This is a genomic window from Acutalibacter intestini (assembly GCF_034334985.1).
GTDB classification, from domain to species: Bacteria; Bacillota; Clostridia; order Oscillospirales; family Acutalibacteraceae; genus Acutalibacter; species Acutalibacter intestini.
In genome coordinates, this window is the sequence record NZ_JAWXXL010000009.1 from 1 (window position 1) to 57671 (window position 57671).

At 56.7% G+C, this 57671-nt stretch carries 46 protein-coding genes, 2 pseudogenes and 1 other annotated feature (1 of these 49 running past the window's edge); of the genes and pseudogenes, 15 read left to right on the forward strand and 33 right to left on the reverse strand.

Annotated features, from left to right (window positions below; all coding sequences use genetic code 11):
• Nucleotides 1-107, forward strand: a pseudogene (locus U8U68_RS09010) (IS5/IS1182 family transposase); the annotation flags it as partial.
• A gap of 7 nt (nt 108-114) precedes the next feature.
• On the opposite strand, the gene U8U68_RS09015 reads toward U8U68_RS09010, so the two are convergent.
• The 4 genes and pseudogenes from U8U68_RS09015 to U8U68_RS09030 form a co-directional block, all read right to left on the reverse strand.
• Complete coding sequence (locus U8U68_RS09015) at nt 115-735, reverse strand: glycoside hydrolase family 140 protein (protein WP_322200482.1); 621 nt, start codon at nt 733-735, stop codon at nt 115-117.
• A 46-nt stretch (nt 736-781) separates the two neighbouring features.
• Entirely contained in the window at nt 782-1663 is an 882-nt protein-coding gene (locus U8U68_RS09020) for a carbohydrate ABC transporter permease (RefSeq protein ID WP_322200483.1), read from the reverse strand.
• 19 nt (nt 1664-1682) lie between these two features.
• Nucleotides 1683-2599, reverse strand: a pseudogene (locus U8U68_RS09025) (ABC transporter permease).
• Between the two features lie 119 nt (nt 2600-2718).
• Nucleotides 2719-4305, reverse strand: a complete 1587-nt coding sequence (locus U8U68_RS09030; protein WP_322200484.1) for an extracellular solute-binding protein — start codon at nt 4303-4305, stop codon at nt 2719-2721.
• Between the two features lie 328 nt (nt 4306-4633).
• Here U8U68_RS09030 and U8U68_RS09035 point away from each other — a divergent pair, with 328 nt between their 5' ends.
• A complete protein-coding gene (locus U8U68_RS09035) occupies nt 4634-5950 on the forward strand; it encodes an NAD(P)H-dependent oxidoreductase (RefSeq protein WP_322200485.1) in 1317 nt (438 codons plus the stop codon).
• A 135-nt stretch (nt 5951-6085) separates the two neighbouring features.
• Here the strand turns inward: U8U68_RS09035 and U8U68_RS09040 are convergent, their stop codons facing one another.
• The 3 genes from U8U68_RS09040 to U8U68_RS09050 all read right to left on the reverse strand — a co-directional run bounded on the left by U8U68_RS09040 (nt 6086) and on the right by U8U68_RS09050 (nt 10465).
• Nucleotides 6086-7336: a glycosyltransferase family 2 protein gene (locus U8U68_RS09040; protein ID WP_322200486.1), complete on the reverse strand. Its 1251-nt coding sequence runs from the start codon at nt 7334-7336 to the stop codon at nt 6086-6088.
• Nucleotides 7337-7831: 495 nt separating this feature from the next.
• Nucleotides 7832-8788 carry an alpha/beta hydrolase gene (locus tag U8U68_RS09045; protein ID WP_322200487.1) on the reverse strand — a complete coding sequence of 319 codons (957 nt, stop codon included), beginning with the start codon at nt 8786-8788 and terminating at the stop codon, nt 7832-7834.
• A gap of 471 nt (nt 8789-9259) precedes the next feature.
• Nucleotides 9260-10465, reverse strand: coding sequence for a GNAT family N-acetyltransferase (locus U8U68_RS09050; protein WP_322200488.1), 1206 nt, complete (start codon nt 10463-10465; stop codon nt 9260-9262).
• 159 nt (nt 10466-10624) lie between these two features.
• Here U8U68_RS09050 and U8U68_RS09055 point away from each other — a divergent pair, with 159 nt between their 5' ends.
• Nucleotides 10625-11794 carry a PepSY domain-containing protein gene (locus tag U8U68_RS09055; protein ID WP_322200489.1) on the forward strand — a complete coding sequence of 390 codons (1170 nt, stop codon included), beginning with the start codon at nt 10625-10627 and terminating at the stop codon, nt 11792-11794.
• Between the two features lie 140 nt (nt 11795-11934).
• On the opposite strand, the gene U8U68_RS09060 is transcribed toward U8U68_RS09055, so the two are convergent.
• The 3 genes from U8U68_RS09060 to rplJ form a co-directional block, all read right to left on the reverse strand.
• A complete protein-coding gene (locus U8U68_RS09060; protein ID WP_322200490.1) occupies nt 11935-12276 on the reverse strand; it encodes a hypothetical protein in 342 nt (113 codons plus the stop codon).
• A 205-nt stretch (nt 12277-12481) separates the two neighbouring features.
• Nucleotides 12482-12859 (reverse strand): 50S ribosomal protein L7/L12, encoded by a 378-nt coding sequence (rplL, locus tag U8U68_RS09065; RefSeq protein ID WP_322200491.1) that lies wholly within the window; start codon nt 12857-12859, stop codon nt 12482-12484.
• A 57-nt stretch (nt 12860-12916) separates the two neighbouring features.
• Nucleotides 12917-13453: a 50S ribosomal protein L10 gene (rplJ, locus tag U8U68_RS09070; RefSeq protein ID WP_322200492.1), complete on the reverse strand. Its 537-nt coding sequence runs from the start codon at nt 13451-13453 to the stop codon at nt 12917-12919.
• Between the two features lie 27 nt (nt 13454-13480).
• Nucleotides 13481-13653: a sequence feature (ribosomal protein L10 leader region), on the reverse strand.
• 465 nt (nt 13654-14118) lie between these two features.
• Here rplJ and U8U68_RS09075 point away from each other — a divergent pair.
• Nucleotides 14119-14451, forward strand: a complete 333-nt coding sequence (locus U8U68_RS09075) for a hypothetical protein (RefSeq protein ID WP_322200493.1) — start codon at nt 14119-14121, stop codon at nt 14449-14451.
• A 51-nt stretch (nt 14452-14502) separates the two neighbouring features.
• Here U8U68_RS09075 and rplA read toward each other — a convergent pair whose 3' ends face one another.
• The 12 genes from rplA to U8U68_RS09135 all read right to left on the reverse strand — a co-directional run bounded on the left by rplA (nt 14503) and on the right by U8U68_RS09135 (nt 25994).
• On the reverse strand, nt 14503-15195 hold the full coding sequence (gene rplA / locus U8U68_RS09080) for a 50S ribosomal protein L1 (RefSeq protein ID WP_322200494.1): 693 nt from the start codon (nt 15193-15195) through the stop codon (nt 14503-14505).
• 20 nt (nt 15196-15215) lie between these two features.
• Nucleotides 15216-15641 carry a 50S ribosomal protein L11 gene (gene rplK / locus U8U68_RS09085; protein ID WP_322200495.1) on the reverse strand — a complete coding sequence of 142 codons (426 nt, stop codon included), beginning with the start codon at nt 15639-15641 and terminating at the stop codon, nt 15216-15218.
• Between the two features lie 395 nt (nt 15642-16036).
• Complete coding sequence (nusG, locus tag U8U68_RS09090; RefSeq protein WP_322200496.1) at nt 16037-16558, reverse strand: transcription termination/antitermination protein NusG; 522 nt, start codon at nt 16556-16558, stop codon at nt 16037-16039.
• 86 nt (nt 16559-16644) lie between these two features.
• A complete protein-coding gene (gene secE, locus U8U68_RS09095) occupies nt 16645-16899 on the reverse strand; it encodes a preprotein translocase subunit SecE (protein ID WP_322200497.1) in 255 nt (84 codons plus the stop codon).
• Between the two features lie 15 nt (nt 16900-16914).
• On the reverse strand, nt 16915-17064 hold the full coding sequence (gene rpmG / locus U8U68_RS09100) for a 50S ribosomal protein L33 (RefSeq protein ID WP_322200498.1): 150 nt from the start codon (nt 17062-17064) through the stop codon (nt 16915-16917).
• 108 nt (nt 17065-17172) lie between these two features.
• Entirely contained in the window at nt 17173-17514 is a 342-nt protein-coding gene (locus U8U68_RS09105) for a hypothetical protein (RefSeq protein ID WP_322200499.1), read from the reverse strand.
• An 85-nt stretch (nt 17515-17599) separates the two neighbouring features.
• Complete coding sequence (locus U8U68_RS09110) at nt 17600-18382, reverse strand: DUF7674 family protein (RefSeq protein ID WP_322200500.1); 783 nt, start codon at nt 18380-18382, stop codon at nt 17600-17602.
• Nucleotides 18383-18434: 52 nt separating this feature from the next.
• The gene (locus tag U8U68_RS09115) at nt 18435-19643 is read right to left on the reverse strand and encodes an aspartate kinase (protein ID WP_322200501.1); all 1209 of its coding nucleotides are present in this window, start codon (nt 19641-19643) and stop codon (nt 18435-18437) included.
• Nucleotides 19644-20014: 371 nt separating this feature from the next.
• Nucleotides 20015-20587 carry a hypothetical protein gene (locus U8U68_RS09120; RefSeq protein ID WP_322200502.1) on the reverse strand — a complete coding sequence of 191 codons (573 nt, stop codon included), beginning with the start codon at nt 20585-20587 and terminating at the stop codon, nt 20015-20017.
• Between the two features lie 369 nt (nt 20588-20956).
• Nucleotides 20957-21853: a homoserine kinase gene (gene thrB / locus U8U68_RS09125; protein ID WP_322200503.1), complete on the reverse strand. Its 897-nt coding sequence runs from the start codon at nt 21851-21853 to the stop codon at nt 20957-20959.
• Nucleotides 21854-21943: 90 nt separating this feature from the next.
• Nucleotides 21944-23191, reverse strand: coding sequence for a homoserine dehydrogenase (locus U8U68_RS09130; RefSeq protein ID WP_322200504.1), 1248 nt, complete (start codon nt 23189-23191; stop codon nt 21944-21946).
• A gap of 259 nt (nt 23192-23450) precedes the next feature.
• Entirely contained in the window at nt 23451-25994 is a 2544-nt protein-coding gene (locus U8U68_RS09135) for a transglycosylase domain-containing protein (RefSeq protein ID WP_322200505.1), read from the reverse strand.
• Nucleotides 25995-26152: 158 nt separating this feature from the next.
• On the opposite strand from U8U68_RS09135, the gene U8U68_RS09140 reads away from it, so the two are divergent.
• Entirely contained in the window at nt 26153-26557 is a 405-nt protein-coding gene (locus tag U8U68_RS09140) for a hypothetical protein (RefSeq protein WP_322200506.1), read from the forward strand.
• A 411-nt stretch (nt 26558-26968) separates the two neighbouring features.
• On the opposite strand, the gene U8U68_RS09145 is transcribed toward U8U68_RS09140, so the two are convergent.
• From U8U68_RS09145 to U8U68_RS09175, 7 genes are all read right to left on the reverse strand, one after another.
• Nucleotides 26969-27160 carry an alpha/beta-type small acid-soluble spore protein gene (locus U8U68_RS09145; RefSeq protein ID WP_322200507.1) on the reverse strand — a complete coding sequence of 64 codons (192 nt, stop codon included), beginning with the start codon at nt 27158-27160 and terminating at the stop codon, nt 26969-26971.
• Nucleotides 27161-27264: 104 nt separating this feature from the next.
• A complete protein-coding gene (gene yfbR / locus U8U68_RS09150; protein ID WP_322200508.1) occupies nt 27265-27921 on the reverse strand; it encodes a 5'-deoxynucleotidase in 657 nt (218 codons plus the stop codon).
• A 9-nt stretch (nt 27922-27930) separates the two neighbouring features.
• Nucleotides 27931-29034, reverse strand: a complete 1104-nt coding sequence (locus U8U68_RS09155) for an SGNH/GDSL hydrolase family protein (RefSeq protein ID WP_322200509.1) — start codon at nt 29032-29034, stop codon at nt 27931-27933.
• Between the two features lie 591 nt (nt 29035-29625).
• Nucleotides 29626-30684 (reverse strand): A/G-specific adenine glycosylase, encoded by a 1059-nt coding sequence (mutY, locus tag U8U68_RS09160; protein WP_322200510.1) that lies wholly within the window; start codon nt 30682-30684, stop codon nt 29626-29628.
• Between the two features lie 312 nt (nt 30685-30996).
• Entirely contained in the window at nt 30997-35052 is a 4056-nt protein-coding gene (locus U8U68_RS09165; protein ID WP_322200511.1) for an efflux RND transporter permease subunit, read from the reverse strand.
• A 166-nt stretch (nt 35053-35218) separates the two neighbouring features.
• Entirely contained in the window at nt 35219-36106 is an 888-nt protein-coding gene (locus U8U68_RS09170) for a glycyl-radical enzyme activating protein (protein ID WP_322200512.1), read from the reverse strand.
• Nucleotides 36096-38375, reverse strand: a complete 2280-nt coding sequence (locus U8U68_RS09175; protein ID WP_322200575.1) for a pyruvate formate lyase family protein — start codon at nt 38373-38375, stop codon at nt 36096-36098. Before U8U68_RS09175 ends, U8U68_RS09170 begins: the two co-directional genes overlap by 11 nt.
• A 566-nt stretch (nt 38376-38941) precedes the next feature.
• Here U8U68_RS09175 and U8U68_RS09180 point away from each other — a divergent pair.
• A complete protein-coding gene (locus U8U68_RS09180; protein WP_322200513.1) occupies nt 38942-39793 on the forward strand; it encodes a helix-turn-helix transcriptional regulator in 852 nt (283 codons plus the stop codon).
• A 653-nt stretch (nt 39794-40446) separates the two neighbouring features.
• Here U8U68_RS09180 and U8U68_RS09185 read toward each other — a convergent pair.
• Together U8U68_RS09185 and U8U68_RS09190 are read right to left on the reverse strand one after the other, a co-directional pair.
• The gene (locus U8U68_RS09185) at nt 40447-41373 is read right to left on the reverse strand and encodes a DUF1848 domain-containing protein (RefSeq protein ID WP_322200514.1); all 927 of its coding nucleotides are present in this window, start codon (nt 41371-41373) and stop codon (nt 40447-40449) included.
• Between the two features lie 39 nt (nt 41374-41412).
• The gene (locus U8U68_RS09190) at nt 41413-42474 is read right to left on the reverse strand and encodes a LacI family DNA-binding transcriptional regulator (RefSeq protein WP_322200515.1); all 1062 of its coding nucleotides are present in this window, start codon (nt 42472-42474) and stop codon (nt 41413-41415) included.
• A 785-nt stretch (nt 42475-43259) separates the two neighbouring features.
• Here U8U68_RS09190 and U8U68_RS09195 point away from each other — a divergent pair.
• The 7 genes from U8U68_RS09195 (at nt 43260) to U8U68_RS09225 (ending at nt 54155) form a co-directional block, all read left to right on the forward strand.
• The gene (locus U8U68_RS09195; protein WP_322200516.1) at nt 43260-44192 is read left to right on the forward strand and encodes an ABC transporter permease; all 933 of its coding nucleotides are present in this window, start codon (nt 43260-43262) and stop codon (nt 44190-44192) included.
• 21 nt (nt 44193-44213) lie between these two features.
• Nucleotides 44214-45182: a carbohydrate ABC transporter permease gene (locus U8U68_RS09200; protein ID WP_322200517.1), complete on the forward strand. Its 969-nt coding sequence runs from the start codon at nt 44214-44216 to the stop codon at nt 45180-45182.
• A 284-nt stretch (nt 45183-45466) separates the two neighbouring features.
• On the forward strand, nt 45467-47311 hold the full coding sequence (locus U8U68_RS09205) for a type 2 periplasmic-binding domain-containing protein (protein ID WP_322200518.1): 1845 nt from the start codon (nt 45467-45469) through the stop codon (nt 47309-47311).
• A 200-nt stretch (nt 47312-47511) separates the two neighbouring features.
• Nucleotides 47512-49422 carry a glycoside hydrolase family 127 protein gene (locus U8U68_RS09210; protein ID WP_322200519.1) on the forward strand — a complete coding sequence of 637 codons (1911 nt, stop codon included), beginning with the start codon at nt 47512-47514 and terminating at the stop codon, nt 49420-49422.
• 319 nt (nt 49423-49741) lie between these two features.
• Entirely contained in the window at nt 49742-51766 is a 2025-nt protein-coding gene (locus tag U8U68_RS09215) for a glycoside hydrolase family 31 protein (protein ID WP_322200520.1), read from the forward strand.
• A 39-nt stretch (nt 51767-51805) separates the two neighbouring features.
• Nucleotides 51806-53065, forward strand: coding sequence for an aminopeptidase P N-terminal domain-containing protein (locus tag U8U68_RS09220; protein ID WP_322200521.1), 1260 nt, complete (start codon nt 51806-51808; stop codon nt 53063-53065).
• A gap of 16 nt (nt 53066-53081) precedes the next feature.
• Nucleotides 53082-54155, forward strand: coding sequence for an ethanolamine utilization protein EutH (locus U8U68_RS09225; RefSeq protein ID WP_322200522.1), 1074 nt, complete (start codon nt 53082-53084; stop codon nt 54153-54155).
• A gap of 276 nt (nt 54156-54431) precedes the next feature.
• Here U8U68_RS09225 and rbr read toward each other — a convergent pair whose 3' ends face one another.
• Nucleotides 54432-54971: a rubrerythrin gene (rbr, locus tag U8U68_RS09230; protein ID WP_322200523.1), complete on the reverse strand. Its 540-nt coding sequence runs from the start codon at nt 54969-54971 to the stop codon at nt 54432-54434.
• A 559-nt stretch (nt 54972-55530) separates the two neighbouring features.
• On the opposite strand from rbr, the gene U8U68_RS09235 reads away from it, so the two are divergent.
• Together U8U68_RS09235 and U8U68_RS09240 are read left to right on the forward strand one after the other, a co-directional pair.
• Nucleotides 55531-55926 (forward strand): hypothetical protein, encoded by a 396-nt coding sequence (locus tag U8U68_RS09235; protein WP_322200524.1) that lies wholly within the window; start codon nt 55531-55533, stop codon nt 55924-55926.
• Between the two features lie 117 nt (nt 55927-56043).
• Nucleotides 56044-57249, forward strand: coding sequence for an AI-2E family transporter (locus U8U68_RS09240; protein ID WP_322200525.1), 1206 nt, complete (start codon nt 56044-56046; stop codon nt 57247-57249).
• A 149-nt stretch (nt 57250-57398) separates the two neighbouring features.
• Here U8U68_RS09240 and U8U68_RS09245 read toward each other — a convergent pair whose 3' ends face one another.
• Nucleotides 57399-57671, reverse strand: the end of a protein-coding gene (locus U8U68_RS09245; protein ID WP_322200526.1) for a serine hydrolase domain-containing protein. The gene runs 1260 nt beyond the window's last position; the window shows 273 of its 1533 coding nt (coding positions 1261-1533); its start codon lies beyond the right edge, outside the window; it ends in the stop codon at nt 57399-57401.

Sequence of the window (57671 nt, forward strand, 5' to 3'; positions counted from 1 at the left end):
GGCTCGACAAATGTCGGAGACTCTGGAAAAACTGCGAACGTAAATTACAGAACTCTTTTCAAATGTTTTCTCTTGCCTTTATTCGTCTGCTCTTAAATAGATGCTAAACAGATTCTAAGAGCTGGACTGCCCCCCGCCTGGGTGCAGGGTGATCAGGTGGCGCTTTTGCTCCGTCTCCTGGATGCCCAGGGCCAGGGCCTCGTTCACCTTAAAGTGGTCGTAGTATTTAAGGTTTCTGTCGCCGCCCATGACCCAGAGAATGTTATCCCGGCCGCCGTAGCGCCGGCCCAGCATACGCCCATATTCCCGGGCGTTTTCAGGGGTAAAGATCTCGGGCCCCACCCCATGGGCCTGGTAATACTTATCCCCCCAGGTGGCCACAAAGGCTACATAGACGCCATACTTTTCGGCCAGGTCCAGCACCGCGTCCACATGGTCCCAGTAGGAGTTGGGCCCTGCGTTGTCCCACAGGCAGGGGTCGTATTGGCCGGCCCGGTTTTTTAGTAAGGGGAGCCGGCCGTAATAGTTGGGCTGGGTGAGGCCGTCGAACTCTGCCAGGGCCACCATTTGCGACACGGTAAATCCCTGCCGGGCCCGGGTCTGAAAATACCGCTCCGCCTCTTCCCGGCTCAGACGGTGGAAAAGCTCCCAGGCGGTGTCGCCCAGCCAGAAAAAGGGGCTGCCGTCCTCCAGGCACAAAAAACGCTTGTTTTCGCTGACACGCAGCAGCTGCATAAAAAAACTTCCTTTCATTATAAATAGAATGTACGATGGGACATGCCTATCCTTTTACACTGCCCAGCACAATGCCGGATACAAAATGCTTTTGCAAAAAGGGATACAGGCACAAAATGGGGACCATGGCAATCACCATCTGGGCGGCAATCAGCGACCGCTGGTTTAGGGCCGAAAGCCGCTTGAGCTCTTCCACCGTCATATTTTGGAAGTCCAGCCGGGTGACAATGGTCTGCAAATAGCTTTGCAGGGGGTACAGGTCGGTTTTGCTCATATAGATGATGCCGTCGAACCAGGCGTTCCACTGGCCCACAATGGTGAACAGGGCTATGGTGGCAATGGAGGGCACCGAACAGGGCAGGTACACGTGCAGCCAGGTCTTAAAGTGCCCCGCTCCGTCGATAAACGCCGCCTCTTCCAGCTCGCCGGGCAGCTGCCGGTAAAAGTTCAACATCAGCAAAATATTGTAGGCGCTCACCGCCCCGGGCAGCACCAGGGCCCAGATGGTGTTTTTCAGCCCCAGGTTGGTGACCACCACGTAGCCGGGAATCAGCCCGCCGCTGAACAGCATGGTGATGAAGAAATACCATACATACACGGTGCGGAACCGGAACACCTGGTTGGATTTGGAAAGGGGATAGGCGCACAGCACGGTAAGGAAAATGCCCAGGCCGCCCCCCAGGGCCACCCGCTCCAGGGAGATGAGGAAGGCCCGCCAGAAGGGCTTTTGGTCCAAGACGTAGTGGTACGAGTCCAGGCTAAAGTTCACGGGCCAAAAGATTACCTCCCCTTTCGCCACTGCTATCTTGTCGCTAAAGGACAGGGCCATCACGTTTAAAAAGGGCAGCAGGCACAGCAGCGAAATCACAGTCAGGATGATCACATTAAACACCCGAAAGACCTTTACGCCTCTTGTTTCTAGTTTCATAGGTATTCGCTCCCCCCTCCTAAAACATCTGGTAGTCAAAGGCCTTGTAGGAAATGAAATAGGATACCGAAATCAGCGCGCAAGATACCACCGATTTCAACAGCCCCACCGCCGTGGAGGGCCCATATTGGGTCTGTTGTAGCCCCAGACGGTACACAAGGGTATCCAAAATATCGCCGGTCTCCATCACAAGACTGTTATACAGGTTGAAGATTTGGTCAAAGCCAGCGTTCAGCACATTGCCCAGGCTGAGAATCATCATCAGGACAATGATCATCCGCATGCCGGGCAGGGTGATGTGCCAGGTCTGCCGCCAGCGGGAGGCCCCGTCAATCTGGGCGGCCTCATACAGGGTGGGGTCTATGCCCGTGATGGCTGCTAAGTACACAATGGTGCCAAAGCCGAAGCCCTTCCACACATCCGTAATAATCATGGTGATGGGAAACCACTGCTTGTCCCCTAAAAAGTAGATAGGCTCTATGCCAAACATACCCAAAAGCTGGTTTACCACGCCGTCGGTGGGGGAAAGAATGTCGGTGAACACCCCGGCCAGAATAATCCAAGAAAGAAAATAGGGAAAATAGATGACGGTCTGCACGGTGCGTTTAAAGGCCCGAGAGCGCAGCTCGTTAAGTAGCAAAGCTACCACAATGGGCACCACCATGCCCCAAATAATTTTGGAGACCGCCATAAAGACGGTGTTCCAAAACACCTGGCCAATATTGGCATGGAAAAGATATAGGAAAAGTTATCCAGGCCGTTAAACTTCTGGCTGAAGATAAAGCCCTTCGCAGGGTTGTACTTTTGAAACGCGATGACAATTCCGGCCATTGACACATATGAGAAAATAAACAGCAGGACCACCCCGGGCAGCAGCATCAGGTGCAGGAGCCACTGCTTCATGCGCTTACTGCGCTTTTTTATGGTCGCTTTCATAGGTAAGCTCATCCTTTCGTTGGGATACTCCGGCGGCGCGGCCTATGGGGCCCAAGCGCTTTTGAACTACTAAAGAGGGAAGGGGGCGGCGTACTGCGCTTTTTCGCCGTCCCCTCTCCTTAGAGCCCCGCCCTGGGGCGGCCGCTCCCTTTATCTGTTTTCGTAGGCGTCCAGAATCTCCTGGATTTCTTGAATGACCTGGTCGCCGCCCATGCCGCGCCAAAGTAGGCGTTTTCCATTACCTGGTCCGGGTAGGTCTGGTCCACAAAGGCGAAGGCGCTTTCACCGGGGCCGAACATCAGGCCGTACTCAATCAAGCCCGCCTCGTTGTATTCGTAGAACCCCTTGCCGGAGCCGGTCATGTTCTCATAGTCGCCGGTTTCACAAGCGGCTTTCCACTGGCGGTAGGCGTCCACGTCGATTTCAGGGTCCAGCAAATTCACTGGACCATAGTTCCATATGGGGGATACGCCCTCTACGGCAAAGTACTTATTGAAGTCTCCATTCTCACCAAACAAGGCTTCTACATATACATTCAGCATCTTGATCACAGCCTCGGGATGCTCTGCGTTCACCGTGGCGCAATAAGCGCCCTCTGGACAACCTAGTGATAAGGGGATACGTACAGGACTACCATCCTCTGTAGGTAGGGGAATGACCACCCAATTGGCATTAGAGTCAGCTAACACGTTATCTTTGGGGGTCTCCCAGTGACAGCCATAGTACATGCCGATGGTGCCGTTGGTAACGCCCTCCATAGAGGTGTTCCGCTCGGTGGTGGCAAACTCGGGGTCTACCAGGCCCTCTTCCAGCATGGTCTTAATGAACTGAATGGCTTTCTTCATCTCGGGCTGCACGCTGCCAAAGTCAATGCTGCCGTCCTCCTTCCTAATCCAAATATCCGGGTAGGCCCTAAAGCCCCAGAAGAAGCCTTTCGCCGCCCACTTGTAGGCGTTGTCCAGGCGCATGCCCAGGGTGTCGTTTTCGCCGTTGCCATCGGGGTCGTTGTTTTTAAAGGCCCGGGCGATGTTCAGTACGTCGTCCATGGTCTTGGGACGGTCCAGCTTTAGGTTGTCCAGCCAGTCTTGGCGAATCCACAGATGGTTGTAGCCGTTGGTAAAGGGCATGGCCTGAGGGATGGCATACATACGGCCTTCAAATGTTACGGGCAAATAGGCCTTGTCGCTTTCCTTCTCGATGATAGACTTTAGAAGGTCTGAACCGTAGCGTTCATACAAGTCGGTCATATCCGCCAGAAGTCCCGCATCTGCCATCTGCTGGAAGTCGGACCAGTTGCTGATGCGAAAGAAGTCCGGCAGTTCCCCCGAGGACATCAGCAATTTAATCTGTTGGTTATATTGGTCACCGACTGCCACAAGTTCATAGTTGGTTTTAATGTTTAACTTTTCCTCCATCAGCTGGGTCCAGCGGTTGTTGTCATAGGGCTCGCCGAAATCCGCTAATTTGGTAGCGTCGCTACTGTTAATGTCCATATCCCGACCAAAGTTTGCTGTGTACGTCTCCGCATATGGGGTCATGGGGCCGTCCTCGGGGGTCTCTTCGCCCCCACCGGTCTCGCTGCTTTGGGCGGAGGAGGTTTTGCCCCCGCCGCTTGCCGTACTGCTTTCGTCTCCTCCGCCGCAGGCCGCGGTGGAAACTGCCAGGGCCGCCGCCATTAGAATGGCGATCCACTTTTTCGCTTTCATATTAATCCATCACTTTTTGAAATTTAGCCGCCCGCTTTTACATCAGCCGCCTGAAAATCCCTCTCTCAAAAAGCTCAGAGGTGTTTTCAGAATCTTTATTTGCTTTTTGTATAAAACGAACTAAACTTTTCTTTTACGCCTGTATATTACCACATAATCTAACAAAGCGCAAGTACTTTTTCAAAATTATTTTCTTTTTTTGAAAAAGCACTTGAAATTTTCTTGCGCATGAGACATAATATATACCAGAGCCTTTCTTCTGTTTTTCAAAAGCACGCCATGCTATACTTTCTTTTTACTATATAAAATTTTGAAAGAAGGAATTTCCATGTATGAGATTGACCAGAAGTTGACTGAGTTGCAGCGCCAGAGCAGGCCAGTTCGGGTGGCCCTTATCGGCGCGGGACAAATGGGTAAGGACATCATCGCCCAAATTGCCGGGATGCAGGGTATGGAGCTGGATATTGTAGTAGACCTGACCCTGGAGACCTGCCTGGACGGCTACCGGCAGGCCAGCACCCAAGAGGAAGTGGTAGGCTGCGCTACCCTGGAAGAGGCCGAGGCCGCCGTGGCCGCGGGCAAAAAGGTGGCCGCCACCGACTACCACCTGGCCGTGGCCCTTTCTACCGTGCGGGTGGTCATAGATGCCACCGGCTCCCCCGAGATGGGAGCCCGGGTCACTATGGAGTGCATCCTGCACAAAAAACACATTGTCATGATGAATGTGGAGTGCGACGTGACAGTGGGCCCCCTGCTGCGCCGCCTTTGCCAGCAGGCAGGCATTGTCTATTCTCTAACCGCTGGGGACGAGCCTGGGTCCATTATTGAGGTCTATCGTTTTGCCAAGGCCCTGGGCTTTACCGTGGTGGCGGCGGGCAAGGGCAAGAACAACCCCCTGGACATCTACGCCCACCCAGGCATGGCCCAGTGGAAGGAAAAAGCCGCCCGCCGGCAGATGGCCGCCCGGATGCTGGTGGAGTTTGTGGACGGCTCTAAGACCATGATTGAGATGTGCGCGGTCTCCAACGCCACCGGCCTAATGCCAGACTGCCGGGGGATGCACGGGCCTAAATGCAACCGGGCGGACCTGGCAAAGGTGTTCAGCCTAAAGAGCCAGGGGGGCATTTTAGACCAGACCGGCGTGGTGGACTACGGCATTGGCGACATCAACCCCGGGGTGTTTGTAATTGTCACCACCGAAAACCAGCGGATCATCGACGGCCTGGTGCAAAGGGACATGGGCGACGGCCCCAACTACCTGCTGCTTAGGCCCTATCACCTTTGCTCCATCGAGACCCCCATCACGGCAGCCCAGGCGGTGCTGTACGGCGAGTCTACCGGCCACCCCATGGATCATATGACCAGTGAGTGCATCACCATCGCCAAAAAGGACATTGCCGCCGGCGAGACCCTGGACGGCATTGGCGAGTACTGCTACCGGGCCAGCATTGACCGATACGAGACCGCCCGAGAGCAGCGGCTGCTGCCCGTAGGCCTTGCCAAGGGCGCGGTGGCCAAGGAATACATCCCCCGGGATGCCCCCATTACTTACGACATGGTAGACTTGCCGGAATCTATGTTGTTACAGCTGCGCCGGATGCAGGACCAGCTGCTCTCGTGGTCCTCTCGTGGAATCTCGCGTTAACTACAAGCCCGCATTCCCCATACAAGGCTATAAGTGTGATCACTCTTAATCCTCAAAATCGGACAGCAAAAACCCCCTGGGGAATTCCTATTCCTCAGGGGGTTTGACTATAAGATTCTATTTCTTCCTCTCCGCTTACCTGCGTCCATCCAGTTCGCCAATCGTCACGGCCACTGTGTGCCGGATGGGCTTCCACTCCACCGAGCCGGACATGGCGATCATTAAGGAAACCAAAAAGCTGGCCATAAAGAAGGGATAGGTAAAGCTGAACAACACTTTCCGCCGGGAAGAGCAGGGAATGCGCTTCCACTCTGTGACCAGCACAATCAGTCCGGTAAAGTACAGCATCACATAGGCTCCGGCCAGGCCGCCCAGGGCCGCCAAAATCACCGGGCCGGTCTCCAGCGTTGGGCTGAGAACGCCCACCGCGAACATGATCATGTTCATTATAAAGCTGATGCCCATCAGCAGGCCGCTCATGGAGTTCATTACCACGTCGTAGCACCCGAACCCGCCGGAAAACATGGTACGCATCATGCTGCCGCCCCGCCGGGCCAGAATCTGCAAAAAGCCCCGCATCCACCTGGCCCGCTGCTCTACCGACTGCCGGAAGCCTGTAGGCTGCTCGTCATACAGCACCGCAGCGTGGCAATAGGCAATTTTCTCCCCCCGGCAGATCAAGTCCAGGGTAAACTCCAGATCCTCGGTAAGGGCGAAGTAATTCCAGCCGCCCATCTTTTCCAGCACTTCAGCGGAGAACAGAAACCCCGTTCCAGAGACCGCGCAGCTGGTGCCCAAAAAGTCTCGGGGACGATTCAGGAATTCGGACTCCCGCAAAAAGTAGGTGCCATACCCAGCGGTAATCCAGTTGTCTCCAAAGTTTTTGGCATTCCGGTAACCAGTGACCACCGGGCAGCCGGCAGAGAACACTTTATTCATTTCCGCAATGTAATCTGGGTCCAGCAGATTGTCCGCGTCAAACACAAAGAAGCCCTCATAGTGCTCCTCTGAATGATTGTTTTCAATCTTCTCCAGCAAAAAGTCCAGAGCATAGCCTTTGCCCACCTGCGCTTTATTCTGGCGCTGGTAGACAATGGCCCCACGGCTTTCCGCCACCTGGGCGGTGTTGTCCGTACAGTTGTCCGCCACCACGAAAATGTCCACCAGGGCGGCGGGGTAGTTCTGGGCCTTGATACTGTCAATGAGCTGGCCGATCACGGCAGACTCGTTTCTGGCGGCAATGAGCACCGCGTACCGGCACAGCCGCCGGGTCTGGAACTTCCGCCCCCGGCCCCAAAGCCGCACCAGCACGTAAAACAGCTGGTAGCAGCAGCAAAGGCCCATCACAGCCGCCAGAGCCAAGTTGATATATGTAAGGGTTTTCATGAACACACAACATCCTTTCCACCACTGCCCCCAGCCACTGACAGGGCTATCTAAAGAAACATCTTTGGTGGTGTTTCTTATGGCTTATGTTCTATAGGATAATATGAACAGATTAAGTACAACGCGACGATTTTCTTACAAATTTATTAAGAACGCAAAGGTCGAGCCAGGGGGATTGTTTACTCCCCCAAGCTGCTCTTAAAAACCTTTTATCGAAATTTTCACATTTCTTCCCGCAATAAGCCGGCTAGAGGCAGAGGACTCCCGGCTATAAGCTCGTATCAGCCAAATAAAATCTCCAGGAGCCGGGTTTAGGGCTTGTTTGAAAATAGAGGAAATGACGAATTTTTGGCCAGAAGGGGACAATTTCAAGGAGAAGAACCGCTGTAGTTAGCTGCGCTAACTACGTCACTCTGGCGATTGACGAGGATTTTCGACGTAGAAAGTGGCCTCTTATGGCAAAAAAGACGACGTTTTCGATTTTTCAAACAAGCCCTAGTCCCGTCCGCTGTCAGAGGACGCGGGGCTCTCCCCTGCCAGCTTGCTCTCCAGCCACTCCAGCACGTCTGCATAGACTTCCTCCTTACCCAGCTCGTTGAGTACTTCGTGGCGCATGCCTGGATACAGCTTCAGCCGCACGTCGGCGCAGCCCGCTCCCCGCAGGGCCGCGGCTACCTGCTGAGGCCCCTGGCCGTAGCTGCCCACTGGGTCCTGGTCTCCCGCGATCAGGAACAAGGGCAGCTCCTTGGGTACCCGTCCCGCCCACTGGGGCGCGGTAACCTCTTCCAGCCCCGCGAACAAGTCCCGGTATCCCCCTGCTGTAAAAGGGAAAAAACACATGGGGTCCGCCTGAAAGGCCCTGCACACCTTATCGTCCCGAGAAAGCCAGGCCGAGGCGTTTACTGGATTCGGGATACGTTTGTTATAGCTGGCTGTGGCCAGGGCATCTATCTTGCCCCCCCTAGACCGGGGACCCAGCAGCCGGCATTGAAGCGCGGCCACGGCTTTGCCCAGTTTTAGCCCCGGGTTTGTGCCCATAGTGCCACAGACAACGCATCCGGCCAGCCCCTGCCCATAGCGGATGATAAACGACCGGGCAATAAAAGAGCCCATGCTGTGGCCCATTAGGAACACCGGCAGGCCGGGGTGCTCTGTCACAGCCTGGTCCATCAGGGCTTTCATGTCCGCCACCACGCAAAGCCAACCATCCTGGTCGGCAAAATGTCCTTTCACCTGGGCCGAGCGCCCGTGGCCCGCGTGGTCGTTCATATAGACCGCAAAGCCCCGCTCCGCCAAGTACCTGGCAAAGTGGTCATAGCGCCCGCTGTGCTCCGCCATACCATGGGCAATGAGCAAAACCGCCCGGGGGTCATCCCCTGTCCAACTCCGTGAAAAGATCCGCCCCCAGCCGCTGCTGGCGGGCCGCGTCCATTGGTTTACAATGATTTCCATGCTGACCGTCCTTTCTCTAAGGTCACAGGACAAGGGTCCCGTAGCCCGCAAACTATTTAAAAGAGGTTGACCAAAAATTTTCCACTCTGGATTTCTGAACGATCACAGCCACCGCCACGAAAGGAAAGGGTTGGGTGGGGCTAGAAGGCTATAAAAAGCTAGACTTTTGCGAAATATCAGCGGGAAGGGGCAAAAGAGTAAAGATCTCCCCCAGTGGACAGCGCCCCAAACTGGCCGAGCTGGTAGGCAAGACGCAAGAGGCCCGCGTCCACAATTAATAAAAATCCAGCTTTCTTTAAGGCAATACCGCACAATTCTAAGTACCGTATTGCGCAGTCAGATTTTTCTTCCGAGTGTACAGATTGAGCGCCGTCCATCTCACCATTGACCAGCGAAAGCTGTGCTCTATCACGGAAAATCTGCAAGCAAGACGGTGCTTAAGGCTCCAGCCGCGAATGGTGCGGGGTTGCCTTAAAACAAATCCAAAACATGGCAGGGCTTTCGGTAAAACACCTGTTCCAGGGCAGCCGTCTTGTCGGCCACTGTGATTCCTGGCGTCATAGCCAAGCTTTCCGCATTTCGGGCTCCTCCCAGCAGCACCGCCAAGCTTCCTGGGTCCAGGGTAACCTCCGGGGCAGCGTCCACCCGCTCCACCTGGTTCTCCTGGCCCGGGGCAAAACTAAGCCGGAATACCCCATTGTTTTCCCCTATTATAGTATCTTCTACTTGGATGGTAATATTCCCCTGCCCTTTACACCGGCAAAGTTTTAGCAGCAGCTCCGCGTTCACCACCCGAGCCATGCCGTTGAGCGCGGACTTACAGTCCATCTCCGCCAGCTCCGGCAGCAGAACGGTTAGGTCTATATGGTCCGGCACAGCCAGCTCCACGGCTTCAAAATTGGCAATAAAGGAGTGGTGGATGAAATTCAGGATGCCAATTAGAGCCTCTGGGCTGGCAAAAAGCAGGCCGTTATTCATGGGGAAAGTGGGCAGGCAGTGCAGGGTTTGGCCCACCCGCCCGCACACCAGCAGACCTCCGGGCACGCCTGCGTCATCTGTCCACAAAAAGATATAGCGCTTCTGGCTTAGGGCCTTATCCCCCTCCAGGTCCTTGTCAAAAACATCCCGCAGGCAGGAAAAATTAATATCTCCATACATCTTATTGTAGACTTCCAGCAGCGGGGCCAGGCTCTCCCCAGGAAACAACTGCCGCACTGCGCCCCCGCCCCGGGGCAGACGTTCCAGGTCCCGCAGCTTTACCCGCCAGCGCAGGGTGCGCCCCGCCGCAGCAAAACCAAACTGCCGGTAATAGGCCGTACTGAAGGGGTATAAGTGCGAAAGGGCATAGCCATTGTCATACATATCCCGCAGGGCAGCATACATCATGGTTCGAATAGCCCCACCCCGGCGGTGGGCCGGCAGGGTGGCCACGCCCCCCACGCCGCCCATCTTCACTACATGCCCGTCAAAACGGGACTGCTTGTGGTTGATAATCAGCGAGGCCACTGGGGGCTGGTCCTCTTGCAAAAAAGCGCCATAATAGTCCTCGTTGGCGCTGGGCTGGGCGCTTTGAGATTTCTCTCGCTCCTTCTCGAATTCGAAAGGGGATTCAAAGGCCACGGCCATGTTTAGGCCGCCGCGCCAAAATTCTTGGGGCTGAAGCTTTCTCGCAATCACAGGAAGCACCTCCTTGGTTTTCTATGTTTATATCATATTTTTGACTATTCGTCAAGGCCAGGACTTTGGCCATACACTCTCCCTTTTCCCATTGAAATCTTCAACTGAATATGATACAATAGATCCATACCCCATTTATTTCCAAAGGAGGCTTATTTTATGAAGAAATCATCCACGCTTTTTCCCCTTTTAGCCGCCTTACTCTGCGCGGTCTTTCTCCTGGGCCCCTGTTCCGCCGCTTTCGCCGTTACTTCTGGCCAGGCTGCCCTACGGCCCAATATGACTATTATCATTGACGGAACAAAGCGCAGCTTCTTCAACGTTAGCGGCCAGCAGGTCCACCCCATCCTCTACCAGAACACCACCTATCTGCCTGTCCGGGCCATTGGCGAGCTGATGGGCAAAAATGTAGACTGGAACCAGTCTACCAAAACGGTCACTCTGGCCGGGGAGCGTCTTTCCTCTCCTGTGACAGGCACGCTGGATGCCAACCCCGCGGTTCAGTCTGTTCCGGTTACGGTGCGGGACGACTTCACTGTGGTGGTAGAGGGCAGCGTTCGTACTTTCCAAGATGCCAAGGGCAAAACCGTGTATCCCCTGCTGTACAAGGGCTCTACCTATCTGCCCCTGCGGGCCATTGGCCAGCTGATGGGTAAGACCGTTCAGTGGGACAGCGCCACCCAGACGGCCACCCTAAGCCAGGACGACGAGGTGACGGACGCGGACAGTTTTGGCGGTGTGCCCGGCCAGCCCACCCCTGTGCCCCAGCCCACAGCCACCCCGAAGCCCCAAATTAGCGCCGAGGAGGCAAAGAAAGCCGCCCTGGCCCATGCGGGACTGACCGCCGACCAGGTTTCCTTCACCAAGACCAAGCTGGACTGGGACGACGGACGCTGGGTGTACGAAGTGGAGTTTGAAAGCTCGTCCTATCTGGAATACGAGTACGAAATCAACGCGGCCACCGGAGCTGTGCTGAGCTACCAGTGTGAACCCTGCGACCACTGGAATCATCAGTTTGGCGGCCAGCAGCCCACTCCCCAACCCACCGCCAAGCCCAGCCAAATCAGCGCCGAGGAGGCAAAGAAAGCCGCCCTGGCCCATGCGGGACTGACCGCCAGCCAGGTGACCTTTACCAAGACGGAGCTGGACCGGGACGACGGACTTTGGGTGTACGAGGTGGAGTTTGAAAGCTCGTCTTATTTGGAGTACGAGTACGAAATCAACGCGGCCACCGGAGCGGTATTAAGCCACCACTATGAACACTGCGACCATTGGGAACACTGTGACCAGTGGAACAACGGCGGACACCACGGAGGCTGGCACCACTAGAGCCCAAACCCCATAGCTTCTTCGCCGCTTCCCTGCCCTTTGTGGGGGGAAGCGGCTTTATTTTTGGCAAAAATAAATTGAGCCAGCATCACTGCCGGCTCAATTCGAGGTAAAATATGAAAGGACGAAAACCCTTATACTCAAGATTTAATTAATTTACCCATGGCCATGTCCTCTTTGGGAACATAGCTTTGGCTTTTACGCTTCATTTTCTGGCCAAAACGCCTAGTATGCTTGGCAAAAGCCAGAAATGCTGCCAAAGGAATGGCAATAATCGCCAAAAAACCACTCATACCAGCAGTGAACGAGATCCCCTGCCGGCCCTCTGCCGGGGCAGAGAGCTCTTGCACAGCCTCTTCTTGAGGCCGCACCCCCTGGCCGCTTACCTGGCTGCTCAGGGCGCTAAGAAATGCCACCACACCTATTGTAACGGCCAGCGCCACTAAAATGCTGACTAGCCTGCCAAATCCTCTATGGCCCATAAGCAACTCCTTCTCAAGATATTTCTTGTGGCAAAGTTATGTCTTTCGGAAATTACAAATTCATCACAAGTGTTACAAATTGGTTACATTCTATCACGTCCTGACACAGAATGCAAGCCTTATTTGAAATATTAACAATTTGTTCACAAAATAAAAATGGGACAGGCAAAACCCGTCCCATTTCTCTGTGATTGTAACGCTGAAATTACTTCAGCTCAACTTCAGCGCCAGCCTCGGTCAGCTTGGTCTTTAGGGCCTCGGCATCGTCCTTAGAGATGCCTTCCTTCACAGCCTTGGGAGCGCTGTCTACCAGCTCCTTAGCTTCCTTCAGGCCCAGGCCAGTGGCCTCTTTAACAACCTTAATTACGTTAATCTTGTTGGCGCCGGGGCTCTTCAGCACCACGTCAAACTCGGTCTTCTCCTCGGCGGCGGGAGCGGCGGCGGCAGGGGCAGCCACAGCCACAGCAGCGGGAGCGGCGGCGGATACGCCGAACTCCTCTTCCAGGGCCTTAACCAGTTCGGAGAGCTCCAGGACCGTAAGAGCCTTTACTTCTTCAATCAGGTTGGTTACTTTCTCAGACATTGCAAAATCCTCCAATTTTAAAGTGTTGTTTTGGTAAGTTTTGCCGGTGCAGAGCCCTTAGGCACCCTGCTTCTCGGCAATAGCGTTTAGTGCAATGACAAGGCCACGCATTACGCCGCTGCACACATTGGCAAAGCCCTGGATGGGGCCGTTCAAGCCGCCAAGCACCTGGGCCACAAGCACCTCTTTGGGGGGGAGCTTGGCCAGCTCATCAATGCTCGCCGCATCCACCGCGCCGCCATCAATAAAGCCCGCCTTCACCGCAAAAGTGGTGTTCGGGTTTGCTTTTACATAGTCGGCAAAGATCTTCGGGGCCTCGGTATAGCCCTGGTCGCTATAGGCCAAGGCCGTGGCGCCGTTCAGGTACTCATCCAGGCCCTCAATGCCTGCCTCGTGGAGAGCGCGGGACAGCAGGGTGTTCTTGACCACCTTGTACTCGCAGCCAGCCTCACGCAGCTCCTTGCGCAGCTTGGTGTCCTTGTCCACGGTAATGCCGGTGTAGTTGACCAGCACGCCTACGTTGGCAGCCTTAATAGCCTCGCTTAGCTCATTGACCTGCTGCTTTTTCTGCTCCAGAATTTTCTCGCTGGGCAATTCGTTTCACCTCCGTCGAATGGGGTCCGTCCAAAATCGAAAGCGCCTCTCCCAACAGAAAGGCGGGAAAGGCGCAGGAATGCAAAATTAGCACAGGAAAAACTCCCATGGTTCCATACGCTTATCTTCCCTCGGCAGGCGGGCAAAGCCCTTTCAGCTAAAATAGCGCCTGCTGTCTTTGGTTGGACAGCTTGTTTATTATAGCAGAGACGGGCGGGTTTGTCAATGGGGATTTTGCGAAAGGGGGAAAGAGTGTGAGGAGAAAAGCGGAGAGGCTCCGGGGGGCAAACGGAAAAAGTTTCGCCGGCCTTCTCGTGCTTCAGCACATTATGGGGGCTTGCAGCACAGTGGGAGGCTAAGTGGTTAGGCGGAGGGTGCTTTTTCTTGCAATCACCCCTCCCCCGCAAGCGGGGCCCCCTCCCTGCAATGCGCTTTCAAGGTGTAAGTGCAAGGTCGTGGGGCTCTGCCCCACACCCTGCCAGGGGCGCTGCCCCCTTGACCCCTGCCAGGGGCCTAACGCCCCTGGACTGCGTTTGCTCTGGCGACCTTCCCCAGCCAGCGCAATTTTTACTTTGTTCCCTCTTACTAAACCCTTACGGCTGCCCACTTCCCCTTGCCTTTCCCGCTCCTTTGTGCTATCCTAAAAGTAAAAGCGGGTGTTTTCTATGCTGAACTTCCTAATCCTCCCATTTATAAAATTCCTGTTCACCGACCCGTTCGGCTTCTGCTATTTTGTGCTGCCTGTCGTGCTGGCCTTTGCGGGCCAACTGCTGCTGTGTTCTCGAGCGAAACATATCCTGCCCAAACTGCTGCTCCCGGGTTTGGGCCTGCTTATTTTTGCGGCGGTGTATGGGGCGTTCCTGATCTTTGGGGACTGCCTGCTGTATCTGTTCCCTATGGGCATCGCGGGACTCATCCTCCTGGGCAGCGCCGCCGGTTGGCTGGCGTACGCCCTGGCCCGCCTGGCCGCCCGGCTCAAAAAAGCCTTCTGCCCGTAGGGGCACAAAAAAGCGCCCCCAGCCGGAGGCGCTTTCTCTATTGGACAAAAATCATACAAACTTCGCAGGGTTGATCTTAATGCCAGGGCCCATGGTGGCACTGAGCACGCAGGAACGCACATACTGGCCCTTGGCCGCGGCAGGCTTGGCCTTGACAATGGCGTCCATCAGGGTGTCGAAGTTTTCCTGAAGCTTCTGGGAGCCAAAGGAGATCTTCCCAATGGGGCAGTGAATGATATTGGTCTTGTCCAGGCGGTACTCAATCTTACCGGCCTTGGCCTCCTGCACCGCCTTGCCAATGTCCGGGGTCACGGTGCCTGCCTTGGGGTTGGGCATCAGGCCCCGGGGGCCCAGAATTTTACCCAGGCGGCCCACCAGGCCCATCATATCAGGCGAGGTAACCACTACGTCGAAGTCCATCCAGCCCTCGGACTGAATCTTCTGCACCATCTCCTCCGCGCCTACAAAGTCGGCGCCAGCGGCCTGGGCAGCCTCAATATTGTCGCCCTTGCAGATGGCCAGCACCCGCACGTTTTTGCCCGTGCCGTTCGGCAGCACAATGGCGCCGCGCACCTGCTGGTCGGCGTGACGGCCGTCCACGCCCAGCTTTACATGGAGCTCCACGGTCTCGTCAAACTTGGTAGTGCCGGTCTTTACGCACAGGTCCATAGCCTCGTTGGTATCGTACAGCTTCTGCCGGTCAATAAGCTTTGCGCTCTCTCTATACTTCTTGCCGTGTTTCATGTTCAGTTTCCCCCTTCCCCTTAGTCTGCCACAGTAACGCCCATGCTGCGGGCGGTACCAGCGATCATGCTCATAGCGGCCTCAAGAGACCCGGCGTTCAGATCGGGCATCTTGGTCTCCGCGATCTTCTGGATCTGCTCCTTGGTAATGGTGGCCACTTTCTTCTTGTTGGGCTCGCCAGAAGCAGTTTCGAGATTGCAGGCTTTCTTAATCAGCACAGCCGCAGGAGGGGTCTTGGTAATAAAGGTAAAGGAGCGGTCCGCATACACAGTGATAACCACGGGGATTACAAGCCCCACGTCGTTCTTGGTGCGCTCGTTAAACTCCTTGGTAAAAGCCATGATATTAACGCCGTGCTGGCCCAAAGCAGGACCAACCGGGGGGGCCGGGGTTGCCTTGCCGGCGGGAATCTGGAGCTTAATAAAGCCCGTTACTTTTTGTGCCATTTTTAACATTACCTCCAAAAATGTGGTATTAGCGGTGCGGGCAGGAAATTTTACCCACACCTCCCACCCAGCGCCCAGCGCACATGCTGGGCCGTTTAACGCGGGGAGGCGCAAATCTGTGCGCTACCCTGCGGTGGGTTGATGATAGGTCTTGTGTCGCTTATTTTAGGCGTTCCCGTCAATGGATGGGAATCACCGCCGCGCTCCTGGATATAAGCGGTTCTTTTCATTCTCCAACAGTGTATGATTTGTCCCGTTTCTTTTCCAAAAGGCGCAGGCAAATCATAGACCATTTGCTTTTTGCACGTCAAGCCGTTCTGTTTTTGCAAGAGATAGGGATTCTATAACCCCTTCCTTTGCTGGCCTTTTGTGCTAAAGTCTCGCATTTTGTCTGATTAAACCGGCTCTGCCTGGTCCAGCTCCAGCTCCACGGGTGTATCCCGGCCGAACATGGAGACCGTCACGCGCACCCGGTTCTTTTCCACATCCAGTTCTTCCACCACGCCCACAAAGCCATCCAGGGGGCCGTCCACAATATTCACTGAATCGCCCACTTGATAGCTGACATGGATCTCCCGTTTCTCAATTCCTAACCGCGCCACTTCCTCATCAGTCAGGGGCACAGGCTTAGAAGAGGGCCCCACAAAACCCGTGCAGCCGCGAATGTTCCGCACCGCGTACCAGCTTTCGTCCGTCATCACCATTTTCACAATAACGTAGCCAGGGAACACCTTGCGCTCCACTTCTTTGCGTTTTCCCTCCTCGGTGATCTCGGTCACCATCTCAGTGGGCACCTTGATCTCCTGGATCAGTTCCTGCATCTGCCGGTTTTCCACGGTTTTTTCCAGGTTAGAGGCCACTTTGTTCTCATATCCAGAGTAGGTATGCACCACATACCATCTTGCTTCATCCGCCATTACTGTGACCACTTTCCTTTCTCATAAAAACCGCAGGGTTTGTTTTTTTCATAACAAAGAGCTTTTTCTTGCCAAAAAGAGCAGCCCTAGGCCGCCACGTTCATCACCAAGCCCAAAAGGTTCATAAAAACTGTGTCCAGGGCAAACACAAAGAGCCCAAGCACCAGAATGGTGACCAGCACCACACCGGTGTTTTTAAAAACAGCCTTTGGCGTGGGCCACACAATTTTTTTTACTTCGCCTTTGCAGTCCTTCACAAACTTCGCTGTACGCTTCCCAAAGCTCACAAAAGGGTTGGGCTTTTTGGTTTTTGTTTCGGGCTTCTTCGCGTCATCCGCCATAATCCAACCCGCTCCTTACTTAGTTTCCCTATGCAGGGTGTGTTTCCGGCAGAACCGGCAGTATTTGTTCATTTCCAGCCTGTCCGGGTCGTTTTTCTTGTTTTTCTTGCTAAGATAGTTCCGCTGCTTGCACTCAGTGCAGGCCAGCACAATCTTCACTCGCATGTTTTCGGCGCCTCCATTTCTTCAATTTGCCTCCCTCGAAAAAGTGGGCACAAAAAAAGAGCCCTCTCTACGAGGTACTCTTAGTATAACACGGTTTTGGGGGCTTTGTCAAGCCCAGGAGGAGAACTTTCCATCGCGGAAAGTTCTCCTCCACGGGAACTTTCCATCGCGGAAAGTTCTCCTCCACGAGAACCTTCCATCGCGGAAGTTCTCCTCCACGGGAACCTTCCATCGCGGAAAGTTCTCCTCCACGGGAACCTTCCATCGCGGAAAGTTCTCCTCCACGGGAACCTTCCATTGCGGAAAGTTCTCCTCCACGGGAACCTTCCATTGCGAAAAGTTCTCCTCCACGGGAACCTTCCATTGCAGAAAGTTCTCCGCCACGGGAACCTTCCATTGCGAAAAGTTCTCCTCCACGGGAACCTTCCATTGCAGAAAGTTCTCCGCCACGGGAACTTTCCATCGCGGAAAATTCTCCGCCACGGGATTTTTCTGTCCCCGCCTAAGTTCCCCGCCCGCTCCTGTCTAGATGGAGTCACCGCTTATCCAGCCGGGCTTCCACCTTTTTGCCGCTCTTCTTTTTCTTCTTTTCAGGCTTGATGTTCTTGCCAATGAGCTTGCGGGAAAAACCGCTGATCTTTTGCAGCTCCTCCCCCAGACCAGAGGCCAGCTTGCCGTAGGCTTGGGCGGAAAGACCGTTGAGCAACACATAGGTAACAATAGACCGCAGGTCCATGTCTCCGTTCTTATACATATCATCTAACAGTCCGCAAAGCTTCTGCACCGGTTCGCTATCCGGATACTGGTTGACCAGGTCCTCACACAGGGGAACCACCTTGTGTTTGATAAAGGTGACAAAGCGCACCTGGCCATAGACAATCTTCTCCTGGTTCAGCTGGTCCTTTAGCTCCGGAAAAATATTCACCAACCGGTTGATGAAAAACATGGGGTCAATGTTCCGCTCGTCCTGGCCCCTTTTTTTGCGCTGCTGTACAATGGCCACCCGCTTGGGGCCCCGCACCACGTCCAAAAAGTCATTAAGAATGCTCTCCGCGTCGGCCCGCTCTCCGCTCATTTTGTCAAACAGCCACCGGGAGAGCTCCCGCCAGTCCCCGGGCTTGCCATCTGTCAGCGAGGTAGAGCGCAGAATAAAGCTTTTGCGCTTGTCGTCATACAGCAGGCTGTAGGCCACATCCGCAGCCACAAACATCACTGCCTGGCCCGCGGGGTCCTCCAGGTCCTGGGCCTCGCCAAAGCCCTGCTGGCAGAGCTCCTGGGACAGGGCGTTTTGTATTAATTGGAAGGGATTAAAGTCCATGATGTCACTCCTAAGCCCCGGCATAGGCGCGGGGAAATATTCGGGCTTCCACTTACGACTCGAAGAACTTCTGGTGGATGGCCTCTACCGCCCGGTCGCTATCCGACTTATGCACCAGTACGGAAATCTTGATCTCACTGGTAGAAATCATCTGTATATTCACATTGCGGCTGAACAGCGCCTCAAACATCTCCGCCGCCACACCCGGGTGGCTCTCCATACCCGCGCCCACAATCGACACCTTGGAAACATTGTCGTCCGCCACTAAACTGCTGGCCCCCAGCTTTTCAGTGTACTCCTTCAAAAGGTCTATGGTGTCCTCCATCCGGTCCTTCTCCACCGTAAAGCTAATGTCCTTGGTACCATTGCGGCCAATAGACTGCAAAATGATATCCACGTTGGTGCCCTTGCTGGAAAGCTTGGAGAAAATCTTAAAGGCCAGGCCGGGCTTGTCGGGTACGCCGATAATTGAAATGCGGGCTATGTTGTCGTCCTTCGCCACACCGCTGATGAGCATTTGTTCCACGCCGTTCTCCTCCTTGACAATGGTCCCCCTGGCCCCAGTTAAGCTGGAGAGGACCTCCAATTCAATATTATATTTTTTCGCCATTTCCACGGACCGGTTATGCAGCACCTGGGCCCCCAAGGAGGCCAGCTCCAGCATCTCGTCGTAGGTGATGCAGGAGAGCTTCTTGGCCCCGGGAATCTTCCGGGGGTCGGCGGTGTACACCCCGTCCACGTCGGTGTAAATCTGGCATAGGTTGGCATGCATGGCCGCAGCCATGGCCACGGCACTGGTGTCGCTGCCGCCCCGGCCCAGGGTGGTCATGTCGCCGTAGCGGTTCAGGCCCTGAAAGCCGGTGATTACCACAATGCGGCGCTTATCCAGCTCCTTCTTCACCCGGGAGGTGTCGATTTTCTTAATGCGGGCGCTGCCGTAGTCGCTGGTGGTGTCGTAGCCCGCCTGCCAGCCCAAAAGCGACACCACGGGAAAGCCCATGCGTTCAATGGCCATGGCCAGCAAAGAGGCGGAGATCTGCTCTCCGGCGGACATAAGCATATCCATCTCTCGCTTGCTGGGGCGGTGGTTCAGCTCGGCGGCCTTGGCGATCAAATCGTCAGTGGTGTCGCCCTGGGCGGAGACCACCACGATCATGTCGTTGCCGTCCTTATAGGCGGAGGTGACGATCCTCGCCACATTATCAATGCGCTCGGCGTCCCGGACGGAGGTGCCGCCGAATTTCTGAACGATTAAAGCCATATACAACCCCTCTGGATTTAGTATAGTCAAGTAGTGATATTATAGCGTGGATGGAAGAAGCTGTCAAGAGTGAGGGATACATTGGCGGGTCCAGCGCCGCCACAGCGCTGGCGAGGTCCAGGGCGAGGAGCCCTGGTAGGGTGTGGGACAAAGTCCCACGACCTTGCCCTTAAACCCTCAGAAGCGCATTGCGGGGAGAGTTGGCAAAGGCAACTCTTGGGCCCACGCTTCGCGGGGGGAGGGGTGCTTGCAAGAAAAAGCACCCCTCCGGCCTAGCGCTCACGCTCCCCCCGCGCAGCGGGCCCACAGGCCCTTATCAACCGAAAAAGCTGAACCTGCATACCACCCTAGCCAGCTCTCCCGAAAAGCCTTCAATGATAAAGAAAATCCTCCACCGCCCGCCGGGCCCGCTCCCCCTCTTCACTGTGCATAAAGTCATCCACCGCCTCTAAGCGTTCCTCCAGCGGGCTTAGGTCTTGGAGCAGCAGGGCGTTGACCTGGTCTACGTCCCAGTCGAAAAGCAGCGCCAGCCCCGGCTGCAGCCCCTGGAAGGCCGCCTCCAGCTCTGGGCTGTCTCCAGACGTCATGTGGGAGAACGCCAGTTTGTTATATAAGGTGAGCATAGTCTCGGGTCCTGAGTAGTTAAGCCCACCGCTCTCCCGCAGAAAGTCCAGCTTGTCCCTGACCGCATGGTCCATCCCGCTTATCAGCCCCGCGTAATAGGCGGGGTCCTTCTCCCGGAACTCCTGGTTGTCGCTGGTGTAGTTCTCTTTCCACAGGACCGCCACTTCTTTGCCCGCCACCTGGAGCAGCGCTTCCTCCCTGCTCTTGGCCTTGTGCCACTGCCAGGCCGCTGGGGCTAGGGCCAGCACTAGGGTCAACAGAATGAGAATTACCGCCACCAGCCATTTGATTATCTTTCGCTCTTTCCCTGCCGCTGTCACTTTGAACGCTCCTTTCAGGCCTTGGGCCGCGCTCGCAGCGCCCGGCTGCCCTGCCACAGCAGCGCGCTAACCGGCAGGAGCGCAGCCGCCAGACCCTTAAACCATTCTTTGGCAATACAGGCCCCTTACAGCCGTTAGCGACTTCTACCGGGCCGCTGTTTCGCCGCTGCTATGCAGCGCCAAAAAGCGCTACGGTCTGGTGCGCCCTCTTTACTGAGAGGGCCGTCTTTTTTGGGGGACCCTATCTTTGCTTTGCCGCGCCGCTTTAAAGGTCAAGGTCGCCTCCGGCGGCCAGGGCTTCTCGCCCTGGACCTCGCCAGGGAAGCAAGCTCCCCTGGACCCCCTTTGTTTTGTCGCCGCCGCTCTTCATCATTCGATGACCACCTTGGCCCCCTCTTGGTCCGCCTGGAGAATCTCCACCCGCCAGCCTTCGATGCCCTTGTCCGCCAGGTGGGTGACGCAGGCCTTGCCAAAGGCCTGGGCGTTCTGGGCGTCGATCATGGCGATGATGGTGGGCCCCGCCCCGCTGACGTAGGTGCCCAAGGAGCCCAGCTCATAGCTCATGCGGAACACGTTGTCGTAGTTCTCGATGAGCCCGGAGCGGTAGGGCTGGTGGATGCGGTCCTGCACCGCCACCCGCAGGTTGTGCAGCTCGCCTGAGAACAACGAGGCGGTCATCAGCCCCGACCGGGACAAGTTATACACCGCGTCCTCCCGGCTGTACTCCTTGGGCAGGGCGGCCCGGGCTTTCTCGGTTTTCAGCTCGAAGGGGGGAATCATCAGGGCAAAGCGGATTTTGTCGCTCACCGGCACGCTGACGCTGTAGACCCGCTCCCCCTCCATGGCAGAGGCCACCAGACCCCCAGAGAGGGCTGGGCTGGTGTTGTCCGGGTGGCCCTCAATCTTCGCCGCCAGGTTGATCAGGTCCGTCCTGCTTAAGGGATTGCCCATAAAGCGGTTGGCGGCCAAAATGCCCGCCACAATACACGCCGAGCTGCTGCCCAGCCCCCGGGCCATGGGGATATTATTCTCTTGGATGATCTTCAGCCCCGGCAGCTTTTTGCCGCAGACCTCGTAGAGGTGCTTGGCTGCCCAAAAGATCAGGTTGCTCTCGTCCTTGGGCACCTGGGTGGAATCGGTACAGCTGATCTCCAGTCCGTCGTACTCCTCCATCCACACCCGGTTCTTCATGGTCAGCGCCAGGCCCAGGGAGTCAAAGCCAGAGCCCAGGTTGGCGCTGGTGGCGGGCACGTCGATGCGGATCATTGGGATTCCTCCTTGTATGTTATGATGGTTGGTAAAGCCCCAACAGGGCGGGGCGGGCTTTTGCTTTTCAGATATGGTTCAGCCCCCGGCTTAATAGTCCGAAATCTTAATCCGGCCCAGAACCACTACGCCCTGTCCGGCCAAGGCTTTTAGCTTCTCCCGCAAGCCGTTCTCCGTAATGCCGGCCACCGTGAAGCCCGCTTCGCCGGGCTCCTCCTCCTTGCGGATAATCCGCGCCGCCCCGGGGAATAGCCTTTCCGCCTGGGCAAAGGCTCCGGCAGAATCCTCGCCAAAGCGCACCCGTACAAAGAAATCCCCCTTCATCTCTCCAAAGGGCTCTACATAGCCCGGCTTGGCGTCCTCCCAGAACAGGTACTTCCGGGCCTTAAAGTGCTTGACGCAGTCAATCACGTCTGCCACCACGGCGCTGGCGGTGGGCAGCTTGCCCGCGCCTTTGCCGTAGAACACCACGTCGCCAGTGGCGTCCCCCCGGACCAAAATGCCGTTAAACACGTCGTCCACATTGGCCAGCTGGCTCTCCCGGTGGATGAACATAGGCGCCACCTGAATGGAGATTTTCCCGTTTTCCCCCATCTTCACCTGCCCGATAAGCTTAATCACCCCGCCCCAGGCCCCGGCATAGGCCACATCCTCCAGGGTAATGTTCGTAATGCCCTCGGTATGCACCTGTTCGGGGTACACGTGGCTGCCAAAGGCCAGGCTGGCCAGGATGCAGATTTTCCGGCAGGCGTCCGCGCCCTCCACGTCGGCAGAGGGGTCCCGCTCGGCATAGCCCAGCTCCTGGGCCAGCTTTAGGGCCTCGGGAAAGCCCATGTGCTCCCGGATCATCTTGGTGAGAATAAAGTTGGTGGTGCCGTTTAGGATGCCGGCAATCTCCCCCACCTCATTGGCGGCCAGGCACTGGCTGATGGGCCGGATAATGGGGATGCCCCCGCCCACGCTGGCCTCAAACAGAAAATTCAGGTTATTCCGCTGGGCAATGGCCAGCAGCTCCGCGCCCTTGGCCGCCACCAGTTCTTTGTTGGAGGTAGCCACGCTTTTTCCGTTTTCCAAACAGGCCCGCACATATCGGTAAGCTGGGTCCAGGCCCCCCATACACTCCACCACAATGCGCACCTCCGGATCGCTTAAAATCACGTTGAAATCCTTGGTAAAGCTGTCCCCATAGGGCAGCTGGGGAAACTCCCTCAGGTCCAGGATATGCTTCACGTGGATCTCCTCTTTCGCTCTGCGGGCAATGCTCTCCTGGTGGGTCCGCAGTACCTCCAGCACGCCGGAGCCCACTACGCCGTGGCCCAGTACCGCTATCTCTGCCATTTACACCACTTCCTCATTCTATTTTCGATGAATCCTTCTTGGTTGCTTCTATTGTCATGGAACCCTTGGGGGTCTCGCTGGTTTTTTTGCGGCGCGGGGCGGCGTTCTTTTTGGCCCCGCATTTTTTGGGGGAAATTTCTGGTCTGTTTTCGCTTTTCCGCGCCGATCTTTAAGAGATCAGGCCGCAAGACGCTGTCTCGCGCTCTGCAAGCTTTTGAAAAAGCTTGCGCAAAACTTTTACTGCCCGCTTAACCGGGTCTTACCCTTGCGGCACGTCCGGCTCGAACACGTCCGGCGGATCGCTCTGGGGCGGCTCGGTGGGTTCGGGCGTGTCCGTCACCGTGGGGTCGCTGGGGAACGACGGCTCAAAGGGCGTCGGCGTGGGCTCGTCCGTTGGGCCCGGAGGCGGCACCGGGGTCACGTCTCCGCCGCTGCTCTCCGATGGGGTAGGCGTGGGCTCGTCGCTGGGACTGGCCGAGGGCTCTGACGAAGGAGAGGGCGAGACCGACGGCGAGGGGGATGGCGACGGCGAGGGAGACGGAGAAGGCGACGTGGACGGAGAAGGCGAGGGCCCGGATTTGTGATCGCTGCCGCCGTTGCAGGTATTGGGGGCGTTGCCCTCAGCGTACCAGCCGGTGGCCGTGTTAAAGCAATTGGGCCCTGCGATCATGCCGCTGCTCCGGCAGAAAGCCGCCTGGTACACATTGTCACTAAGCACCCACTGCTTGCCGCTCCAGTCATAGTTGTCCATCAGATACTGCATCACGATCTTCCAGGTGCGCAGGTGGGCCCCTTCGTCGGGAAGTTCCCGGCCCTGGTACTCATAGCCGTTCCAGATGCCCGCCACGCAAAAGGGGGTCGCGCCCACAAAGTACAGGTCATAGGCGTCGTCGGTGGTGCCGGTCTTGCCGTATATCTCCATGCCGTACTCGCTGCCCAGCCCCGCCAGGGTGCCGCCGGTGGCCTGTGCGCCGTAGATAGGCTTGTGCAAAAGCTTATTCATAATGGTGGCGGCTTCTTCGCTCATCACCCGCTCACCCTGGGCCATGCTCTCCCGGTTGTCCAAAATCACGTTGCCGTCATGGTCCTTCACGTAGTAGTAGGAGGCCGGCTTGTGGTAGATGCCGCCGTTGGCGAATATTTGGTACCCGGCGGTCATCTCTTCCACAGTAACGCCGTACTGCTGGGTGCCCAGCGCCATGGCGGACCGGCTGTGGGCGTCCACGTCGGCGGTCAGGGACTTAAAGTGCAGAGACTGGGTCAGCCACTCATAGCAGGCCTCGGGGGTCAGGTCCGTGCACAGCTGGGCCGCCGGGGCGTTGATGGACATCTCTATGGCGGTATCCACGCACATATATTGGCTATACTTGCCGTTCCAGTTGGCGGGGCCGGGCTCGCCGCCCTCGCCGTTCCAGTCAGCCAAGGGCTGGTCCTTTAAAAGAGAGCCGTAGGTGATCTTACCCGTGGCAATGCCCAGGGCGTAGGGGCTAATGGTTTTCATGGAAGAGCCACAGGGGCGCTGGGCGTCGCTGGCGTTGCTATATAGCAGGCTGCCGTCCCGCTCATACCGGTTGCCTATGGTGAACAGCACCCGGCCGGTGTAGGGGTCCATGCAGAAAAAGCCCAGCTGCACATCCTCGTCTGCGGGCAGCATGTCCGTATTGGTCAAAAAGAAGCGCTCCATATCGGTTTGCAGCTTGTAGTCCATCGCGCAGTGGATCTCCAGCCCGCCGTTATACACCAAATCCACAGCGTTTTTGTAGGAGTAGCCGTAACGCTCCATCAGGTCGTCCACCAGCTGCTCGAACAGATAGTCAATATACCAGTTCCATTTGGACACATCCTGGAACTCCTCATTGCTGGTTTCAGAGACGTCGTTGCCCTCAAAGGTCATGCTTTTCAGCTCTTCCTTGGCCTGCTGATATTCCGTCTCGCTAATCGGCGTCAAATACCGGGTGTCCAGCTCGCCGTTTTTCGTCAGCTCCCGCATACGGTCCAGCACCACCAGGGCCCGCTCTTTGGAGTCCTCTTCAAAAATCAGGGGATTGAACTGATAAGGGTTCTGGGTAATACCCGCGATCAAAGCGCACTCGGCCAAAGAGCACTCGGTAATGCTTTTGCCAAAATAACATTTAGCGGCCGCCTCTACCCCCTGGCAGATGCCGCCGTAATTGACGATATTCAAGTACGCCTCTAAAATCTGTTCTTTTGTGTACTTTTCAGACTCCATGTTCAGGGCTGTGAAAATCTCCTTAATCTTGCGCAGCAGACTGACCTGATTCTCATGGGTAATGTTCTTAATCAGCTGCTGGGTCAAAGTGGAGCCGCCGCCGCCGCCGGAATGGGTAAACAGCTTGAACACCGCGCCCAGGGTGCCCTTAAAATCCACGCCCCGGTGCTGGTAAAAACGGTGGTCCTCAATGCACACCTGGGCGGTTTTCATATACTCTGGAATCTGGTCGTAGTTCATCCAAATACGGTCCTCGTTGCGGTTAAAAGTCATGTACTCGGTGGCATGGCCTTCCTCATCGTCCAGGTACACCGGGCTGGAGTAGCTCAAACTCATGGCGCCAATGTCCGGGGGGGCCACATGGCGGAAGCTGAGAACAAAGGACGCCACGGAGAACATGACCAGAATACCCGTGATGGCCCCCACCCAAAACAGGGTCTTAATTCCCTTCCAGACCATGCCGCCAATGGTTTTCGCGGTAGCCCCGGCAGACTGGGAGAACTCTCCCTCAGTACGCTGACTAACCGTGTGCACAGCTGTGGTATTGTACTTATTAATGTCTTCTTTTCTCACAGTGTTTTCCTCCAAAACATTCCTTTAAAAAGCGGTAAGGTCCCGCAAAGCGGGGTTGACAGACCAGGGCGCTGTCCCCTCCCTATAAAAATACCCAAACAATGGAATAAAATGCAAAAACTGGGCCATCCTTAACTATAAAAAAAGAGGTGGTTGCCATGACCCATAAAAAGTATCGAATCTATACGCTGATCTTGCTGATTATCACCGTAACCGCACTGGTGGTAACAGCGGCCATGCTCTCCTTTAAAAAGGACGCTGTAGCCGCCCAGGGCAAGCCGGTAAGCCCGCCCGCCGCTGGGGAGGAGCCCCCCAATGAAGCTTATTATACCCCAAACCCCGCTTCAAGTCAAGAAAACAGCAAAACCAGCTGGGCGGAAGGTTATATCGTCACTCTTCACCAGGGGCGCATCGGGGTGTTTCCCGCAGGAGAGAACCAGCCCGTGCTGACCACCGGTATAGAGGCCTACCTGCTGCCTCATGAGGACCTGGAGCTGCTGCAAAAGGGCATTTGGGCCAAGAACCTTAACGAGGCCAAACGAATTTTGGAAGACTATGATTAGGGCTTGTTTGAAAATTGGCTCTAATGGTTTGCTACAATTCCACAGGCTCTTTTTTCGGTTCCATAAGCATAAGATTGAATCTATGATTTATTCTTTAGCTCCTTAAGGCAATACCGCAGAATTCTAAGTACCGTATTGCGCAGTCAGATTTTTCGTGAGAGGGTACAGATTGAGCTCCGTCCATCTCACCATTGACAAGCGAAAGCTGTGCGCTATCACGGAAAATCTGCAAGCAAGACGGTGCTTAAGGCGCCAGCCGCGAATGGTGCGGGGTTGCCTTATAATTTTTTGAGCCAGCCCTCCCTGTATTCCAGCATAAAACCGGCCCGCAGGGGCTTACTATTTTAGGAAAAAGAAAACGCTTTGCCGGAAAAAACCGGCAAAGCGCCCTCTTTTACGATTCAGGAAGCCTTACTTCAGGCCCTTCTCGTAGCTTTCGATCATCTTCTTCACCATCTGGCCACCCACAGAACCGGCCTGACGGGCGGTAATGTCGCCGTTGTAGCCCTGCTTCAGGTTCACGCCCACCTCAGAGGCGGACTCCATCTTAAAACGCTCCATCGCTTCCTTGGCCTCGGGGACCATAACAGAATTGCTTTTCATGATTCTCGTCTCCTTCAAAAAAGTTTTTTCGCGTTTGCATTAACTATTGTGGGTCCCGACTCCGAGAATATGTCTGTCAAAATTTGCAAAAATCCGCGGCTTTGTCAGGGCTTTTGCCTCAACGCTTTGGCGAAAACCATCTGGGCGTCCTCTGCAATTTCCACCCCGGCTGTGGAAGAGTAGTTTTGCTCGTCCAGGGTCAATTGATAGCTGGGCAGGAACTCCCTGGCGAAAAACTCCGCCTCGGGCAGCGCCATCTCCTCCAGGGCCTTCTGGGTGCCCCGCTCGGCCTCTCGAAAATCCTGGTTGCCGCTCTGGCGCTCCTCCATGCACTTGATCAAGGCCGAGATCCGGTCTGCTGCCTTTACCAGGGGTTTCAGCGCTTCATCTCCCGGGGCGCTCATAGTCAGCAGCTCCCGGTACTTGTCCCTTAGTTCCTCGGGCAGCAGGCCCACCAGCCGTTCCAGGGCCACCTCCTCTACCTGGGCATAGGCCCGGCGGATCTCCTCCGAGTGGTACTTCACTGGAGTGGGCAGGTCCCCTGTAATGATCTCCGTGGCATCGTGAAACAGGGCCAGGGCAGCCGCCCGCTGGGGATCGTAATTTTTTTGAAAGTGTTGGTTCCCAATCATCGCCAGGGCATGGGCAATCAAGGCGGTCTCCAGGCTGTGCTCACTGATGTTTTCATCCCGGGTGTTACGCATCAGCCCCCAGCGGTTGATGTACTTCATTCTAGACAACATGGCAAAAAAGTGGTACATCGCCGCGCCTCAGCTCTTGGCCAAAAGGGCCTTTAGATTTTCGGCCAGCACCCGGGCGGCGTTCTCGTGGGCCTTCTTCCCTGGGTGTTCCCGAGATCCCAGCGTCTCTTCTGTAGTATCCGGCAGCAGGATAAAGGTAACCCGCCGGTCGCCGGTTTCTTCTTGGTACTGGCAGATGGCCTCTCGGATAGACAGGGACATCAGCGGGCCGCACATGCCGTAGGCCCACACCAGCCAGGCCCCGGGATTTTTTTCCCGCAGCAGTTTTAAAAAGTCTGTCACACCTTTTTGGAACGCCGCCCGGCCCGCCGGATCCGCGGTCTGCCGGAAGGTCTCGCCTGTGGCAGGGTCTGTCCATTCCGGCTGGCTTAGGGCCCCGCCGTCGTTGGTACCCAAGTTCACCACCACCGCGTCCGCCGGCCATCCTGCAAAATCGTAGGGTTCATACGCCCCCAGCTCCACATTGGGCCCGCCAGTAACCAGGCCGCACACAGCGCAATACTTGGGGGGCAGGGCGCTGTTGGGGTCGTTATCCCAGCCGCTGATGACCCCCCAGCCGCTTTGAGAGACCACCCGGTACTCGGCATTCACGGCCTCGCTCACCAGTTGGGGAAACCCGTATACCGCCGACGCGATCATGGGTACCCAGTCCTCCACTTCTTTAGCCCCTACCAGCCCTTCGCCAGTGGTAATACTGTCCCCCACAAACTCAATTTTATAGGGCCGCTCCGCTACGGGCTCCAAACTGCCATCCGTCTTTATACTGTGGATAAACAGCCTGGTTTCCGGGTCATGGGGCATGGCCTGGGTCTCCCGCAGCAGGCGCAGGTTTTTCACTGTGTTGGGGTTCATGCCCCGAAAGAGGCACACCCAGCCGCGCCCTCCGGGCAGCATTTGGCGGCTGATCAAGTCCCCGTCCAGCAGCACGGCGGCCCAGGTCTCATACAGGGCCGATCCGGTCTCTACCTCTACCCACAGCTCCGCGGCTTTCACGTTCAGCTCAATGCCGCCGCCGGTCCAGAACACCGGCAGGGGATCCAACCGGCCGGAACCGCGGCCCCACACTTTTAGACACTTTTGATTGATTTCTGTCAACTTGTACTCTTTCAACATCTTTCTCTCCTCTGTTCCTAGGGCTGCAAGCAGCCCTAAGATGATTTTTCCTTTCGCGCGGATTTGCCCGGGCGGTTCAGTTGGGCTGGGGCTTGCTTGAAACATCGAAAACGCCGGCTTTTTGCCCAGAAGAGGCCCCTTTCCGCGTGGAAAATCCTCGTCCACCGCTAGGGCTTGTTTAAAAAATCGAAAACGTCGTCTTTTTTGCCATATGAGGCCACTTTCTACGTCGAAAATCCTCGTCAATCGCGCGATTGCCGTAGTTAGCGCAGCTAACTACAGCGGTTCTTCTCCTTGAAATTGTCCCCTTCCGGCCAAAAATTCGTCATTTCCTCTATTTTCAAACAAGCCCTAAGGTTGACTTGCGGGATTCTCCTTGCCATGGACCTCCCCAGGTCAAGCATTCATTTTTCTCTCTATGTTCAAACAGGCCCTAGTTTTTATCTCACGACAGGAATCCCTTAGAGTCTGTTTTAAAATCGGAGAAATGCTGGCGCCTTTCCAGGGTTTTTGAGGCCGAAGCCACCATTTCTGGGCAAAACAGACCCTGTTTCGGAGTTTTCAAGCAGACTCTAGGGTTCCCTTATTTCATTATAATATCGGGTCCCGGCCATTGCAAGGCTTTTCTTCCGCCAGCTCCGCCTCCACCACCTGGGCAAAGGCTCTAAAGGCGCTGGGCGCCGCATAGGCTCCGGCTAGCTCCTCTGGTTCAGCCCACGCCCAGCCCTCTGGCAGGGCCTCTTCCACTGCCCGCACAGCCCAGGCCTCCATGTGCCACTCCAGGTGGGTGAACACATGCCTGCCCTGTCCTGCGGGCCGCCGTTCCCCCTTCACGGGGCAAGGCCAGGGCGTGGGCTCATTGGGGTACTCCCACAGGCCAGCCAAAAGCCCCTGCTCGGGGCGCCTGCGCAAGGCCACCCTCCCCTTTCGAAAGATCAGGTACACGGTCCTCTCCTCTACTTTCCGGGGGACTTTGGGCTTTTTCACTGGTAGGTCCCGGGCGCTGCCTTCTCGATATCCAACACAGAAGCCTATGGCCGGGCATTGGCCGCATAAAGGCTCGCCCCCCGGCAGGCAAACCATGGCCCCCAGGTCCATTAGGGCCTGGTTAAAGTCTCCGGGCCGCTCTTGGGGCATTACCGCCGCCAGGGCTCTGGCCACCTCCCGTTTTATAGGGAGTGCGTCCATCTCCCGGCAGTCGCCGGTCAGGCGGCTGACCACCCGCAGCACATTGCCGTCCACAGCGGGGACCGCCTTGCCAAAAGCAATAGAGGCAATGGCCCCGGCGGTGTACTCTCCTACTCCGGGCAGGGTCCGCAGCGCTTTGGGTTCTGCGGGAATTTCCCCTCCCAGCTCCTCCACGATCTGGCGGGCAGCCTTTTGCAGGTTTCGGGCACGGCTATAGTAGCCAAGCCCCTGCCAAAGCTTCATAAGCCGGTCCTGGGGACAGGCCGCTAGATCCTGTATGGTTGGCAGGGCTTCCATAAACCGGGCGTAGTACCCCAGCACCGCGGCCACTCGGGTCTGCTGCAACATGATTTCCGAGACCCACACGTGGTAAGGGGTAGGGTCGCTGCGCCAGGGCAGCGACCGGGCATGGGCCCGGTACCACGCCATTAGGGGAGCGGGCAGCTGTTGGAGCTCTGTCATTGGGGGACCTCCTTTTGGAATTTTTCATTATTGGCGCTGATATAGGGCCTGCTTTCCCTGTACATACAAAATCATGGTTGGGTAGTCTCTTGGCCCCCCGGCAGACCCTCCATCCCCGCCAACTCTTCGCAATACTTCACACGAATTCTTAGGGCTTGTTGGAACATAGAGGAAATGACGGATTTTTGACCCGAAGTGGTCCGCTTCCAGGAGAAAACCGCAAGGAATCCTTGCGGTTTTACGAGGATTTTCGACGCGGAAAAGGGCCGCTTCTGGGTAAAAAGACGGCGTTTTCCATGTTTCAAACCAGCCCTAGTCTATGTCTACTTTGCGCAGTTCTTTTTTGGACAGCAGGTCGTACATAGCGGGTACCACGAACAGGGTCATCAGCGTGGCGTACAGTAGGCCGCCAATGCACACCACTGCCACAGGCTGCATCATCTCGGCCCCCATGCCAGTGGCCAGGGCCATAAACAGCAGTCCCAGCACAGTGGTGAGCACGGTCATCAAAATAGGCCGCATACGGGTGCGTCCCGCCAGCAGGATAGCGTCCCGGCGCTCCATGCCCTCCAGCCGCAGCTGGTTGATGTAATCAATGAGCACAATACCGTTATTTACAATAATACCTGAAAGCATGATAAAGCCGATCATAGATACCACGCTCACTTCCATGCCGCACAGGTACAGGGCCAAAAATCCGCCGGTAAAGGCCAGGGGAATGGTAAACATTACGATAAAGGGCAGCAAAAGAGACTGGAACTGGATCACCATAATCAAGTAGATAATCAGGATGGCCAAAAGCCCCATCTGCACCAGCTGCCCCATGGCCTCCATAATCGTCTCGTTCTCTCCCGCCATTTCCAGCCGGACCCCTTCTGGCGGGGTGTAGCTCTTCAGAGCCCGCTCCACCGCCTGGGTGGCCAGGCTGACATTCTGCCCCTCCTCCAGGGTGGCGGTAACAGTAAGCACTCGGTTCTGGTTTTCCCGCTGAATGGCATTTAGGCTCTGGCGCTCCTCAAACTTCGCCACCCGAATCAGCGGCACCTCTTGGGTCTCGCCGGTGGTCCGGTCCGTGGCGGTAACCGTTAGGCTCTTTAAGTAGCTCTCGTTCATCTGGCCGTTTTTGGGGTGTACCACCAGCACATCCTCAGGATAGCCGCCAATATTCATGCTGGTAGCCACCGCGTCCCCAGTAATGGCCCCGCTGACCGCCTGGTAGATCTGGGCCGTGGTCAGGCCGTTTTCCATGGCCTTGTTTTTGTCCACCACCACCCGCAGCTCAGGGGTGCTATCCTCCAGGTCGCTGGCGCTTTCCTCAATGCCCTCCACTCCGGCGGCCAGCTCGCCGACCTCATTGGCCGCGTCAATCAGGGCGTCCATGTCGTCTCCGTACAGCTTCATCTCCACCCCCGAGCCGCTCATGGCAGACATATACGCGCTCATGTCCATCGCTCCCTGGGCCGTTACTTCACAGTCCAGGTCCTCGCAGGCCGCCTCAATCTCCTTGGCGGCCTCGCTGTCTTTCAGCCCGGCGCTCTGGTCCAAGATCACGTACATGGACACCGCCCCGTCTCCGCCGGCCGTCATGCCCATCATGCCGGTCCCTCCGCCGCCAGCCATAGCCCCCACCGTCTCCACGCAGTTTAGGGGCAGGATGCGCTCCATAATCTGGTCCGCCATAGCAGTACGCTCCTCAAAGCTGGGGGCCTCCTCTTCTTCACCGGGCATGGTAAAGCTAACCGTAATCTGGTTTCCGCTCATGGCAGGCATAAACAGAAAGCCCCGGGAAAGGGCCAGCCCCACGCTGGCAACCAGCAACACCAAAGAAAGCCCAAGAACCGCCCATTTATGCCGGAGAGAGACGGCCGCCAGCTTCCCATAGCCACTAAGGAGCTTGTTAAACACCCGGTCCTCTTTCACCCGAACCGTACGCAAGGTGGTGGAGGTGAGGGCAGGCACCAGGGTAACCGCCACAAAGAGGCTGGCCAAAAGGGAATAGCCAATGGTCAGGGCCATATCCGTAAACAGCTGGCGGGTGACCCCCTCCACAAACACGATAGGCAAAAACACGCAGACCGTGGTAAAGGTAGAAGCAATAATGGCCCCTGTGACCTGCACCGCCCCCTGCACCGAAGCCTTGGCCGCAGAGGCCCCTTCGCTGCGCAGGCGGTAGATGTTCTCAATGACCACCACCGAGTTGTCCACCAGCATTCCCACTCCCACCGCCAGGCCGGAAAGAGAAATGACGTTGAGAGAGATGCCCGAAAAGTACATCAGCACCACAGCGGTCAACAGAGAGATGGGAATGGAAAAGGCCACGGCCGCAGTGGGACGGATGTCCTTAAGGAAGAACAACAGAATCACCACCGCCAGCCCCGCGCCCAGCAGCAGGTTTTGCAGCACGGTGTCCACCACAATGTAAATATAGTCCCCTTGGTCCGAGAGCACCGTAAAGTTCAGCCCCTCTTGGGCGGCGGAGAGCTCTTCAAAGCGGTCCAGAATATTCCGGGAGACCTGGGCTGTAGAGTAGGTAGACTGCTTGGTAAAGGACAGCAAAAGACCGTCTTGGCCATTGATGCGGGCGTACACCTGGCCACGGTTGTCCGCCAGGGCCACGTCCGCCACATCCCGCAGGTACACCTTGCCAATGCCCTCGCTGCCAGTGTCAAACAGGAGAAGCCCCGCCAGCTCTTCGGGGTCCGTCAGCTTGTCGCCCACCCGTACCAGGGTCTGCCCGCCTTCCTCCTCAATATACCCAGCGGGCATAGAGAAGTTCTGGGCGCTAAGGATGGTGGACACCATCTCCATGGTAATATCCAGCTTTCCCGCCTTATAGGCCGCCTCCTTCTGCTTGTCAAAGTCCTCTCGGGCAGTGTCCAGCTGGTCCCGGGCAGCCTCCAGCTGGGTCTGGGCCGAGGAAAGAGCAGACTGGCCCGCCAAAATCTGGGAGAGCCCGGCGCTGATCTGCATCATGCCATTGGCCTGCTGCCGGGAAAGCTCTTTCAGTGCCTGGTCCACGGTAAGCCCGCCGCTTTCCAGCTGGGAAAGAGCGCCTTGCAGCTGCTGTTTTCCGGCGGTAAGCTGGCTCAAATTCTTTTCCAGTTCCTCCAGCGCGGCAGAAAGGTTATCCGGGTCGGCCCCTGCGGCGCTGGCCATAGCCCGGGCTTCCTGTAGGGCCTGGTCTACCTTCGCCTTGTTAGCGGTCAGCTCCTCCAGCCGGGCCGGGGCCTCCTCTGGGGTAACCCCCAGCCCAGCCAGGCCAGCCTCCACAGCGGCCAGCTGGCCCTTTAGCTGCTCCAGCTGGGCTAGCAAGGCGGCATACTCCTCAGTTTCCGGGTCCAGGGCCGCCATCTGCTCTTCCAAAGCGGCAACCTGGCCCTGTAGCGCGGTGTAAGAGGTAACCAGCTCCTGCAAGCCTGCCACAGCCTGGTCCAAAGCCCCCGCTTGGGCTTGCAGCTCCTCCAGGGAGGTTTTCAGGGTGTTCAGTTGTTCCTGGGACTTTTTCAGCTGTTCCAGGTTCTGGTCCATGGTGGAAAGCTGGGCCTTCATCTGGGCCTTGGCAGACTCAATCTCCACCTTTTGGGAGATCAGCTGCCCTTGGGCCTGGCCAGTCTGCTGGGTCAGCTGCTCTTGGCCCTGCTCCAGCTGGGCCCGCTGGCCCGCCAGTTCATCAGACTTCTCCTCGGTCTCCCGCAGGCCGTCCTCAATCTCCTGGCCGCTTTGGTCCATTTCCTCCTGGGCCTCGCCAAACTTTTGGTCCAGCTTCTGCTTCATCTTGGCGTTCAGCGCGTCGATCTTGTCCTGGCGCAGCTCCAGGGCAACCTGCTCTTCCACATTGCCGCTGACAGACACCCCGGCCACGCCCTCAATGCCCTCCAGCTTCATCAGCAGCTCATTGTCCAGCAGGTTGGTCAGGGCAATGTTGTCCATGCCCTCCATCTCCACAGCGGCCACGGTAACAGGCAGCATATTGGGGTTGATCTTCATGATGTAAGGGGTTCCCACCGTGTCGTCCCAGCTGCCGGAGACCGAGTTCAGTTTTTCCCGGATGTCCGCGGTAAGGGTATCCATATTCGCGTCATCGGTAAGCTGTAGCATAACTTGAGAGGAATTTTCCCTGGATACAGAAGTGATCTCCTCCACATGGTCCAGGGTTGCCATAGTCTGCTCAATGGGCCTAGTCACCTGGTCCTCCACCTCCTCGGGGGTAGCGCCGGGGTAGGCGGTGACAATCACCGCGTAGGGCAGGTTGATGTTTGGCAGCAGGTCCGGGGTCATGCGGGAAAAAGCCACCGCCCCCAGCACCAGAACCATGACCACGCCCACCAAAACGGTGAGGGGCTTTTTTACACTGAATTTTGAGAACATGGAACCATTCCTCTCTCTAAGAACCCCTATTCACGGGTTCAAAAATACGATTTACGCAACTGGTTTAAATTATAATCCTCCCTGCCCCAGGAATGATGAATTTTTTGTAAAAGTTTTGGCATAGCAAAAGAGCCGGGCGGCCCTGGGGACAATCCGGCTCTTTCCTTTAAGGCAATACCGCCTTTTCCTGCCACTGGCGTTTTTTCTCTGGCGGCACGGTCTTTAGCTCTGCCAGGGCATAGTCCTGGCCCAGGGCCTCCCACTTGGTTTTGCCAATGTCGTGGTAGGCCATTATCTCCACGCTCTCCACGCAGCCGTGCCGCTCTCGCAGCCCCCGGATGGCCGCGAAGTGCTCCTCCTGGTCGTTAACCTTCGGAATAATGGGGCAGCGCAGGGCCACCCGGGCGCCCATCTGGTCTAGCAGGGCCAGAGAATCCAGCACCGGCTCCAGCGGGGCCCCGGTCCAGCGCTTGTGCTCTTGGGGGTCGCTGTGCTTGAAATCCAGCAAAAACAAATCCGTCCCCTCCGCCAGGGCTTTCAGCCGCTCTGGGGCCACCAGGCCGTTGGTCTCCAGGGCGGTGTGGTAGCCCCGCTCCTTACAGGCGGACAGCAGCTCTGTCAAAAAGTTGAACTGCACCGAGGCCTCTCCCCCGGAGAAGGTCACCCCGCCCCCCGAGGACCGGTAGTACTTGGCGTCTTTGTCCACCTCTGCCATCACCTGGGCGGCGTCCATCTCCCGGCCCGAGAGCTCCAGGGCCCCGTTGGGGCAGAGGCCCGCGCAGTGCCCGCAGACCGCGCATTTTTCCCGATGGAAAGCATGCCCGGCCTCCCCCACCTGGTGGGCCCCCTGGGGGCAGGCGGTACAGGCCCCGCAGCGGGCGCACTTCTCCAGCCGGTACAACAGCTGGGGCTGGGGAGAGAAGCTCTCAGGATTATGGCACCAGGCACAGCGCATATTGCAGCCCTTTAGGAACACCGTAGTGCGGATGCCCGGGCCGTCGTACACGCAGAAGCGCTGAATATCGAACACAATGCCAGTGGTTTTAGGCTCCATAGGTAGTCCTCTCAATGATCTCCCGCTGGACGATGGGGTTCAGGGTGACGAACCGGGCGGAGAAACCGCCAATGCGCACCAGCAGGTTCTGGTAGTTTTCCGGGTGGACCATAGCGTTTTCCAGGTCCTCTTTGCCCACCACGCACAGGTTGGTCTGCACGCCGCCGTTCTGGTAAAAGGCTTTCAGCACCGCGCCCACCTTATCCATGGCCCCAGCGAACAGCTCCTTGGTAAAGCGCACGTTGTTGATGACCCCCACGTGTTTGGTATTGTCAAACTTGGACATGGAGTTCAGCAGGGCGGTGACGCCGCACTTATCCGCCCCAATAGAGGGTCCGTTGGCGTTGGCCATAGGCGCGCCTTTGTGGCGGCCGCAGGCCGAGGCGGAGCAGAAGTTGCCCCATTCGGCGCTCATGGAGTTGTTCACGCTGACAATATTATACCTGTGCAGCCCAGCTTTTTCCCCGGCCTGGCTGGTCATGCGGCCCAGGTCGCCGAACAGCCGCACGGCCATAGCGTCGGCCGTCTCCTGGTCGTTGCCGTATTTAGGGGCGTCCAGGCAGAGGCGGCGCACGTCCTCATGGCCCGCAAAGTCCTGGTCCAAAACCTCCACCATCTGGCCCAGAGTCAGGCGCTTCTCCTCATAGACCAGCTGTTTGATAGCCGTCAGGCTGTCGGCGCAGCTGATGATGCCGAACATCTCGCTAGAGGCGTTCAGGTACCGCACGCCCCCCTCAAAGGCGGCCTTGCCCCGGGCGATGCAGTCGTCCAGCAGCAGGCTCAGGTGCAGGTAGGGGGCGTCCTCCCCGGCGATTTGATAGTTCAAATACTTTTGCACCGCGTACTTCTCAATCACCGGCCGCAGCTGGCCCATCACTGCGCCATACAGCTTTTCAAAGCTGTCCAGCTCATCCAGCCCGCCGGTTTTCTCCCCGCAGAACACCCCGTGGTACGAGTCCACCCCGTTGTGCAGGGCCAGGTCCAGGGCCTTTAGGGCGTTGATGCCGTTGTTGGGGGTGCCCACACTGTAGCCCACCAGCACATATTCGCCGCAGCCAAAGGGCACGTACTGCTCCGCCTCGGCCCGGCTGACGCCGTAGACCTTCTCCACGGCGGGCACGTTGGTGTCGTCGGAATAGATGATGGGGAAGGTGGTCCCCTCGGCGTTGACCTCCATGGCCTTTTGGAACACCGCCTCGCTCATGCCGGTATAGTACCGCAGGGTCAGCTGGGGCACCGTTTCCCGAAAACGCCGGGAGGCCTCCATAATCGCCATCGCCAGCCGGTCGGCCTCTTCCGGGTGGCGGCGGCCCACCCCGCCGATGATCACCCGGCAGTCGTGGATCTTGTTGATCTCCTTAAAATGTTTATATAGGTAGAGAATGATCTCTACGCCCTCTTCCTCCGTGATGCGCCCGGCGTCCAGGTCGGCGGCGTACAGGGGACCCAGATAGTCGTCCATGCGGCTGTAGTTCATCAGGTCGCAGCTGACGGAGTAAATCCACATCAGCTGCACGCCCTCCAGGAAAGTGGCCGGCGGGTTATGCTGTATGTGGCAAAGGGCCTGGGCCATCCGCTCAAAGCGCCCCTTGGCGGCGGAGCCCCCGGCCTTTTGGGCCAGTTCCTCCGCCTGGGCCTGGTAGCGGGCGCAGGCCTGCCGCAGGCTCTGGGTCCACATTTTCAGCGCTGTATAAAAGGAGTTCTCCCCCCGGCGCTGTACCATGCCGTCAATCTCCCGGTCCAGGCCGTCAAAGCCCAGCTGAATCAGCTTTTCAAAGTCCAGGTTGGTGCCCGCCACCCGGCAGTCGCAGTTGCCCACCCCGGGGCTGGCGTAGCCTTTGGGGGGCACGTAGCCATAGCGGCTGGCAAAGGCCAGGTCCAGCTTGCGGGCGGTGTGCTCTTCGTGCCAATAGTTTTGCAGGGCCTGGCACTGGTACACCTCCTGGGCGCTCAGCTGGTCCCCGCACTGGCCCAGAGCCTGGGCAAACTCGAACTCGTTAAAATAATAGGTATAGCAGCCCCCCACCATGGCGGAGTATCCCCCCACCTGAGAGGTAAAGCCCAGGTAGCCGTGTTCGTACCGGCCGGCAACGCCGTCGTTTTCGTCAATAGGGACCAGAATGTTTTTCAGCTGAAGGTCCATGCAGCGGGCCTCCCGCAGGTAGATGTCGCCCTCGTTTTCCCGGTAGACCCGGGAGAACTCCAGGGCGTCGCGGAGCTTTTGAATTGGGGTTTTATACATGGTCAGGTTCCTCCTTTGAGATTTTATTTCATTTTATATCTGGGATATTGGGGGGTGCATTTTAGGGTGGTGCTTTGTTTCTTCCGCTGGGTGGTTTTTTGCCGCTCTCTTTTCTGCTGGGTCTTTCTGCCGGCGCTTTTTGCCGCTCTCTTTTCTGCTGGGTCTTTCTGTCGGCGCTTTTGCCGCTCTCTTTTCTGTTAAGTTTTTCTGCCGGCGCTTTTTGCCGGTAGGTTTTTGCTGATTAAGGGCCTTCGCTCTGGGGCGCTGTGGGGTGGGGGCCGCTGTTTCGCAGCTGCCGCGACTTTGCGCGGCAGCTGCGAAAGGCGCTACTTTTTGGCGGCGCGATGGCTGTGCTTCCCCTCCGGCTGGTGGGCCGCTTGGGGTTTGGGCCTTTACTTTCGGGTTTCTTTCGCGCCGCTTTTTCTTTACATGCCGCTTCTTTAAGGCCGCCTCCGGCGGGGAGGGACTCTGTCCCTCCACCCCGCAAGGGGGCAACCGCCCCCTTGACCCCACGGCGCTTCGCGCCTTTTTACTTGCTTTTTGTGGGGCGGGCGACTATAATAAAGCAAACTCTTTGCATGGGAGGCCCCTCTATGGACGAGCCTGTTCTGCTCCATCTGACCGAATCCGGCTTCCGCCAAGGCGAGGCCGGCGTCCTCCACCAGCGGGGCGTACACTCCACCTACCGTCTCCACACCCACGACTTCTACGAGCTCTTCCTGGTGCCAAACGGCAGCGCCATCCACGTGGTCAACGGCCAGACCCAAATCCTCACCGGCGGCTCCCTAGTGCTCATCCGCCCCAGCGACGTGCATAAGTACGAGCCCCTGGACGGCAGCGACTTCGAGCTGCTCAGCGCCGGAATACCCGCCGCCGCCTTTCGCCGCCTTTGCACCTACCTGGCGGTAGAGGAGCGGGTATTCCTGGCTCCCGCGCTGCCGCCCCACCGGGTCCTTTCCGGCTGGGTCTTGGCAGACACCGCCCGCCGCCTGTTAGAGGCGCCCACTGCGGCCCCGGACCTGGCCCTCTATGTGCTGGGGCTGTTCCCCGGGCTGGTGGGGGCGTTTTTAAGCGGTCCGCCCAAAGAGCCGCCCTTTCCCCCCTGGTTCTCCCAGCTGATTGAGGAGATGAACCGGCCGGAAAATTTTGTCCCCGGCCTGCCCCGGCTGCTGCGGCTGGCCAACTTCTCACAGGAGCACTTGACCCGGCTGTTCCGCCGGTACCTGGGGGCTACCCCCACCGAGTTCATCAACACCAAGCGCTTGGAGCTGGCCTGCGACCTGCTGCTGGCCGGAGAGGTCCCCGCCGCCCAGGTGGGCGGGCTGTGCGGTTTTAACAGCCAGAGCCATTTTTATCGTCTCTTTACCGCCCGCTACGGCTATCCGCCTAAAAAGTACCGGGACGCCTTTTTACACCAAAGCGCCGGAAGTTCATCCTCATTATAAGCTTTTTTAGGATAAAATCCACTGCTACATTGACGGGTTTTTCCACTATATTGATTTTTTATAGAAGATCAAATCCAAAACGGGATTCACCGCCAAGCCGCCTCTTAGTCTAAAAGCCTGTTTAGTATCTAGGCCCGCATAGATTGCAAGGTCAGATGTTTCGCCAGAGTGTTTAAATTGAATGCCGCCAATTAGGGCTTGTTTGAAAATAGAGGAAATGACGAATTTTTGGCCAGAAGGGGACAATTTCAAGGAGAAGAACCGCTGTAGTTAGCTGCGCTAACTACGTCACTCTGGCGATTGACGAGGATTTTCGACGTAGAAAGTGGCCTCTTCTGGCCAAAAAAGACGACGTTTTCGATTTTTCAAACAAGCCCTAGACCATTCTGTGGTCTTGGGCTTCAAGCAAGCGAAAGTTTGGGTGCTATGGTGAAAAATATGCCAGCTATGTGCGCCCCGATGCTAAACAGGCTTCTAAAGCCCAGAAAGAGGCACGCCAATGGGTTTCCCACCTTAAAAACAAATAAGGCGAAGCCCTGTTGCTCCGCCGTTCCTCTATATTCTATGAATAAGTTTTATAAGCCACGGCCCTTCTCCCCAATGAATGCCTTAGCTTCTTTCCTGTGGATGTAGAAGCCCATCGTCTTGCATCCTTATGAAGTCTCAAAACAATTTTGCTTCAGCTGTTTTCCCATATTTCTATCCTCTGTTCTGGGCCATCCTATAAGCATGGGAGCTTCTGGGCAGTGGTTGGCGCGGTTTTTGGCCAGAACCTTGGAGCTGTGGCAGGCGTAGCAGTACAGGCAGCCGTGGGCGCAGGTGTCGTAGCAGCCAATGTCCACGCTTTGGGCACAGCCGCACTCTGGCCGCTGGTTCTTATCCTTCTTCACCGGCCGGGCCGCGCCCCAGGGCCCGGCAAAGCGGGCCGGGTCCACGCAGCGGGCCCTTTCTATCCCCAGGGCACTTAGGTCCATGGGCTCGGCGCAGGCATCTATGGCCAGGCCACAGCTGTGGGCAATCCGGGCCAGCTCACCGGCCAGCCGGCGCTGTTCCTCTTGGGAAAAATCCACCAGGCCCAGGGGCTCCATAGCCCGGGCGGTGTTCCGGTAAAAGTCTAAAAAGCTGATGGTACACCGGCGGGTATAAGGGGCAAGGCGGCGGGTCAGCTCTCCAAAATAATGGACATGATAGGCAAAGCTGTAGTTTCGGCTAAGGAAAATGGGGTCGTACCGCCAGATCACCCGGTCGGGGCCCAGCTTTTCCGCCAACTGAATGAAAGCTGGGATCAGCTTTTGGCCTTTATTGGGCACCCCGGGCTCTACGTCCTGACCATAAGAGGTAATGGTAAACTGAAAATAATAGGCGTAGTCCTCCAGCTCCTTCAGCCGGGGCAGCAAGGGAGCGGGGTTTTTGGTCCAGAACACAATTCCCTCCACCGCCTGAGGAGAAAGATCCACCCGGCGGATCTGCTGGGGATTCATGGGATTGGGCACCAGGACCTCTCCGGCCTGAAAACAGTGGAGCAGCCAGGAAGTATAATAGGCAGGGATGTCCGTGCGGCGGCTGGCGCTGAGAATCATGGGGGCCCTCCTTACCGGCATTCATTTGTTGAAAAGGCCTCACGGCCTGGCTGTAGACTGCCTGGGAATATGGGCGCATGGCAGCAAGATTCTGGGATTGTCCGCCTGCCGCCCCGCCATAAGATCCAACAGGATCTTGGCACTGGCCCGCCCCATTTGGGCAAGCGGAAGATCAATGGTCGTTAGAGCGGGAATCACAAAGCCAGAGGCACTGTCATTGTCGAAACCATGCAGAGAAAGGTCCTCTGGTACCCGAACACCCCGCTCATGGGCTGCTTTCATGGCGCCAAAGGCCATGGGATCGTTCATGCAGAAAATGGCCGTAGGGGGCGCGGGCAGGTCCAGCAGCCTGCCGCACTGCTCGTATCCCATGCTAAACCCCCAGCTGCCTGTGCAGACATAGGCTGGGTCAAAAACCAGGTCGTGTTCCATCAAGGACTCGGTATAGGCCTGCATCCGCCGGTGGGTGGGAATGGAATTGATCGGCCCGGAGATTAGGGCAATCCGCTGGTGGCCTAGTCCAGCCAAGTAGTCCACAGCCAGCTTTGCCCCCTGATAATCATCATAGTTTACCGTATAGTCGTCCCCGCTTTTGGTAAAGCAGTAGGCGTATACCACGGGAAAAGGCAGCTCTGGTAAAATCCCCTCTACGTCCCTAGGGTGCAGGCCCACATAGATCAGGCCGCTGACCCGAGAGGCCAGCAGGCTGGTAACACTGAGCTCCACAGAATGCCGGAACTCTGGCAGACAGACCAGTTTATCATACTCCACGTACTTTTGTAAAAGGGCCAGGTGCTCCAGCCGCAGGTTATATAGACTCAGGGCAAAGTCCTGGGCCTCGCACACAGCGGAGATTCCTTCTATAATCTGCCCGGTCATGAAGGCCCCGATGTCCTCCACAACAATTCCAATGGTGCTGGTCCGGCTGGTTTTTAGATCCTTGGCCAGCGTGTTTGGGATATAATTCAGCTGCTTAATGGCAGCCCGCACCCGGGCCTCGGTTTTTGGTGCGGTGGTCCCCTTGCGGTTAATCACATTGGACACCGTGGCCACAGAAACACCAGCCAGGGCAGCCACATCGTTGATGGTACTGATGGTCAAAAGAACCACCTCCTTGGTTTCTCAAACAAACCGTTTTTTTAAGGCAATACCGCAGAATTCTAAGTACCGTATTGCGCAGTCAGATTTTTCTTCAGAGGGTACAGATTGAGCGCCGTCCATCTCACCATTGACCAGCGAAAGCTGTGCCCTATCACGGAAAATCTGCAAGCAAGACGGTGCTTAAGGCGCCACCCGCGAATGGTGCGGGGGTGCCTTAAGGAAAAGCCGCTCCTTAAATATCAGGAAAACACAGGTATGCCCCATGGAACGGACAAGCGGCTGATAAAACGTTTCAAATTTCAGAAAAATCCATAATGTTCGTAGTATAGCATAGGCCCAGAAAATTTGCAAGCGCTATCTTATATATCCTTGTGCCAGAAGTGGTAAGTCAGGGAAAAAGTGGAATTTTTTTGGAAAAGACGGAAAAAAGGTTGACATCGTTTTCCCCCTGTGATATTATTATAGCCAAAAAAGAGTAAAACTTTATCCTAAAACTTGAAACGTTTTAATGAGTGTGCTACACCCCTGACCTGTTTTGGAGAAAACATGCCCAATCGCCCTAGCTGTTCTGGAAAAAAGGTAGCAAAACCGGCGAAAAACCCTTGGGGGGTCTTGGGAGGCGGTAACGAGCTTTCTCACAAATGAGCGGTTTTTTACAAAACAAATTGAAACGATTCAAGTTTTGGACCAGAAAATTCCCCCGGGCCTTTGGCCGGACTGGCAAAAAGCCCTTGCCAGAACCCCCGGGAGAGTTCTGGAAAAATCCGCAAAAGGAGGAACGGACTATGGCGGAAAAATCGCCAAGCCAAAAGGGTAGGCTGTTCAAAAGGTTCGTACGAGAGCGCGAGCTCTGGTTTTGGAGCGTTCTGTGCATTATATGGTGGGTGGTGTTCTTCCTCATTCCCCTATACGGCATTGTGTATGCGTTTTTCGACTATGTACCGGGCCGGGACCTCTCTTGGGACCGGTTTGTGGGGCTAAAGCATTTCGCCGCTTTCTTCCAGGGCAAAGACGCGGGCACCATCATCCGAAACACCCTGATTATCGGCGGACTAAACACCACAGTCGGCTTTGTCGCCCCCATTGCGCTGGCCCTGCTCTTTGACGAACTGCGCAGCTCCAAGCTAAAGCGTGTGACCCAGACTATCTCTTACCTGCCCTATTTTGTGTCCTGGGTGGTGGTGGCCAGCATCCTGACCGCCACACTTAGCAGTGAGGGCGTGGTAAACGAGGTGCTGATGAGCTTGGGCCTTTTGGAAAAGCCCATCCTGTTTTTGCAAGAGGGCAAGTACTTCTGGGGCATGATTACCATTGTGAACATCTGGAAAAACATTGGCTACAGCACCATTTTATACATGTCTGCCATCGCGGGCATTGACCAGGAACTATATGAGGCCGGCGCTGTGGATGGCCTGGGCCGCTGGGGCATGGTAAAGCATATCACCCTGCCCAGTATCCTGCCCACCATTGTGCTGCTATTCATTTTGGGCATTGGCGGCATTTTGAATATTGGCTACGAGCAGCATCTGCTCATTGGCCAGCCCACCACCCGGGAATACTGGGATATTATCGACACCTACGTGTACCGCTTCGGCGTACAGATGGGGCGGCATTCTTTTGCCATTGCCGTGGGGCTGATGAAGTCTGTGATTGGCCTCACCCTGGTGTTTGTCACCAACTGGATCTCAAAAAAGACCATGAGCATGTCTATATTTTAAAGGGAAAGGAGGAATAAGCTTATGCGTTTCAGCAAATCCAGTAAGTCCAGCCATGCCAATACCCACTCGGCCGCCAACGGGCGGCTGCGGCTGGCAAAAAAGACTGTTTCCAGCCAAGTTTTCGACGTGGTAAACGTGATTATTATGATCCTGCTGATTTTTGTGATGATCTACCCTTTCTGGAACCAGCTGATTGTCTCGCTAAATGACGGTATTGATACCCAGCGGGGCGGTCTGTACTTCTTCCCCCGGATGTTCACTCTCAATAACTATGACTACATTTTGAAGTCCGAGGGCCTGGGCTCTGCGGTGATGTGGTCTCTGCTGCGGGTTTTTGTGGGCACCATTACCCACCTAATATGCAGCGGGTTTTTAGCCTATATTACTACCGTAAAGTTCTTCTCCTTCCACCGGCCTCTACGCACCATGTTCCTTATCACAATGTACATATCCGGGGGCATGATTCCCATTTACCTGTGGTATACCAAGATTGGCCTTTTAGAGACTTTCACGGTCTATTGGCTGCCAGGGCTTATTGGGGCCTATGATATGATGCTGATTGCCTCCTACATTGAGGGGCTGCCCGACGCAGTGACCGAGTCGGCCCGGATTGACGGAGCCCGAGAGGTAACTATCTTCTTCCGGGTAGTGGCTCCCCTGTGCGTGCCCGTGTTTGCCGCTTTGGCAGTGATGACCGCTGTGGGCCACTGGAACTCCTGGTTTGACACCATGCTGTACAACTCTTCCGGCAAATATGACACCCTGCAAATGCTTTTGCGAGACATCCTCATAGAGTCTGACAAGATTAAAAAGCTGATGCAGGACGCCACAGTGGGCGCGGACGCTGTAAAGAGCCAGGTGTCCCGCATTTCCACGCAGTCCATGCGGGCAGCCACCACTATGATTGTAACCATTCCCATTGTGTGCGTGTACCCCTTCTTCCAGCGGTACTTTGTAAAGGGTATTTCCATTGGCGCGGTAAAGGGATAAAGCGGCACGGGTGGTTTTTTGGCAAGACGCGAAGCGTTAATGGGACAAGGGAACAGTTCCCTTGTGGATGATCAAGGCAGAGCCTTGATCATCCTGCGCCGAACCATGCTTTCTAGCTTCCAGCCAACCCAACCGGCAGGACGGCAAAACTTTTACGGTTTCTCTGGAACACTAGACGCCTCCGCGCCCTGTCTTCAAACGGCTTCTATTGCTTGGCAGTTTTGAATAGAGGCAGCCGGACTGTCCGGCTGAACATCACAAAAACAGAAAGGATGAACCAAACTATGAGCAAGACAAAACGCATTCTCGCCCTGGTACTGGCCCTGGCGCTGGTTCTGGCTTTGGCGGCCTGCGGCGGAGACAGCGGCTCTTCGAGCTCCACACCGGAGTCCTCCAAGACGGATGCTTCCTCCGCTTCCTCCAGCTCTACAGAGAGCGGCGGCGGCGATTCCGCCCCCACTGGCGAGACCAACAAGTACGGCTGGGAAGTGCCCGCCGAGACCCTGAAGTTCTCTTACTTTTATGCGGACGACGGCACCATGGCCCAGGACGAAGAGGACGAGCGCCTGGCCGAGACCGCCCAGGTGCTAAAGGATGAGTTCAATGTGGAGATTGAGCGCATCGTCTACAAGCAGGACCCCACCGAGCGCTTGAACCTGATGCTGGCTGGCAACGACTACCCGGACGTGATCTCCGGCATGCCGGACGCTATGGCCGAAACCTTCATCGACCAGGGCCGTGCCCAGCAGCTGGACGACCTTCTGGACCAGTACGGCCAGAATATTGTGAGCGGCTATGGCAAGTACCTGAACCTAATGCGGGACGACGAGGGTAAGATCTTTAAGCTGGCCCACTCTTGGGGCCACACCACCGACGGCATGGGCCGTGACTTTGCGGTGCGCTGGGACTGGCAGCAGGAGACCGGCCTGCCCCTGTACGACAGCTTTGACAGCTACTATGAGACCATCAAGAAGATCGTGGAAAACCACCCCACCAATGACGCGGGCGAAAAGGTCTATGGCTTTACAGCTTTCTCTGAGAAGGGCGAGGAGTTCTATAAGACTCCTCTGGCCTACCTGGGCTTGTTCGGCGTCAGCGGCGGTGTAAACACCAGCGGCGGTTCCATTACCCACTATTACAAGCTGAACGACGACGGGAGCATTGCCTACTGGGTGGACACCGAAGAGGGCCTGCGGGTGGCAAAATATATCAACCAGTTCTGGCGTGACGGCCTCATTGACCCCGACTTCCAGACCAAAGACTACGACGCCTCTGTGGCCTTTATGTCCAACGAGCGCGTGGCCGGCAACATTGGCACCTGGTGGCACAACCACGTGGGCGGCCACCAGATCTGGATGTCCACCGAGGACGACTGGACCATTGAGAAGCGCATGCAGTGCGTGACCTTCCAAGAAGGCGACGCCACCCCCGCCCTGATTTCCGACAACTTTATCCGCACCACCCGCTGCATCATTACCGACAAGTGCCAGAACCCTGAAAACGTGATGAAATACTGGAACTGGGAGGTTACCCCCCTGGGCCTGGCCTTTGTTACCATGGGTCCCGAGGGCGAAGAGCGGGCCTGGAGCATTGACGAGAACGGAGACGCTAAGTTCAGCGACCTGTACTGGTACGGTAAAGAGGGCGATGATACCTTCCTGTGGGATAGCTGGGAAGAGGACATGGGCAGCTTTAACTACTGGATGATGGCCCCGGGCTATACCCCCGAGGACAAGATGGACAACCCCGGCGAGGGCTGGGCCGATCCTGTGGTGAAGATTAACGCGTGGGACCCCATTGGCGACTTCAGCCAGCTGGATCAAGACAAGCTGGCCCCTGGCAACAAGGTCATGCAGTCCCACTATGAGACCTCCACGCCTTATCTGTGGGACCAGACCCTGTGGACCCTGAGCTTCTCTCCGGACGACCCCGAGCAGCTGATCAACCAGGACGTGGCGGACTGCATTTCCAGCGCATGGGTGCAGGTGGTTATGGCCAACACCGAGGAAGAGTGCGTAGAGCTCTTTGAAAAGATGAAGAACGACCTGCACGCCATGGGTCTAGACGACCTGGTGGCGTTCCAGCAGGCAGCCCTGGATAAGAACAGGGCCAAGATGGAAGGCAACTAAGTCAACTAAGTCAACACAATTTTCATTTGTCTTATAGCTGGTGACCAGCCCGCGTCTCCTTTTTTGGCGGCGCGGGCTGGCTGCTTAATAAACACCATGGCTCCTGTGGCCTGGCCGCTTTGTGAGCCCTCACTCCCCTGCCCCCAAAGCTCTTGGGCAGATTTATCATAAGAAAATTTTTACCCAGAAAGGAAATCACCATGCCTTACCAAGACATCAACCTGAAAAACATCAAAGTGGACGACGGTTTCTGGAACAAACGCATCCGCAACGCAGTAGAAAACGTGGTGCCCTACCAGTGGCGGGTCCTTAACGACCAAGAGCCCGGCGCCGCCCCCAGCCACGCGGTGATGAACTTTAAAATTGCCGCTGGAATGGAAGAGGGGGAGTTCTCCGGTTATCAGTTCCAAGACAGCGACCTGGCCAAGTGGATGGAGGCCGCGTCCTTTAGCTTGATCTACCATGATTCTGCGAAAGTCCGGGCCGCCCTGGAAGAGGCGATTGACATTATTGAAAAAGCCCAGCAGTCCGATGGCTACCTGGACACCCACTATATTCTGGCAAAACCAGACAAAAAGTGGCGGGAGATTGCCCATGGCCACGAACTGTATTGCTCGGGCCATATGCTGGAGGCCGCCGTGGCCTACTATACCGTTACTGGCAGCGACCGGCTACTGAAGGTGATGGAGAAAAATGTACGGCTTATCCGCCAGGTGTTTGGCAAGGGAGAGGGACAGATCGACTCCTACCCGGGCCACGAGGAACTGGAGCTGGCCCTGATGAAGGCCTACCGGGCCACCGGGGAGCCGGTCTATTTTGACCTTGCCCAGTACTTTGTGGAAAATCGAGGCGAAAAGCCCGGATTTATGGAAGAGGACCGCTTTTTAGAGCTCAGCGGCAAGGACCGCTGGCTGGGCCCCGACTATCACCAGGCCCATGCCAAAATTCGGGACCAGAAGGCCGCCGAGGGCCACGCGGTGCGGGCCATGTACTTCTTCACCGGGGCGGCGGACGTAGCCCTGGAGACCGGCGACCCCACCCTAAAGGCGGCCCTGGAGGACCTGTGGCGCAATGTGACAGGCCGACGGATGTACATTACCGGAGGCGTGGGGTCTCAAGGAGACGGAGAGCGCTTTACCATTGACTACGACCTGCCTAATGACACCTGCTACACCGAGACCTGCGCGGCCATTGGCCTGGCCATGTGGGCCCTGCGGATGCTGCGCCTGGAGCCAGATTCCCGCTATGCGGACGTGATGGAGCGGGCCCTGTACAATAATGTTCTTAGCGGCATCTCCGAGGATGGGGAGCATTACTTCTACGTGAATCCCCTACAGCTGAAGCCGGACGTGGCCAAGTACCGCCGGGACCACGAGTCTGTGGAGCCGGAACGGGTAAAATGGTTTGGCTGCGCCTGCTGCCCGCCCAACGTAATCCGTACTCTGTGCGGCCTGGGGGGCTATGTATATACCCAGCAGGGGAATGCCATCTACCAGCACCTGTATGTGGGCCACAGTGCGGAGATGGAGACAGATAAGGGCACGGTCCGGCTTTGCTGCCAGTCCTCCATGCCCTGGCAGGGCGCGGCCTCCATTACCTACTACGGGCCAGAGGGGGTCACCCTATATCTGCGGGTGCCGGAGTATGCCAAAAACTTTACCGTATCCCAGAGCGGCACGGTCCTGAACCTTAACATTGAAAAGGGCTACGCAAGACTAGAGCCAAAGGACGGCTGCACCTACCAGGTGAGCTTTGCCATGGAGGCCCAGTTTGTCCAGGCCAACCCCCGGGTTACCGAGGATTGCGGCAAGGCCGCGGTGCTGCGGGGGCCCCTGGTATATTGTGCGGAAGAGGCGGACAACGGCCCCCTGCTGAACAGCTTTACAGTGGATATGGGCATAGCTCCCACAGCGGAAGAGATCCCGCTCTTTGGGGGCATTACCCTGCTGAAGGTAAAGGGCACCCGCCCCGACCCAAACCAGTGGCCGGAGGACCAACTATATAGCCCGGCTCCCAGCGCCCGGGTAAATGCAGAGCTGAAGCTAATTCCCTACTTCCTATGGAACAATCGGGGCCTGGGGGAAATGTTGGTGTGGATGAACGCCCGATAGAGAAAGCGGCAAAAAAAGATAATATAGCCGCCAGATAAAACATCCACACCCGTGCCGGGCCGCCCCAAGAGGGGCCTTATCTGCCCAAAAATCATGTTAACGCATTTGGGCCGGTCAAGGCTCTTGCTTGGGGAGTTCTAATGGTGGCGGGTACTGAAGGGCGCTTTTTCTGGCAAGTGTCCTTCCCTGTAATGCGTTTTTAAGGGACAGAGCAAGGCCGCGGGGCTCTGTCTCCCACCCGGAAGGGGCCTAACGCCCTTTCACGGCGCAGTGTATTCATCTTTTGTTTCTATTCTATATTTTTAAAGGAGTTCCTTCTATGCAACGCTTTTTTAAGGAAAACGGCGCCCTGGTCTGGCGGGGCAATGGCGAGACTCTGGTTCTGGAGCCCTGGGGGCCGGACAGCCTTCGGCTGCGCTCCCGAATGATGGGAGATATTTTGGACGATGATTTTGCCCTGCTGCCCAATCCCCCCGCCCATGGCCCAGTTCAAATTGAGGTGGAGGACCAGCGGGCCAGCATCACCAACGGCAAAATTCGCGCCGAGCTGGACTATGACCCCTGGTTCCGAAACTGCCGGGTTCATTACTATAATCAAGAGGGCAAACTTCTGCTGGAAGAGGCCTTTAACTACGGCGGCCTGAAGAAGTACGCCCGGGAGTTTATCCCCCTGCCTGGGGGCGACTACCGGCTGACCCTAAACTTCGAGGCCCCGGAGGACGAGAAGCTCTTCGGCATGGGCCAGTATCAGCAGGAATATTTGGACCTAAAGTACAGCGTGGTGGAGATGTCCCAGCGGAACACCCAGGTGAGCGTGCCCTTTCTGCTCTCCAGCCGGGGCTACGGCTTTTTGTGGCACAACCCCGCCGTGGGCAAGGCCACCTTTGCCAAAAACTTTACCCAGTGGCAGACCGACGCCAGCCGTCAGGCGGACTACTGGATTACCGCTGGGGACAGCCCCGCCGAAATCATTACCCGCTACGCCTCGGTAACGGGTACCGCCCCCATGATGCCCGAGTACGGCCTGGGCTTTTGGCAGTGCCGCCTGCGGTACTGGAACCAGGAACAGCTGCTGGAGGTGGCCCGGGAGTACAAGCGCCGGGGCCTGCCCCTGGACGTAATTGTGGTGGACTTCTTCCACTGGCCCAAGATGGGGGACTTCCGCTTTGACCCAGAGTTTTTCCCAAACCCCAAAGCCATGGTGGACGAGCTGAAAGAAATGGGCGTGGAGCTGATGGTCTCTGTATGGCCGCAAATTGCCCTGACCAGCGAGAACTATGAGGAAATGCGCCAGCAGGGCCTGCTGGTGCGTGCCGAGCGGGGCAACCAGGTGACCATGCAGTGGCCGGAGGACAGCACCTTTTACGACGCCACCAACCCCCGGGCCCGGGCCTATGTGTGGGAGAAGTGCAAGAAGAACTACTACGACTACGGCATCCGCATTTTCTGGCTGGACGAGGCGGAGCCCGAGTACGGGGTGTGCGATTTTGACAACTACCGCTATCACCTGGGCAACGCCTCCCGGGTGAGCAATATCTACCCCCAGCTGTATGCCCGGGGCTTTTACGAGGGCATGGAGCAGGCGGGGCAGAAGAACATTGTCAACCTGATTCGCTGCGCCTGGGCTGGCAGCCAGCGGTATGGGGCCCTGGTGTGGTCCGGGGACATTGACAGCACCTGGGTGGACTTCCGGCGGCAGATCTGCGCGGGCCTGAACATCTCCCTGGCGGGCATCCCCTGGTGGACCACAGACATTGGCGGCTTTTCCGGCGGCGACCCCACAGACCCAGCCTTTCAAGAGCTGCTGGTGCGGTGGTTTCAGTTTGGCGCCTTCTGCCCGGTAATGCGCCTGCACGGCGACCGGGTCCCCTCCAAGATGATCTATAATAAGGCCGGGGACAAGGTGATGCACGCCGGGGCCGACAATGAGATATGGAGCTTTGGGGAAGAAAACTATCAGATTTTGCGGAAGTATGTGCTCTTCCGGGAGACCATGCGGCCCTATGTGCGCCAGCTAATGCGGGAGGCCCACCAGACCGGCGCGCCGGTGATGCGGGCCATGTTCTACCAGTTCCCGGAGGACGCTAAGTGCTGGGAGCTGACAGACCAGTACTGCTTTGGCCCGGATGTGCTGGTAGCCCCGGTAACCCAGCCGGGGGCTGCGGAGCGAACCGTGTACCTGCCCGCCGGGTGCGGGTGGACCAGCCTGCACGACGGGGCCCGCTATGAGGGCGGCCAAACCGTGACCGCCAGCTCCCCCCTGGAGGTGATTCCCGTGTTCCTGCGAGAGGGAACCCACCAGGAGTGGATAAAGGCCCTTGACTCCTTCCCCGTTTTCCATTAAAATATAAAATCGACATATCTTGACAGGAGGCACTTTCTCATGAACAAAGATTTCTACGCCGGTAACCGCCGGCGTCTATACGAACAGATGAAGCCGGGCTCCCTGCTGGTCCTCTTCTCCGGCATGGAGGTCCGCAAGACCAATGATGAGTTCTACCCCTTCTACACCAACCGCAACTTCCTCTACCTGACCAACCTGGACCAAAAGGAGTCCGCCCTGATTGCCCAAAAAGACAGTGCCGGCCAGGTGACGGAAAAGGTCTATCTGCTGCCCCCGGATCTGATGGCCGAGCGCTGGACTGGGAAACGCATTCAGCCGGACCAGGCGGCAGAGCTCTCTGGCATAGAGAGCATCGGCCTGGTGGGTGAGTTTCAGGCCGAGCTGCACCGGCTGGCTGCCAGCGGACGCTTTCAGCACTTATACCTGGACCTGTACCGGGCCTCTCCCTCTGACCGGGATGAGCCCGCCCACCTGCTGCTCAAGCGAGTACAGAGCGATTACCCCTACCTAAGGGTGGAGAACGCCAACGCCCTGATCCGCCGGCTGCGCACTATTAAGCAGCCCTGTGAAATCGCGGCCCTGCGAAAGGCGGAAGAGATTACTTCAGCGGGTATCACCGCCATGATGCGGGCCTCGAAGCCCGGCATGTACGAGTACCAGTACAAGGCGGTGTTCGACTATGCCCTGGGCCAATACGGGCCCCAGGGGCCAGGGTTCCCCTCTATTATCTCCGCGGGGAAAAACAATTTCTGCATTCACTACTACGCCTACCAGGGCCAGGCCCTGGATGGGGACATGGTCCTCAATGACGTAGGGGCCTGGTATGACCATATGATCACTGACGTTTCCAGGGGCTGGCCCTGCAACGGCAAGTTTAACGACCGCCAGCGGCAGCTCTATGAGATGGCTCTGGCGACCTCGGACCACATGTTTGGCATCATTAAGCCGGGGATGAAAATGGCTGATGTAGACGGCGAATCCCACCGGTATTGCGCCCGGCTGATGAAGGACGCGGGACTTTTGGATGACGTGAAAAACATCGGCCGGTACATGTGGCACGGCGGGGCCCACCACGTGGGCTTTGACGTTCACGACGTGGTGGAGGTCCCAGAGGTGATTGGCCCGGGCATGGTGTTCTGCGTGGACATCGGTATCTATCATGAGGAGCTGGGCATTGGCTTTAGACTGGAGGATAACTGCCTGGTCACCGAGACAGGCTGCGAGAACCTCTCGGCCTGCACGCCCCGGACCATAGAGGCCATTGAGGACACCATGCGCCAGAATTTCGTGGCGTTTTAAGCATGGGGAGCGGGGAATGAACGAGGTACTGATGATCGTGATGGCCGTGGGCGCGGTGCTGGGGGGCTTTGACCGGCTGCGGGGCAACAAGTGGGGCTTTGGCGACAAGTTCGAGACCGGCTTTATGCTGCTGGGCTCCATGGCCCTGTCTATGGCCGGGATGATCTGCCTGGCCCCGGTGCTGGCCAACTGGCTGGGCCGGGTTATTGTGCCCTTGTATCAGCTGATGGGCGTGGACCCAGGCATGTTCGGCAGTGTGCTGGCCATTGATATGGGCGGCTACCAGCTCTCCAAAGAACTGGCCAGAGACCCGCAGATTGGCAGTTACGCGGGCCTGGTGGTAGCGGCCATTTTCGGCTGTACCCTGGTGTTTACCGTGCCGGTGGGCATGGGGCTAATTCAGCGGGAGGACCGGCCCTTTTTTGCCCAGGGGGTGATGCTGGGTCTAGCGGCCATGCCGGTGGGCCTGGCTGTGGGCGGGCTGCTCTGCGGCCTGACCTTACTGGAATGCCTGTGGCAGAACCTGCCGGTGTTCCTTTTGGCAATCCTGCTGTTTATTGGCCTACGGCTGATCCCGAACAAGATGGTGAAGGGCTTCTGCCTCTTGTCCGAGGGCATCCGCTGGCTGGTGACCATTGGCCTGGTGCTGGCCGCCGTGGAGTCCATGACTGGCTGGAACCCCATTCCGGGCATGACCCCTATTGCCGAGGCAATGGATACTGTGGCCTCTATCGGTGTGGTGCTGCTGGGCAGCCTGCCTATGGCGGAGTTGATCCGCCGCCTGCTGGTGCGGCCCTTTGCCTGGCTGGGGGACAGGCTGGGCATGAAACCCCAAAGCCTGACGGGCATGCTGGTGGGCCTGGTCAGCGCCCTGCCCACCCTTTCTATGTACAAGGATATGGACAGCCGGGGCAAGGTGGCGGCAGGGGCCTTTTTGGTCAGTGGTACCAGTCTTTTGGCCGCGCACATGGCCTTTGTGGTTAGCACCGAGCCCCCCATGCTTTTAGCCGTGCTGGCCGCCAAGCTGGCCGGGGCCCTGGCCGCCGTAGCACTGGCCCTGGCCTCTCGAAAAAAGGAAGCGGGGGCGTGAGACCGCTCTCCCAAAGATAGCAAAACGCCGGGACTCTAAAGCAGAAGTTCCGGCGTTTTTTATCATACCTTTGGTTAAGGCAACACCGCGCAATACGGTGCTTAGAATTGTGCGGTATTGCCTTAACTTAAGCAAAGATAAGTTTCCACGTAGAGACCATGTTCCCATGGGCCCTAGAGTGCCACTCTAAAAATCACAAAGGGCCAAGACTTGGTTTTGCCAAGCCCCGACCCTTTGACCGCTGTCTTTTCCCTATCCTGTTGTTCGGTGGTAATATTAGTAGTTCTCGGGCTTTACCTGGAAATAGCTCTGGGGATGGGCGCAGACCGGACAGACCTCCGGGGCCTTCTTGCCCACGCAGATGTGGCCGCAGTTCCTGCACTGCCAAATGGCGTCCCCGTCCTTAGAGAACACCGCCCCTTCCTCCAGGTTCTTCAGCAGCTTACGGTAGCGTTCCTCGTGCTCCTTTTCAATCTTCGCTACGCCCTCAAACAGGTTAGCAATCTGGTCAAAGCCCTCTTCCCGGGCGGTCTTGGCAAAGCCCGCGTACATGTCGGTCCACTCGTAATTTTCTCCTTCGGCCGCGGCCTTCAGGTTCTCCTTGGTCTCGCCAATACCGCCATTGAGCAGCTTAAACCACATTTTGGCGTGTTCCTTCTCGTTGGCGGCGGTCTCCTCGAAAATGGCGGCGATCTGCTCGTAGCCGTCCTTACGGGCCTTGCTGGCAAAGTAGGTGTACTTGTTGCGGGCCTGGCTCTCACCGGCAAAGGCGGTAAGCAGGTTAGCCTCGGTTTTGCTTCCTTTTAGTTCAGGCATGGGACGTTCCTCCTTGTAAAAAATTTAGCCGTATTAAGATTGCAATGCGTGTACTTGTGGCCTTGATATACTGCTTTTAGATATTATGGCATAAAATGGCAAAAATGTCAATAATTCTTATTTTTAGAAATCTGGGAAGCGGTCATATTGGGAAATCAAAAAAACACCTAGGGCAATCCCGCAGAATTCTAAGTACCGTATTGCGCAGTCAGATTTTTCGTGAGAGGGTACAGATTGAGCGCCGTCCATCTCACCATTGACCAGCGAACGCTGTGCGCTATCACGGAAAATCTGCAAGCAAGACGGTGCTTAAGGCGCCACCCGCGAATGGTGCGGGGTTGCCCTAGAGAATTTCCATAACCTTTTCCCCACAGTTTTCTCTATTCAAAAGATCAAACGTGCCGAGTATCTGCCGAAAAGCTGGTTGACCAGCGTCCTTGGACTAACTTCCTATTTTGAATTTGTAAAATTATCGTGAAGCCTGGGAACAGGCTGTTGAAAATTCCGGTCAGGAAGGGTATACTATGAGCAATAGAATACGTTAAAGGTGTTGATTTTTGTGTTTTTCCAAAGGTTCCAGCGCTTTTTGTACGGCCGCTATGGTACAGACCAGATGAGTATGGTTCTGCTGGTGCTAGGCTTAGTATTGTCCCTAGTGGGCGGAATATTCTTTTGGCCGCTCACTCTTTTGGCAGACGCTGTATTTATCTATGCGCTGTTCCGCACCTTTTCCCGGAACATTGCCGCCCGCCAGCGGGAGCTGGCAGCTTTTATGAAGCGATGGGAGCCGATTTCCCGGTGGTTCCGGGTGCAAAGGGAGCGGTTCCGCCAGCGCAAGACCTATAAGTATTTCAAATGCCCAAACTGCCGCCAGCAGCTGCGGGCGCCCCGCGGCAGGGGGAAAATTGAGGTAACCTGCCAGCGGTGCCGAAGCGTTTTTCAGACTAAGACTTAGTCTTTGTCCCCACCCCAGCCAGCTGCTTAATGGCAGGGGATAGGTGGGGAGAATGGGAAAAAACCGAAGTAAACGTTTGTGGGGGTAAAGCCCCAGACCTTTAATGAGGAGAGCAAGATGAGAGAAAAGTTTTCTAAAAATATGCTGGGCACTGGCTGCCTACTGATTGCCTTTGCGGGGGCAGTCACCTTGGCTGTGCTGCGGTTCGACCAGGTGTGGGCCGCCCTGACTACCTTGGGCAACACGGTGGCTCCCCTGATAGGGGGCCTGGTGCTGGCCTATATTTTGAATGTGTTCGTCCACTTTTTTGAGGATATTGCTTTTAAGCCCTTTTCCAGAATAAAATCCCCTATGTGGAAAAAGGCCCGCCGCCCCCTGGCCATTACCCTGGCCTACCTGGTGGTGCTTCTGGTGGCTGTGTTTATCTGCTGCTTTATTATCCCCAGCCTGGTGGAGTCCGTCAGCGGCCTGGCGGCCACCATACAAAAAACCGCGCCGGTGTATGTCAACCAGTTTATGGCATGGGCCAACCAGGTTGCTCTGGAATATGACCTGACCTTTGTCCAGGACTTTTTGCGGGGCTTTAACTGGAGTTCCATGCTTACGGACGTGACAAAGGTCACCACCGAGTTTTTGGCCTCCCTGTTCAATGTTACCGTGAACCTGGCCTCCGGCGTTTTTTCCGTGATTATGGGTTTCATCTTTTCGGTATACATGCTTTTTGGAAAAGAAAAGCTGCTGCGCGGCACCAAGGACGCTCTGCGGGCATTTTTGCCCCACCGGGCCGCCGCGGTGGCCGCCCACGTGGGCCGGCTAAGCAACCGGGTGTTTTTCTCCTTTATCAAAGGGCAGCTTACCGAATGTGTGATTTTGGGGGTGCTGTGCTACCTGGGCATGAGCCTTTTGGGCCTGGACTATGCCCTGCTCATCTCCTCTGTGGTGGCGCTGGGGGCCTTAATTCCCATTTTGGGGGCCTATGTCGGCGCAGGGGTGGGGGCCTTTATCCTATTGCTTGTACACCCCATTGACGCTCTGATCTTTGTGATCTTCCTGGTAATCTTACAGCAGGTGGAGGGCAACCTGATCTATCCCCGGGTGGTGGGCTCCTCGATTGGCCTGCCGCCTCTGTGGACCATGTTCGCGGTGCTGTTCTGGGGAGGCGTCCTGGGCATTGTGGGCATCTGGATTGGCACCCCAGTAACAGCGGTAGCCTACCGTTTGCTGCGCACAACAGTCTATAGCCGGCTGCGTAAACGGGACTCGCTGCCAGAAACGCTAGAAACAGCGGCAGAGAAAGCCTCTTCAAAAGAAGCGGGGGAATAACGCGCACAGGCATCGCGCCGCGCTGCCCGTATGGCACTGACACCTGTACGCTCCCTGCTAAAAACAGAAGAAGGAGCCTCCTCCATATACGGAAGAGGCTCCTTTTCGCGTACTTTTTATAAAATACTTGGGGATATGGTCATGCGGCCTTAGTGGTTCATAACCTCCCAGTACATCTTGGTCTTGGTGCTCACCTCACCCTGGGTGATCGTAAAGGCCATCTCTGGCAGGGACAGCTCCCCCAGACCACTGGGCTCGGGAATGGTGGGGGTGGCGGTTACGGTCATACCCTCTCCGGTAAAGGCGAACAGGAACCGCCGCCCGCTGGCACGACGGGTGTTGCGGATCTGCACCTCCAGCACATCCCGGCCGCGCCAAGATCCGTTAAGGCCATAGGGCGTTCCATCCACCTCAGTCATGGC

Excerpts from the sequence above, each read along its gene's own strand:
- U8U68_RS09180 (WP_322200513.1), top strand. The coding sequence starts at position 38,942 with ATGGACGAGCCTGTTCTGCTCCATCTGACCGAATCCGGCTTCCGCCAA.
- rplA (WP_322200494.1), bottom strand. The coding sequence starts at position 15,195 with ATGAAACACGGCAAGAAGTATAGAGAGAGCGCAAAGCTTATTGACCGG.
- U8U68_RS09240 (WP_322200525.1), top strand. The coding sequence starts at position 56,044 with ATGAGAGAAAAGTTTTCTAAAAATATGCTGGGCACTGGCTGCCTACTG.
- U8U68_RS09055 (WP_322200489.1), top strand. The coding sequence starts at position 10,625 with ATGAAGAAATCATCCACGCTTTTTCCCCTTTTAGCCGCCTTACTCTGC.
- U8U68_RS09130 (WP_322200504.1), bottom strand. The coding sequence starts at position 23,191 with ATGGCAGAGATAGCGGTACTGGGCCACGGCGTAGTGGGCTCCGGCGTG.
- U8U68_RS09035 (WP_322200485.1), top strand. The coding sequence starts at position 4,634 with ATGTATGAGATTGACCAGAAGTTGACTGAGTTGCAGCGCCAGAGCAGG.
- U8U68_RS09220 (WP_322200521.1), top strand. The coding sequence starts at position 51,806 with ATGAACAAAGATTTCTACGCCGGTAACCGCCGGCGTCTATACGAACAG.
- U8U68_RS09185 (WP_322200514.1), bottom strand. The coding sequence starts at position 41,373 with ATGATTCTCAGCGCCAGCCGCCGCACGGACATCCCTGCCTATTATACT.
- U8U68_RS09040 (WP_322200486.1), bottom strand. The coding sequence starts at position 7,336 with ATGAAAACCCTTACATATATCAACTTGGCTCTGGCGGCTGTGATGGGC.
- U8U68_RS09020 (WP_322200483.1), bottom strand. The coding sequence starts at position 1,663 with ATGAAACTAGAAACAAGAGGCGTAAAGGTCTTTCGGGTGTTTAATGTG.
- U8U68_RS09015 (WP_322200482.1), bottom strand. The coding sequence starts at position 735 with ATGCAGCTGCTGCGTGTCAGCGAAAACAAGCGTTTTTTGTGCCTGGAG.
- U8U68_RS09165 (WP_322200511.1), bottom strand. The coding sequence starts at position 35,052 with ATGTTCTCAAAATTCAGTGTAAAAAAGCCCCTCACCGTTTTGGTGGGC.
- U8U68_RS09195 (WP_322200516.1), top strand. The coding sequence starts at position 43,260 with ATGGCGGAAAAATCGCCAAGCCAAAAGGGTAGGCTGTTCAAAAGGTTC.
- U8U68_RS09200 (WP_322200517.1), top strand. The coding sequence starts at position 44,214 with ATGCGTTTCAGCAAATCCAGTAAGTCCAGCCATGCCAATACCCACTCG.
- rplK (WP_322200495.1), bottom strand. The coding sequence starts at position 15,641 with ATGGCACAAAAAGTAACGGGCTTTATTAAGCTCCAGATTCCCGCCGGC.
- U8U68_RS09225 (WP_322200522.1), top strand. The coding sequence starts at position 53,082 with ATGAACGAGGTACTGATGATCGTGATGGCCGTGGGCGCGGTGCTGGGG.
- U8U68_RS09170 (WP_322200512.1), bottom strand. The coding sequence starts at position 36,106 with ATGGAGCCTAAAACCACTGGCATTGTGTTCGATATTCAGCGCTTCTGC.
- U8U68_RS09140 (WP_322200506.1), top strand. The coding sequence starts at position 26,153 with ATGACCCATAAAAAGTATCGAATCTATACGCTGATCTTGCTGATTATC.
- U8U68_RS09115 (WP_322200501.1), bottom strand. The coding sequence starts at position 19,643 with ATGGCTTTAATCGTTCAGAAATTCGGCGGCACCTCCGTCCGGGACGCC.
- U8U68_RS09205 (WP_322200518.1), top strand. The coding sequence starts at position 45,467 with ATGAGCAAGACAAAACGCATTCTCGCCCTGGTACTGGCCCTGGCGCTG.
- U8U68_RS09110 (WP_322200500.1), bottom strand. The coding sequence starts at position 18,382 with ATGGACTTTAATCCCTTCCAATTAATACAAAACGCCCTGTCCCAGGAG.
- U8U68_RS09030 (WP_322200484.1), bottom strand. The coding sequence starts at position 4,305 with ATGAAAGCGAAAAAGTGGATCGCCATTCTAATGGCGGCGGCCCTGGCA.
- U8U68_RS09045 (WP_322200487.1), bottom strand. The coding sequence starts at position 8,788 with ATGGAAATCATTGTAAACCAATGGACGCGGCCCGCCAGCAGCGGCTGG.
- rbr (WP_322200523.1), bottom strand. The coding sequence starts at position 54,971 with ATGCCTGAACTAAAAGGAAGCAAAACCGAGGCTAACCTGCTTACCGCC.
- yfbR (WP_322200508.1), bottom strand. The coding sequence starts at position 27,921 with ATGTACCACTTTTTTGCCATGTTGTCTAGAATGAAGTACATCAACCGC.
- rpmG (WP_322200498.1), bottom strand. The coding sequence starts at position 17,064 with ATGCGAGTGAAGATTGTGCTGGCCTGCACTGAGTGCAAGCAGCGGAAC.
- nusG (WP_322200496.1), bottom strand. The coding sequence starts at position 16,558 with ATGGCGGATGAAGCAAGATGGTATGTGGTGCATACCTACTCTGGATAT.
- U8U68_RS09210 (WP_322200519.1), top strand. The coding sequence starts at position 47,512 with ATGCCTTACCAAGACATCAACCTGAAAAACATCAAAGTGGACGACGGT.
- U8U68_RS09075 (WP_322200493.1), top strand. The coding sequence starts at position 14,119 with ATGCTGAACTTCCTAATCCTCCCATTTATAAAATTCCTGTTCACCGAC.
- rplL (WP_322200491.1), bottom strand. The coding sequence starts at position 12,859 with ATGTCTGAGAAAGTAACCAACCTGATTGAAGAAGTAAAGGCTCTTACG.
- U8U68_RS09155 (WP_322200509.1), bottom strand. The coding sequence starts at position 29,034 with ATGTTGAAAGAGTACAAGTTGACAGAAATCAATCAAAAGTGTCTAAAA.
- U8U68_RS09060 (WP_322200490.1), bottom strand. The coding sequence starts at position 12,276 with ATGGGCCATAGAGGATTTGGCAGGCTAGTCAGCATTTTAGTGGCGCTG.
- U8U68_RS09145 (WP_322200507.1), bottom strand. The coding sequence starts at position 27,160 with ATGAAAAGCAATTCTGTTATGGTCCCCGAGGCCAAGGAAGCGATGGAG.
- mutY (WP_322200510.1), bottom strand. The coding sequence starts at position 30,684 with ATGACAGAGCTCCAACAGCTGCCCGCTCCCCTAATGGCGTGGTACCGG.
- thrB (WP_322200503.1), bottom strand. The coding sequence starts at position 21,853 with ATGATCCGCATCGACGTGCCCGCCACCAGCGCCAACCTGGGCTCTGGC.
- secE (WP_322200497.1), bottom strand. The coding sequence starts at position 16,899 with ATGGCGGATGACGCGAAGAAGCCCGAAACAAAAACCAAAAAGCCCAAC.
- U8U68_RS09215 (WP_322200520.1), top strand. The coding sequence starts at position 49,742 with ATGCAACGCTTTTTTAAGGAAAACGGCGCCCTGGTCTGGCGGGGCAAT.